The following is a 55,450-nucleotide window of genomic DNA, read 5'->3' as shown; positions in this document are numbered from 1 at the left end:
CATACCAATAGCGGCTATGATCGGACCCATCGCAGCAGCAACCGCTGCGATGATCGTTCCCCATTTCAGCAATTCGGGATTGACCTGCGCCAGCCAGCCCACCCACTCGGCAAGGCCTGCGACAAACCCGGTTATCATTTCGAGAAGGCCACTTTTGGCAATGGCGATCTGCAATTCCTCAAAAGCGCCGGAGAGTTTCTCCATCTCGCCGTTGAAGCCCTTCATTCGGGCATCAGCCTGTTCCTGCGCGATGCCAACCTTGTTGATCTGCGCAATCGCCGCCTCTATTCCTGCCGACCCCTGAGAGGCCATCGCAACAGCGGTACGCATTGCATCTTGTCCGAATATCTGCTGAAGGGCGCTCGTGCGGGCCTCGTCGCTCAACCCGGAAAGCCCTTCCTTCAGCTCCTGCGCCACATCGGCCATGCTTTTCATGTTGCCCTGGGCATCGAAGAATTCCAGACCGAGTTCTTTCATCGCTTCAGCGGCAGGCTTGCTCTGTGGCACGAGGCGCGTCAGGAACGTCTTGAACGATGTGCCCGCGTCGGAACCGGAATTAAAGACATCGGAAGTGGATGCCATGACGGCGTTGAAGTCCGTCAGGCTGACGCCCAGAGCGCCAGCCACGCCGCCGGCCTGCCCCAGTGCCAGCGCATAGTCGTCGAAGCCAAACTGCGAAGCGAGGGTGACCGAGGTTATTTGATCGACAACCCTTGCCATCTCCTTCGCCTCAAGGCCGAACTGCGCCATGACGTTGGTCGCCACATCGGCAGACCGCGAAAGATCGCCGCCAGTCGCCTCGGAGAGTTTGATGGCAGCTTCGGCAGCGCCACCCATTATCTCCTCCACGCTCATGCCGTTCTTGGCGAGCATCTCAAGCATATCGGCGGATTCGGATGCCGATTTTGACGTGCTCTTCCCAAGCTCGCGGGCCAAAGCCTCCATCTGCGCCAGCTGATCGCTGGTTGCCGAAGTCGCCGCGCCCACCCGGTTCATGGCGGCCTCGAAATCGCCCGCTGTCCTGACGGTCAGCACGCCGAAGGCTGTGATCGGCGCCGTCAGGCCTACCGACAGCTTTTTCCCGAGCGACTCCATGGATTTTCCCACGCGGCCCAGAGTCTTCTGGAGATCGGCAAACCCGTCGCGGAATTCCGCCGTGTCGATACCGAGGTTGACGCGCAGCGCGCCGATGACCGCCGATGACATTAAGGATCAACCTTTCTGGTGGGAATGCACCCATGCCGACCAGGACGCAAACTCGCGCTTGGAATCGTTTGCCGCAGGCCGCGTCCCGGATCCCGGCACATGGCTTTGCAACGATTTGAGGCGGGGCAATTTGTCTACGCGCGCAAGCCCTTCGATGTGCCAGGCAAGCCACGCGTTTTCATTGTGTCGGTGGCGAAGAGCCGCAGTCGCGCCATCCATGATAGCGCCGATTTCGCGCAGCGTCAGGCGCCAGAACAAGGCAGGGTCCTGACCTGCCTCCACCCAGGATTTCAGGATGCCGAGAGGATCTATTCTCTCGGCTTCCGAGGGTTTCGGCCTCCCTTCGCCTCCGGGAAGGCGAGCGCAAAAGCCTTACCAATGGCAGCCATACAGGCGGGAATACCCGCAAGATCGGCTATGTCACCGGCATCCTTCAGCGTCATGTCAGGGTCCTGGTCGATGAGACCCGCCCAGACAATCTTCCGCACCGACGACATCCGGATATCTTTGCCATCGGAGATATCTTCGTCGATAATCTTCTGAATGGATTTGCCAAAGGCCTCCTCCAGTTCGCAGAGGGAATTGATCCCGTAGCTGATACGGTATTCCTTGTCTGCGACCTGAAGGGGCACGTGGCCACGATGTGGATTAGCCATGTTTCACCTCAGGCGACGACTGCGACGGTTGCCGCACTGGAAACCGTGGTGCTGTAAAGCGTGTTGGCGCCCGTGACATCCACCGTGATGACCTCACCAACGTCCGCGACGACGGGAACATAGGAAGAGGTATTGGCGTTCGCGACAGAATCACCGCCAACCTTCCACTGATAGGAAAGGTCTTCCGCCCCCGCCCAGATACCCCAGTCTACGGTAAGAGGGGAGCCGACCTTGGCAACGCCATCGATAATCGGAAGGTCAATGTTGCGCGGCGCCGTCACGCCGGTCATGATCGGATCGCCGGATACGCGAAGCGTCAATGTTGCCGTCTTGCGGTCATCGACAGGAACATCCTTTTCGTATCCCTGCCGGTTGCCGCGAAAGATGACCTGGATGCCGTTTTCAAACGTCACCCGGTTGATCAGCTTCTTACCCCTGATAGACTGGATGAAGCGGTCGGTTTCAGATCCGGGAATATAGTTCATCTCGACCGACGCTTCACCGGAATCAGTCAGGCCCGGGATATATTCCCTCGTCTTGTTCGGCGACTGCATATGCGTGGCCTCAAGTGAGTCATCGGTATCGGCGGGCGGCGTCAACGCATATACCTCACGGATATAGGTGAAGTCCGCCGGCTCGGACGCTAGAGCGATTTCAAGGACCGTGCCGTAGCCGATCGATACTTCAGTGTCAGCCATTGTTGTTCTCCTGGTGGTGGATGAAAATGTCGATTGAGACGCGAAATATCTGGCTCACCCTGTTATCCAAAGCTGCATCTTCATCAGGAAGATCACGTTCGGTATCCAGAAATATTGCCTTGATGATGCCGCCCCGGTAGCCCGAGACGGCTTTGCGAACAGCGCGCGCGGCGGATTTTGCCGCAAGATAGGAAAGCGCCCGGACGTCGATCTGTACCCGGCTGCGGGTCAGGTTCGTTTGCCCCTGAAAACTGTAGTGCGGCTGGGAGCCGACCACTCGCAGGACGCAGTTTGGTTTCCGTCTTTCCTTTTGCGGAACCTCTACCCAGTAGACATTCCGCCCGAAATGAGCCGCGACTGCGGGATTGCCAAGCATCAGACCAAGAAGGGCTTCCTCCATCATCGACCTTTCCGGGCAAGACGATTTGCCGACTTTTCGATCTCACCCCACAGCGACACCGCTATGCGATCCAGCGTCGGTTCCTTCTCGGTATCCCATGCAGGACGCATGAAGGGCTGTGCACCGTGGCGTTCGTTTCCGAACTCCTGCTGCACGCCGGCGGGATTGTTGGTACCGACAAACATTTCCTGAAACGCCGGGCTGCTGTCTTTACGGTGCAACGCGGACTGCCGCCTGTTCAGTCGGGTGGAAACGTCGATGCTTTCCAGAAGGTGATAATCATGCTTTGGCGCCAGCTGGCGGGCCTTGCGGGCCATTGGCTCGGCCGCATCCTTGAGGACGCGCCGGAGCGTTGCTTTTGCTACCGACTTTGGAAGACCGCCCAACGCGCGATCAAGCTCTTTCAGCCCGGAGATCTTTACCGTGACCTTGGCCATCAGTTGACCTCCACGTTCGCTGTGATCTCAATAAAGCGATGCCGACCATCGAGCGTCTCCTTGATGCCAAGGATGTTCCACCTATGACCATCGTGAAGAAGATCATCAGAGGGAAGGATGGATCGGCTGCGCAATGACGAACGAATAACGAAGCGCGCCGTCAGGATGCCACCGACACCACCAGCCTGAAACTTTTCGCCGTCAGACACATCGACGCGCTTGGCGCGATATTTCGTGATGACTGTCCCGTAGACAGGCTCATTCATAGCGTTGCGTCCGACCTCGGCACCTTTTTTCTCAATCGAGATAGAGCGATCCAGTTCCTGCGCCGTGGTCATAGCGAAAACCTGCGATATTTGCCGATCAAGGCATCCTCTACCCGGGCGAGATTTTCCGCGCCGACGCGTGCACTCTCGTCATAGGCAAGCTGGACGCGGATCTTGATCGCCGCCTTGATATCGGCCGGGACGCCGCTTTTACCGGCAACCACCGGCCAGCCGGCCAGGTAATCGACCTGCAGCGCCCCACGTTCGTAAAGGTCGGACGGACGCTGGTAGGCATTGCGGAACCGGATAGAGGCCTCGCCAGATGCGCTGACATCAAGCGCGTATTCATTCGGAGCGATCGTCGATATCTGCCCCGCCGCGTTGCGATACCGCGCAGCCGAAATCGAGGAGACCGGCCCAAGCGGCAGCTTCAGGCAACCGGAAAAACCGTCAAAAGACTGGCGCCATGTCTGTTCTGAAAGAACAATGCCCAGAATGCCCGTCCAGCCCTCGTAGTGATCTACTGCCGACTGGATTTCATCCTCGATCAGGCCATCATCCTCGTGCGGCAATATATTGTCGTCATCGTCACGCTCGGCGATGCGAAGGGCGATCTTCATCTCGTCGAGCGTAACGGGAAGGACGGCAGGCGCCGTGACAAGGACTGGACGGTGCATATTAACCTGCCTTGTTGCTCGGAACCTGTTCCGCCTTGTTTTTAACCTTGGTTTCTGCCTTTGCGGTCGAGCGCTCGACCAAGACGCCGAGTTCAACGAGATGCTTCGCCTCAACTTCATTCAGGTCGCGCGTTTCGCCACTCCGGTAAAACCGGTCACCTTCATGCTCGCGCATGACATCGTATGTTATTGTTTTACCCATAATCATTCTCCTTCGGTTCACGAAGAGGGCGGGAAATCCGCCCTCTGTAGTCAGCCGAACAAACGGGACAGTGTCCGTCACGGGGTGACGGGCGGAGCTACGTTGCCGTAGATCAGGCCTTCCGGGCGATAGACAGCCAGAGCAAGACGCTCTTCGCCCAGGATCGTCACTTTGTTGCGAACGAAGTCATCGTTCTGGAAGCCGACCTCGATCCGGGACTGCCACTGGTCGAAGATCTGCGCCGCCAGACGGAAGGCGCCGGTCAGGAACTTGCCAACGGCGATGGACTGAGTGGCGACCACCGGAAGCCCCCAGAGGGTCGGACGCAGCGTGCCCTGTGGATTGCCGATGATGTAACGGCCTTCGCCATCCTTCAGGGTTTCGATACCGGCCCAGTCGATATCGTTCAGAACGTGACCGGTCGCAGGGAACTCAGCCAGGGCAGCCTGAAGCATCGCGACGCGCAGGACATCGATCGAGGTCATCGGCGTGGGACTGGTATATCCGGCGGGGACAGCGAAGGCGGTCGCCTGCGGAATGAGACCCAGAAGATTGTCGCCGGTGCCATCGCCGTTAAGGAGCTGGCTCTCCTCCTTGATGGCGAGGCCATAGATGAGCCGGCCATCGATCATGGAGCGGATCTGCGGGAAGTCCGACAGAATCTGCTTGGATGCGCGGAACCAGTGCGCAATCACCTTGGTCGATACCGTTTTGTCGGTAAGCTTGATATCGGAATTCGGCTTCAAACCACCTTCCGCAACAGGCGCCGCGTTGTTGGTGAAGCCGGTCTCCTGGATATATTCGATAACCGGACTGTCGGTATTACCGGGGGTCAGGAGATCGCGCACAGTCAGACGACGTTGCGGAAGCTCCAGGACGCCGGGAAGGCGGTTTGGCGAAATGGCAGCGCCGGCCGAGCCGGCGGCGTTGGTCGTCGCCGTGGTGATATCGGCCTTCACGGGCATGCTGGCGGAAGCGCCGCTGCGGGGGGCAGAGGCGAGAGCCTTCAGTTCTTCGCTTTCGACGAACTGCTGACCGAAGGTCTTTTCCCCGTCGCGACTGCCGAGATCCGCACGCGCAAGCTTCTGTTCCATCTCGGACACCTGCTCGCTGAGACCGTTCATCTTGAGAAGCGCCTCGTCTGCCTTCTCCTTGAGCGACTTCGACAGCTCTTCGCCCGATTTGGCCTTGCCGATCGCCTCTTCGGCAAGCTGCTTGACCTTGTCGATAGCGGCGTCAAACTGCTTTTTGACTTCGCCGGCAAGCTGTTCCGCCGACTTGTTTTCAGGATGACCGCCGCCATCGCGAAGATAGCGGCCTGCGGCGCGCTCATTCGCGGTCATAGCGCCGAGAATGCCGGCGGATGCCAGCATATAGATTTTCTTTTTCATGGTGTGCCTCGTATGGCTGTGAAGATTATTCGCGCAGCAGTGCCTGCATGAACGCGGTTCCGGGGTCCGCAACGGCAGGATCCCCCTGCCCTTTCAGGTGGACGCGCGCGGCACGCTCCGCCTGTGAATTCGAAAAGCCCAATCCCTTGAGCCAAACCTCGAATTCCCGCTCTGTCAGCCGGTCCCCGGACTTCAGACGATCTGTTAATTCGTGAGCGGCCTTTGCGGCCTTGACGCTCGCGACGGTGGCATTGTCGTTGGCACCGATCGACACGATGGAAACTTCCTTCAGGTCGATTTTCTCAAGCGTCCAAACGCCAGTATCCGTGTCAACGGAATATTCCTTGATGCGGTAACCGATGGACAGGCCGTCGATATCGCGAGCCTTCAGAAGCTCGTAGGCCTCTCGCGCCCTCTGGACACCCATGTTGAGCTTGCCACGAAGGAACAGACCCTTGTCATCTTCCTTCGCCTCAAACCATTTACCGATCGGTTCGCGAGAATCGTGCTGCCAGAACATCTTCGGCATGGTGCCGGCAGATTTGTGAGTTGCGAGGGATTCACTATACGCGCCAGGCGCAATGACATCGCCATAACTATCCGGCTCGCCACCGAACGTGGAACCGTATCCCTCGATTTCGCCACTTTCCTTCATTTCCTTGATGGAGAGGCAAGCGGTTCCAAACTTCATGAGCGTGGTCATTGAGATTGCTCCCTCTCTTGTGCGATCAGTTGACGCACGGCTTCTTCATCGATCTCGGAAATCGGCTTGTTCTGCATCTGCATGCGAGGAATGTCGCCGCCATCGACAGGCGGCAGGTTTTCGAGGTCGCGTACCTCATTGATGGTCATGGCGCCGATCTGAGTCATCTGCTGGTAGAACCGGGCGCGACCGGCGCTATCGGCGCGGAGCAATCCTTCCAGATTGAACTCAACGGAAACGCCAGCTGCACGATCAGCAGCGGTCAGCAGCTGCTTTTCAATGGCCTGCTCGATGCGTTTCAGGCGGCGACGCAGGGTGAATTTCTGAAAACCCAGCGTCTGTTGCTCGATACCGGATCCCCAGCTGGTCGTTTTCTCGGTATGACCGATCATGAAAGGCGGAACGCCGAAGAACCGGCAAACCTCTTCCACCGAAAAGCTACGGGATTCCAGCATCTGGGCATCTTCCGGGGCAAGGGTCAGTTGCTCCCACTTTGTGCCGCCCTCAAGGATCATCGGCTTGCCGGTGTCGGCGGTCGTCTGAAACTTCGACGCCAGTTTTTCTTCCGCCAGTTCACGCTGCTCTGGTGTTAGCCACTTTTCAAAAGTCAGCACGCCCGAGGGGCGCATACCATTCTTGAAAGTCGAAGACGCCGATTTGTCGACGGCGCGCGCCAGACTGAAGGTATGGCGCCCATAATGCAGCGTTGACATTCCTCCGAGGGGATTTCCGCCAAATCCGCGAATATGCAGTATGGTCTTGTCGGTCTCGACGAAATATCGTCCATCTTGCGACCAGCGGTATTCGATTGAGCCGTTCTGGAGCCTCCGAACTCCCATCAAGGCGGGATTGACCGGCATCAACGAGGCAATGCCCCGGCTGTTTCGCTCAATCCGCGCGTAGGCGTTGCCTCTCATTTCGATTGAGGCCGCCATGAACTCCCAGAAATCCACGGCCGTTTGATCGTAGTTCGGGCTGTCGTGAAGCAACCGATACAATGGATGATCCCGGTAAACCTCCCGGACACCCTTTGCGTCGCGCCGGTAGACCATCAATGGAAGGCTGGCGATGGTGCCAGACAGCAAATTAATGCATGCCCACGCCGAGGAGATTGAAAGAACGCTGGAGTCCGTTACCGGCTCTCCAGCATCGCCCATTCCTGACGCATACCAACCGTCCGTGTTCTCGATCGACAGCATTCGCGCCACCGTCGAGGCCGCCTTGAACGCAAGTCTGCGGAAAGGATTCACTAGCCACCTGCCATCTCTCGAAAGTAATCGTCCATTCCCGCCCCCGGTGCTTCCGGATTTCGGCTCATCACCGTTACGGCATCGAAGAGCGCCATCACGGGGTCAATTTTTGCGTCACCGGCATTCTGCTTGGTGGCGCGGATAGCCGTTGCTGTCGGCTCGATTTTGAGGTTTGACACGCACCAGTCCATGAGCGCAGATGGCGCGTGCCGCAGAGTGCCGTTCGCCAGCTTACGTTCGGCCGTCTTGATGGCGTTCATCATCGCATAGCCCTGCGGGGCGCCAACGAGATTTCCCGCCTCTTGTGTCACCTGGATTTCAGCGAGAGCCTCTATCATCTCGCCAAGCCCTGCCGGGTCAACCGCGACGGAAGCCAGAATCCCACGCGCCTTGATGTCGGAAATGATCTCTACGATTTCCGAGATGTCCTTCAGCTCGTCATCAACGATCGTAAGAAGGCCATCGCGCTTGAAGTCGTTCAGCTTCGACGCAATCGACTTTCGCCGCTCGAGAACTCCTTTGTGGCACCATGCATGCGACCAAGACAGCCAGTTGCGAGAGCCTTTCTCGCGCCCTAGAATGGTCAGGCCGAAAAGGTCATCAAGGCCACCGCCGTCGATTCCGACAACGATCACCTCGGACCGGCTCAAGATGCTTTCCAAATCTAAGCTACCGTCAGACTTGGCGACCCAGAAATCAGCGCCCGGCCACCGGTTGGATCGGAGGTTCATTCCGATCTCGATGTTCAGATGCTTGGCTAGGAAAGTCTGGATCGTGTCTCCCTCCTCATCCTGTCCGCCTATGACCGCCGCGAGCTTGCGTTCGAGCCATTCTTTGCGGACGGATCGGCCCATATTGGGATTTGTCACGTAGAAGTTCTCGGGCCGCTGGTAGGCCTTTGACTTGATCATTTCCTCCGGGAACTCATACAGCACCGGTAGAAAGTTAGGATCGGCAATCTCTCCATCGCGCACCGACCGGGCATAATCCAATTTCTCCTTGAAGACGCCAGCAGGCGGGCTATCAGATTGCGTGGTTACGTAGATGATGAAGCCTTCCGGCTTCGATATGAGCCCGCCTGTCGCCTCCTGAAGCATCGCACTCGCGTTTGATTTCTTGCCAAACAACCAAAGTTCTTCAACTAGAACGAATGCTGCCTTCTTTCCCGCGGATGTGGTGGAATCTGCTGACACCACTTTCAACACCGCCGACGTTAGGCGATGTGTAATCATTTTCAGGTTCGTCTGAACATGCAGCAGATCCGAAAGCTCTGGGTCCGCTTTCACCATGTCGGCAGCGGGCTTGAACGAGTTGTCAGCTACTTCGCGGGTCGGTGCCAGGATCATCAGTTCCGCCGAGTGCCGCCAGTTGCGAATTAGCGCGGTCAGCATTATCCCGGCAACGATCGTAGATTTTCCGTTCTTTTTACTGATGAGGAGAAAGAATTCTTCAACCAGCCTAGTTGCTGATCCGGCATCGTAAGCGCCGAAAACGGCCTTTACGAAATCGAAAACGAACTCTTCGCTGACCTCACCGAACGTCGGATGTCGGTAGCTATCAGTGGCCTCTTCGTACCGCTGGGGTAGATCAACCACCTGCAGCGATTTGAAGACCTCTAGCGCTGCCTCTGCCTCGTCTGGGAACAACGGAGAGAACGGGATGAGCGATTGCCTTTTGACGATACGCTCTCGCCAATCAAGACAAGCCGTCGACCATTTCATTAGCGATTATCAACCACCAGCTTTGGAGGGGACGGAGGTGCGAATTTGCCGCCTATTGCCTGGGCCGCGGCTTTTTGCTCTTCCTTCTTGCCGAGTTTCGGCTTCTTTTCCTGTTTTTCGGGAGCCCGTTTGGCCTGTGCATCGACTGCCGCGACCTGCTCGATCATCTTGTTCTGGGCAGAGACGTTGCCCCCCATTGCCGACCGATAGCGAGCCATAAGCAGCTCAGCGCGGACCTTTGCGGTCGCCCTATCGAGCTCCAAAGAAAAATGCTTGCGAAGCGTAGGCTCGGAAACCCCGATAACATCAGCAATCCCGACGTTCGACATGCCGCAGGCCTTGAGAACGCGCACTTTCTCGCGGTCCTCGTCCGTGGGCTGGAACTCGGAACGACCGCTATTTTTGTTTCCGGCCATGGCTGAAAATTACACTCCAAAAAAATAATATGCCGATGAGGGGGGCGCGGGTGCGGAGGGAGGCGGCCTTCCAGACTTTCGACCGCCCCCCTGCCTGCCGAATGACCTAGGCGCCTGCCTGATCGGTCAGGTCGTCATCGACTTCGACAACGATGTTCGTACCGCTTACCAAACCGGCCAACTGAAAGAGCCATGTGGCAACAGTCATACGAGGACCGAACATGCGAGGCATCTTCACTCCGATACGGAGACGGGAGAGAAGCTCAGAACCGTCAACGATAATCTCACCGCAGTCTCGTGCCATCGTTACCAACGGCCTCGCGACCGTTCCTCTCGTTGCTTGACTGTATCGTGGCAAGGTTTGCAAAGCGTCTGAAGGTTCGACGCATCGAAGAACAGATCCCGGTCACCCTTATGAGGTGTGACGTGGTCGCAGATCAGCTTCGAGGTATCTACCTCAATCCTTCCGCATCCTGCCATCTGGCAGGTGAAGTGATCTCGGGTGAATGTCTGGGCGCGCAGCCGCTTCCACTCTGCCAGCTGATACCACTTGCGCCACGGCTCCGCCGTTTGCCTATTCCGGTTACGCTCTTGCTCATCGCCCGGTGCTCTGCCTATTAGCGGTTTGATAGTTGCGATCTGTGGCCTTATGGTTTTCAGTTTTGCCATCACACCCCTCTCGCCACCGCCGTAGAAAAACCCCACCATTTCTGACGGGGCTGTGTAAAACTTAACGTTGAAAGCTACTTCTCTTGCCGACGCACGCCAAGTTTGATCTCCTTCGCTCAAATTCAGAATGGAGCAACGGCGAGTCGCGGATGACAGAGGTAACGACGCAACAAAGTACAAACTCTCATAATGGACAGAGTTGCATGGGCCCTCAATTGGTGGGCCTTGCCCGATGCCCACACTGTAGTGTTGCGCAGCCGCTTTTTACATGTACATGGGCCAGCGCCGGTCCCACAGCTCGCACCGATGGTGGAGCCCCGCAATATTGGGCGACTTATCGCTGCCAATCTTGCGGCGCAATCGTCTGCGTCCAAGGAAACAGACGGCAAAAAGACTATCTAGCTGGGCAAATTTTTCCTACACCGAAGCAGGCCCACGAAGATTTACCACAAATTGCTCGCGTATTTTTACAGCAGGCCTACGAGACCCAACATGCACCCGATGCCGCAGCTGTTATGTCTGGTAGTGCCGTGGATGCCATGCTGAAAGCAAAAGGTTACATTGAAGGATCACTTTACGTAAGGATCGATAAAGCCCTATCGGATAACCTCTTAACTAAAGGCATGGCTGACTGGGCTCATTCTGTTCGTCTTGGATCTAATAGGCCCCGACATTCTGATGCGGAGAAGCCGCACGTTTCACCCGACGAGGCTAAACAGTCCGTCGAATTCGCTGAGGCATTAGGGAACTTCCTTTTTGTTCTAACCGCAAAGATTGACAGAGGCATTCAACAGGCCGCGGCCACAAACGCTTAATTTGAGTAATGGCATAAGCTTGGGGGATGGCGTTGGAGTACAGGAAGGCAACAACCGGCGACCTAGCAAAGGTCTTTAGGAACAGCGACGAACGATTGACGGCGGAGTATATCACCGCCGGTTACAATCCTCGTAAGGTGAAGGACATGTTTCGAGAATGGGTGGTCGCCGGAGACGCCCACGCACTCACTTATGGCGGCAATCCTGTTGCTATCATCGCTTGGCAAACACTTGATGGTGAGGTCTACACCAGCTTCGCCGCCACTCCCGAATTCTTCGAGAAAAAATTCGTTCGTTTCAGTCGCAGGCACATCAAGCAAATTCAGGTTGTTCACGGCAACAAGCCGATTGTCGCCGTTAGTTACGGAACGCATCCCCAACTGGTTCGATGGTTCTCGTTACTTGGTTTTCAAAGGGACATAACCCAAGGTCCAGCGACCCTGTACAAGCTGTCACCGGCACCAAACACCGCACCCTAGCACCCCTCTTCTCCCGCTCCTGCTCGTTGGTGGTCTGGGATCTATGCCAAGGCCAGCATTGTCCTCATCCGCTCAACAGCGTCGATAGACGTCACTCGTGCAAGGATGTTTATCGTTGATGCGTCACCGTTGCCGGTTCGCTCAAACAGAAAATATCCACTAGCGTCGTCAATCTCTTCGCCAGATAGAGCAATTTGCCTGTCTGAAAGCGGCGCCAAGCATAGTGTTGTTTCCTGATCAGTATTTACTGAAAAGTAAAGTTCATCCATCCTAGGTTGTCTCCTACTGAGGGCGAATCATTGGCCGAACCTAAGAAAACGCACAGACTGGTAAAACAACCGCAAATTTCGGCAAGATATCTTGCAGATTATATGGGTGCTAGCGATGTAGCACGACGTTCAATCCTGACAGGATGTAAATTCCAATCGATTGCTCGCGTGGTCCAGCACAACGACGCAAAACTGCAGGTGAGCCGTTACCTGCGGGGCGACATCGCCACCGTAGACCTTTTAAGGGCTGAGGCTGATAATCTTCGTTCTCGGATGGCTGATGACGACTTTGGACGTGATGTATTAGATCATAATGCCGATTATATCGACCGCTTCGTGAAGGTAGCGGGCATCCTTGAACTTCCCGCTGCGGATCGCCAATCACCAGGACAATGCCCGCCGATCGAGCGGCACGGCGTAAAGATAACGCCGGATATCGCGATGAGGTTAAGACGGAAGACTGCAACTAATAAAATCAAAACAGGCTTGGCCGCCCTACGCTATGCAAAGGGCAAGCCACTCAAAACTGAGATAGCCGAGTGGCAATCTGCTTTTTTGTTTGCGTATCTGGGCTTCCTTGATGACGAAGAGGGTGGTGATCCGGAATTGAAGTTATGTGTAACCATCGACTGCTATTCAGGGGCAGTCATCGCCGCACCGACAAACTCCTTGACACGGATCAAGAATATCGACGCTGCATGCGCGGGGATCGCAGAACGGTGGGATAATATTCAACCTCCTCCGAACGCGGTATATGAATAAATGTAAAACCGCGCGCGTTCTGCGAACGCCACGATCATCGCCCTTCTGCAACGAAATCCCACCTAGATTAACGATATTGATCGCTTTTCCTTGATCGAGACAACAAAGCGCTATTCATTGCGTCCGTGTACAGTCTCGGGGGCAAAATGCGTATTTTTGCAAGTTGGTCAGGCGAAGAGAGTAAACTCATCGCCGAACTTTTAAAGTCGTGGATACCTTGCGTACTTCAGGATGCCGACGTCTACGTATCATCACAAGATATTGGCAAGGGCGAGCGTTGGCTGGCTTCTGTCTCGAGTAATTTGTCGGAGATCGATTTCGGCATCATTGTTGTGACAAAGACCAACGTCAACGCCCCATGGATCCTGTTTGAAGCAGGGGCCCTTTCAAAGAGTGTCAAGGGTGTTGTTGCACCTCTCCTTTGCGGCGTAGAGAACTTCGAAGCCGCCAAATCTCCACTCACTCAATTTCAGTACGTTCGCCCAGTCCACGAAGAAATGCGAGACCTGCTAGCACAGATAAATTCATACTGCGCTAAGCCACTCGACCAACCCCAGCTAGACCGCGTGTTTGCAAAATGGTGGCCAGATTTTCAGTCGGAATACGCTAAAATCGAGTTGCCGGATGCCAAACCGATCAAGAAAGAAACAGATAATGTGCGCTTACAAAACATCGAAGACGGTTTAAGTGAGGTTATGTTTGAACTCCGGAGGATGAGGTCTTCACCAACTATAGTCCCGGGCGCTGGCGCCGGAGTTCCGCCATCGGTGGTGGAGTGGAGCGATGACCAACTCAAACTACTGGAACGGTCGATTGCAAAAGGCGACAGGCTGAGGGCCAGACTGATTCTTCAAGAGAAAAACGGGTTGAGGTCAAAGTAATAAGGTGAAAGGCAACGCGCTTTGAGGGCACTTCAGATCAGATATTCTTTCGGGAATATGCCTCGCGCTAATCGAGCGAATGTTCATAAGGCCACACTCTCGACTCTTTCGACTTTGCGGAGCATTCTACCAGCAACTAAACTTGGGGGATGGGATGAACAAACTGGCTTTATTTTTGCCGATTGCTTTTCTTATCGGCTGCGGTACCGACAATACCCGCGAAACCACATACACAACACCTTCAGCCAACAAGCCAACGATGGAAGCAAACCTTTCCGATGACGAGCCATATCAGGGGCAATATGTGAGAAGCTTCGGGGAAACGACGTATCAATCAGCCCCTCCATCCGAAGGGTCTGAGGTAGACTGTCCTCCAGGCGCCACCGTTTGCACGGCCCTCTAACAGAATCGTCACCCTAATCTCGCGTGACAAGGCATAGATGACGGATTCTCAATCGGCCGGAACGAAGGGCAAGAGATACTCGCCACCAACGAAAAAACCATTGGCGGCTTCTGCATTGATCGTGCCCAATTCCAACTTACCCCATGGGGTGTATTTGAAGAACTGATTGTTCTCCGGGCTGCCAGACGTAACAGGTTCGAATGTCAGCGTGAAGCCGGCCTGATTTTCAACGCGGTTGGTGAGTTTGAATTTCGCCGTGCAGATGGGAGCGTTCATGCGCTTTCTCCGTTGTTGGCCCGGACACCGCCGGACGCGGGATCGAACATCACGAGAGGGATAATATGGGGCGGCCTCATAGCAACCAGGTGATCAACCCCGGCCCCATCCGCCGCCCCGCTCTCGCTGTGAATTCGTCTATCTGGAAGTGATTCGGTTCTCAGTGGAACCATCAGATTCGGCTATGATTTGAGTCTGGAATTTCGAAACCGTCAACAATGGCACTTGATTTAATTTTTGTTGATTCTTTCACAAACTACGGAAAAGGCTTACGCCTGTAAGTAAAAATGTGCTCTCGATCAGTGCCGAATTAATTTTTATAATTCATGATTTTCGAAGCGAAATGCGGAATTTCTCTGCACGCTCAAACCGTTGATTTTAAACGACGCAAAATTGCGTCGCCTGAAATCGTCAGAGCACGCGTGATAGATTTGGCCGTTCTGCGGTGCGTAGAAGGAGGCTCTTTAAAACCCAAGACACCCTCGCCCACACGACGGTACTCCTTCTGAGGCTTCCCCTGATCTGGGGAAGCCTGTTGATGTCTCTCATGACATGATCGTACCGCTTGCGTTCCGGATGCCTTCGATCACAAATGGAGGCCTTGTCGTCTCCGAGGGTCTTGGCAATCTTGAGATAGCCACGCTTCGTCACGAACGTGAAATCTTCATGCGCCTTAGGCGAAATATCGAGGATTTTGTGCGTCCGTATTTCGGACGCGCTGACTTTGAAGTAGTCCTCCCCTTCCACAAAGCGCACTAGGTTGTCATTGAAGCGCTTTCGAGCCGTGTCCTTGGGCCGACCATGCACTTTGTCGATCATATCGCTGGATCGCGGCGTACGCCGATCTCCGGGAGATGTGAGGCAATCGGCTGGCTAGCCACCCCGTAAACCTACCTTCATCCCTCCGAAACCGTATGCAGATCCTGCTCTCCGCCAAGGGTGTATATTGAGCATATACCCTTCTCGTCGTTGTCTAATCGCGATGCGTTCACGCTCCCTGCAATGGGATTCACCGGAGAGCGACCAGATGGGACTGTCGGCCGTACATACCCAAAGCATCGTGATCGCTTCAAAATCGATGAAGATTTCTTTGAACTGACTGCCGACGAAATTCGTCGCCAGTCGCTTCAGCGGTATTTTCGCCCCTCGTACGCCAAAAGCCTATCTCGTCACCAAGCGCGGCTGTCCCAAGATTGCCGAGACGCTGGTGGGCGACGGTGTCTTGGGTTTTCAAGAGACCCCTGCCCTAAACGACGATATGCGTCGCTTTGACGATGATGGGAAGGGTACGGATTCAATCCGTACCCCCGACGGGCATGGATACTATTTTTTTGTGGATAGTCGAATTGATTTGGAGGCAATATTCCAGATGGAATTTTCCTTTTTCGTGCAATCACTTGGAGAAAACTTGAAGATATTCCAATTGGAATAAACGGTGCGTTTTTCCGCGACTGGCGAGGCGGCATAAAAGCTGACAGGTAGGGCGATCAACCCATTACTTCGGAGCCGCGCCTTGTCAATCATCACGAAAGATTCTGAGTTCTCGACCGCTTTTTTGTTGTTCGCCCAGTACGGCGGCAAGGCTGTCATTCCCGTCGAAGACGTTTGCGCAGCTTACTTCAGCCACCTAACGCCCGAAAAGTTTCTCCGGAAAGTCAGCGCTGGCGAGATTGCGATACCGGTCGTGCGAGCGGAAACATCCCAGAAGTGCCAAAAGGGGATCTACATTCAGGATCTTGCTGATTATATCGACAGCCGGCGCGAAGCCGCGCTGAAGGAATTTCAACAGTTTCACCCAAAGGGATATCGTTAGCAGAGCGCTCCAGTCGCTCCGGAGAATTCAAAGCTGAATTCTCTTTGATTTCTTTAAGGTTTTTGCCGCCGAAATTCGTCGTCGCAAGATCGTCCGAAATCCGGACGATGTCTGCCAGCGGCATTTCTCGAAGGGCGGTGCGCTGGAACCTCATCAAGAATCGCCTAGTCAAAGGGTGTACAGATGGCAGGTATGATGCGGAACATGAGCCACGATACTTTAGACATGCTTCGCGAGATCGAGGCGCATTATCGTCAAAAAGGAGCCATCTCGCCCCAGAACGAGATTGCTTCTGCACTGGGCGTAAACCAATCGACGGTGAGCAAATGGCTCTCAAAAAAATTGCGTCCAGACCGGCATACGGCCAAGATTATGGCTCTTTACCATGACGTCACCGGCAACGAAGTCGGACTGCCGGTGGTTCAGACTTCGTTGTCGGAAGAGATCAGAGATGTTGTTGAGGTTATGCGCAAACTGAATCTAGACGACCGCTTTTCCGTCCTTGATCACGCGAATTGTCTCTTGTCGCGACGGCAGGCAAGTCTACGACGCTCCAAATAGCATCAGGGCATTTGCAACAGCCACCCAAGATGGTCCTAGCCGTCCCTTAATCCCGGAATTTCCGGGATTAAGAAGGATCGCACCGGTAATAACATCACTCGCTATCTTTAAATCGCTCCAGTTGGTCACGCATACCAGCCGCAGCCGCAGCTTCAATGTCTGCACGTGCAATAACGGTTTGTACTATGTCAGAGAGAGATTTGTTCATTCCTTGGTAGAACGTCATCTGTTCTTTAAGGCGCTCAATCTCATCATCCTTCTCAACAATCGTCTGCTCTAGCTCGGATATCTCGGCAGCCTGCTCCTCAGCCTCCCATTTCAACTCCTGTACCTTCTCAGGAGAATGTATCAGCGTCGACTCAAGACGATGTATAATTTCGGCATTCATGCTGCGACCATAGCGGTCAGCTTCATACTTTATCCGTTCACGCATCCCATCAGGGAGGCGTAGGACGTACTTATCTTGCGGCTGAATAGATTTCTTGTCTGTCATGATGGCTACTAGCCACATTTTTTCAGTTGACACAATGATGGCTAGTAGCCATAGTTAACGCATGGCTACTAGCCATCACGTAGATTGCAGTTTTTTCCAAATTACAGGAGTAGGCATGTCCGACCAGGACACCGACCATATCAACAGCTCCGACCTCGTTTGGGGCGGCGCAGCGATTGCGAAAATTATAGAAAGAACCGAGCGCGTCACGTTTGATCTACTCGAGAAAAATCAACTCCCCGCCAAAAAGGTTGGCGGTCGTTGGGTAGCCTCCCGTCGCAAGCTGATCGCTTTCCTTACAGACGCGGCGCAAATTTGAGTGGAGATTGTCTGTGAGGCAATCAGCTCCACCCCAAAAATAATGGTCCGGCAAGCGTTGGCGCGCTTCCGGACCGTGGATCAACCCTTCACCTATCCAAAGGACAAAGAAGATGAACAAACATGTTCATAGCACTGCCGTGCACGCAAATCCAGCGCGACCGTCTACTCCGGCAACGTTTACCCCACCGACCACCCTTCTCGAGGCGCTGGCGTTCGATCGCGCAATGGAGGCTGATTGGAAGCCAGAGCTCGAACCCCAGTTTCTCCGCAACTGGCAAATGATCGTTGATGGGAAATTCGCGATCACGTGCAATTTTGAAGCGGCGGCCCTGCTTGAGAAAATGCTCGCGGAATTTGAGGACGCCGACGATGATTTCGTTCAGAAAATCAGCCGCCAGGTAATCGACTTTTTAAAAAGTGGTCGTTGATGAGCTCGATCGCTACGGCTTGGCTCAAGAGACAGGACATAGCCGACAGAACGCTGATGGCGATCCTGAAGGTTTTGTCCCGCTCTGCCGATGACGTTGGGGTGGCTGAAATCAAGCAGCAAGATGTAGCCAACAAGACGGGCTTATCCCGTCGGACGGTTATCCGATCGATGGCCACTCTGGAGCGTCTGATGGTGCTCTCCAAGTCGAAGCAAGTGGCTTACGCAAAAAGGGGTCGGCCGGCCGATCTTGTGACCCTTTCCATCAATCAGGATTTTACTCTCACGAAGGAGAGCATCATGTCCGCAAAGGAATGGGACCAAAGTGACAAAATGTCACTCAATTCAGAACCCGATTTAGGTGACAAAATGTCACTTGGTCCCGAAGAAGAAAATTCACCAGCCATATATATAGATCGCGCGCGCAACGTACTGGTGGAATCTTCACCATTAAAATCCTCATCTTCCGTCAGCGTTTCCACTCACGTTCGGTTTGACCGTGGTCGCTTAAAATGGCGCGCAACGATCAAGGCCATGGGTGTAACCATGGATTTGGGGCGTTTCGACACGGAAGACGAAACAAAGGCCTATGCGGACCAATCCGAGGCAGATGTACGACGGACATCCACCATGAAAGCCGGAACACCATCCTTTCCCGTTATCGACCCCTCAAAAGCAAAACTGGTCGCTCCAGCAATCGGGGCGTGGCTGTTTGGCGATGACGAGGAAGAGCACGATGACAACAGCGCTGGCGAAGCCAGTGCTTTGGGTCAAGGGACGAAGTTCCTTGCGGGTATGGGCAGAGCCCATGCACCAACTGAGACTGACGCCGCGCGCACGAGGGATGCCGCATGAATCTCGAATTCGAAGGTGAAATAATGGCCCCGGAAACCAGAGCTGCAATTCTCGCAGAAACGCTACGTTTTCTTGCTTGCCGAATGGAGCCAGTCAGATTCGACGCACTTCTCTCTCATGTCATGGAGGAGTTTCAAGCCGGGGAAGAAAATGTTTCTATCGAGGTACACAAAGCGTTCCTCATTTTGGGTCTTTCCGGATTAATCATTTCCAACACAATGAACGTTGCTGAATCATCAGCGACCATCAGCAGTGAAACCGTCATTTCTCCGTCGCGCCGTCTCACGAGCTTTGTTTGGGGAGAAGAATGATGGTTATCGAATTTGTCTCCAACGACAAGATTCCGGCGAACAACATTGCACTGGCTTCGATCAGCATCGACGGCGGCACACAGTCCCGCGCCAGCGTTGTTCCGGCCGTTGTTGCCGACTATGCCGACGCGATGCGCAACGGCGCTGTATTTCCGCCGATCGTGCTTTTCCACGATGGGAAAGCTTACTGGCTGGCGGATGGCTTTCACCGCTACCACGCGCTCAAGGCAACCGGCGCGCAACGCGTCATCGCAGATGTCCACCAAGGCACGCGCCGGGATGCTATCCTTTTCAGCGTCGGCGCCAATGCCTCTCACGGACTGCGCCGCACCAATGAAGACAAGCGGCGTGCGGTATCGACCCTTTTACAGGATGCGGAGTGGTCGACGTGGAGCGACCGGGAAATTGCGAAGAGATGCGGCGTTGACCACAAAACAGTGTCTTCTGCACGTGCCTCTAATCTAACTGGGGAATTTCCCCAGTCAGAACGCACATACACCACTCGTCATGGCACCACTGCCACGATGAACACAGCGGCCATCGGCAAACCTGTGCAGCACTCAAGTTTTACGACAACGTCGCAAAACTCCGACACCCCGGAAGTTGGCACAACGGTTGATGACGATACGCACAATATGCGTACCTCGCTCCAGGCTGACTGCCGACGAAATTCGTCGGATGATGAAATCACGGAAGAAGACCTTGCCAACGATCCCGGTTTTCAGAAGGCCGTGGAAGCACTGAACAGCGCCAAGGCCCTTTACGACGAAGTGCAGGCGATGCCTGCCGCTGAGCTCGTAACGGCCGAACGCGCCGCCGACATGCAGCGTGCATTCGGTACGCAGCAAGACCGGGCGAACATCATGCAGGTCATCAGAGCCACCGAACTCGTCAAGGCTCTTCCGGATCCTGCTGCAATGGCGGCATCAGTACCGCGAACGCTCGACCACGCCGTCGATGTGCCGGACCTTCTCACAGTTTCACAATGGTTTGAAAACTTCGCACGCGCATGGGAGCGCAAAGGAGCATCCGCATGACCGCATATTCCAACATCATCAACGAGACAGTTGAAGCAACCATGTCTGGCGACGGTTTCAATGCTCGCACGCTGGCGCCGGCCATATACGATAAGATCAGCCGCGAAGACCGCAAACGCACCAGCATCGCAACAATCACCAAAGATCTGCGCGAGGCAGCGAACAACATAGCGAAGAGTGCGATCAAGGCGCGCGACGACAAGCAGCTCGGTTTCAACTTCCTTCTGCTTCCTGGCACCGTATCGGTCGATGACGACGGCGCCAAAATCAAACTGACACTTTCGCTCTCCCGACTTGAGTTCCGCAAGGCCGTTGAGAACCGGCGTAAAAAGGAGAGCGCGATAGGCGAAGTTGCCTTTGAAATGGAAACGGCGGAAAAGGTTGCAGCCCCCTATTGGGACAAGCATCCAGATTGGACATTCGGCCAATGCCTTGAGCAAGCTGCCAAAGACGCGATCAAGCCAACCGCCGTTTAACCGCTCGCACTAAAATACCATTCGCCAATCGTGGCACTCCGAAGACCGAAACAAACTGCCAGTCCCGGGAAACCGGGGCTGGCGTATATTGGTCAGTTGGAGATGAGTATGTTTGAATTCCCTGATGAGCTTGCAGCGCTTCGCCGATACCTAGATGGGAAACACGCGGATACGAGTTCCTTCAAATCTGCAAGACACGCGGCATTCGTTGCGTGCCGGCTGGCAGAACTTGAGATCAAGTTTCCGAAAGACAAATCGGCATCAATGTTTCCGATTTTGTTGAGGATCCAGCGAGAGCTTCTTAAAAAGCACAAATGGCTCGCCAAGGTCAAAAAAGACAAAACAAAGCGGCAAAAAAACAACAAGCTGACGACTGAGCAACGCGTTGCCGCGTCGAATGCCGTTGGGTGGGTGAGAACTGTCGGCGCAGCGAAATTCGATTCCGAAGCCGAAGGACGTTATCGCGACAAAAAACTAGGTACTTTTGGACCTGCTTCCGCCGTGAAGAAAATAGACCCGGCTCAATACCTAGCCGAAAAAAAGAAGAGCGAGTCGTGATGGCGAGAACCAGAACGATCGATATTCTTCCCACGTCGCTGCCGCCATTCGGCGTCAATCGAGAGCAGGCGGCGGAACTCGTTGGCGTCTCGCCAAGCACATTCGACAAAATGGTAACGGCCGGGACGATGCCTCGTCCTCGCATGGCTTCGGCCGGCCGCTTGGTTTATGCCGTAACTGAGCTTTCCGAATATTTTCGCCGTCTGCCGCATCAACCAAGCGCAGATGAAGCCAACGATATTGACGAAGCTGCATCCGGCAGCAATCCTTGGGACGATGCCTAGACCTCGCAAAAACAACAAGCTTCCGAAGGGCGTCTCCTTCGACCCTGATCGTCATGGAAACCCGCGGTATTATTTCCGCGCGGCAGGCAAGCCTAAGGTGCGCCTGCGTGAACAGCCTGGCACAGCAGAATTCGAAAAGGAAATCGCCTGCGCCAGGCTGGGCATCCCCTATGCCGAGCAAAAAGAAGATGGCCCGGAGAAAATCATACCTCCGGTAAACGGAACTTTGTGGTGGTTGGTGGTGGAATACAAGCGCCGCGCCGCAGGTACTGTCACCGACAGGACAATGGCTGCGAGGGTAAAAATCCTTGAAGAGGTATGCCGCAGTCTTGGTCCCAAAGGGAAACGCGCGCGGGGTACCCTTCCCTATGCGTCTATGGAAAAACGACATATCACGGAAATACGCGACGATCTGCGTTCAACGCCGGGCGCGCGAAACGATGTTGTCAAAGCCATAAGTGCCATGTTCACTTGGGCTGTAGAAACGGCAGACCTGCTGAAAGTTAATCCGTGCAACGGAATCAAGCGGTTATATTCGGGAGATGGGTTTCACACATGGACTGAGGAAGAGGTTATGCGGTTCGAGGCCGTTCATCCTCCCGGATCCTGTGCCCGCCTCGCATTGAATATCGGACTCCACACCGGCTTCCGGCTGCAAACCATGGCGATCTTCGGTCGGCAGCATATATCCGCCGACGGATGGATACGCATCAAGCCAAAAAAGACAGCGAGATCGAGCGGCGTTGATGTCGAGATACCGATTTTGCCGGAACTCCGCTCAGCGCTTGAAGAAGGCCCGACTGGCAACCTCACGTTCATCGTAACGGAAAGAGGCAAGCCGTTCTCTGTGAAGGGGCTGGGGAATAGGATGAGAAAGTGGTGCGATGCCGCCGACCTGTTTCATTGCTCCATGCACGGTCTGCGTAAGGCGGGTGCAACGCGCGCCGCTGAAAACGGTGCGACGGAAAAGCAATTGATGGCGATCTATGGTTGGACCACCGCGGAGCAAGCCGCCCACTACACCAAAAAAGCCAACCGCAAAAAGCTGGCTGAGAAAGGCATGAAGTTTCTTCAGAAAACGCCGGATAGTGGCGCCGGTGGCGAGGTGTTGCCGGCCGTGTCAGCAGAACAAAATATGGACGATTTTGTCTCACCCGCCAAAGGGGTGGCAAAAAGTGAGACAAAAACAGTCAAAAAATACAGCAAAAACAACGGCTGATTTTCGCCGTGTCACGCCCCTAGGGCGTGCCACTTGCCTTCGTGTTCTCCCCCTTTAAAATATGACAGCATCGCGCCAGTTGGCAAATTCGTCACGCGTGATCAATGCGCCGGAACCGATTCTCGCCGGGCACGTTAGAATGCTGTCCCCCCGATGGAAGGCAAGCCGGACGAAACGCCAACAGGCAAATCGACCCGGCTTGCCTTTCCCCTTCAGCAGCCACAGCATCCGTTTCATCCAGCCGGCAGCATATGCCAGCTAAGGGTTGGACAACCTTGTCCCTGGCCTCCAGCAAGGCATGGGGGCATTACTGATGCGCAGCGATAGGGGCGATATTTCAAGGCCTTGGCCAGTTCTGGCGCAGTTTTCCACAGCCCTTCCGGCCTCCATAAAAAAACTCGTCACGAAGCGAGAAAAATCAATTTTTCCGCTTGCGGACCAACCGGAGCCTGACTATAAGGGCGCCACACCACAAGCGCACGCGCCCTTCGTCTATCGGTTAGGACGTCAGATTTTCATTCTGAAAAGAGGGGTTCGACTCCCCTAGGGCGTGCCACTTGCTTCTCCTTTAAAATCAGCTGCCTGCACGAAAATCTTCACACTTCGCGTAAAGAAGTGTTGTTGCGTCTCATCCACTCGCCTGGGCCGGTGTCCGGTAAAATTCCAAGATAGCTGGAAGGCCGTGGCAGTGCGCAAAATCACGGCGCGAAAGCCGCGTCCAGAACGCGCAGTTGAACGCGCCTCTGGCCCTGCCAGAGATCGGCGCCCACGGTGCCGGCTACATGAATATTCCGGCCACGCGCGTTCAACAGCATCTGCCCCAAAGGCGCTTCTGCGGCGCGGAACGCGATGCCGTCCAGTCGCGAGCCGTCCATGGCCTCCAGCGTGATCTTGACGTGAGCTGTCCCCACAAGCCGCACATCGCGCAGGCGATGCGCCGGCACGGCAAAGATGGGCTGCGAATGACCGGAGCCATATGGACCGGCCTGCTCCAGCTGGTCGACAAGCTGCAATGTGGCACCCGACGCGCCGATAGCGCCGTCGATCTTCAGCACGCTGCTTTCCACCAGCTCGTTCACGGTCTTTGCCGCCGCTTCCTCGAAGAAAGTCCTGAGCTTACCGAGATTGGCGCGCTCCACCGTCAGTCCGGCCGCCATGGCATGCCCACCGCCCTTGACCAGCAAGCCGGCCTCCACGGCGGCGCGCACCATGCGCCCCATATCGAAGCCGTTGATCGAGCGGCCGGAACCGGTGCCCTTGCCGGAGGGATCGAAGGCAATGGCGAAGGCGGGACGGCGGAAGCGATCCTTCAGACGCGAGGCAAGCAGACCGACAATGCCGGGATGCCAGTTTTCGCGCGCAGTAACGATGACGCCCGCACCGGAACCATCGCCATATTCGAACAGCGCCTCCGCTTCTGCTTCCGCCAGCATGGCGGCTTCCATGGCCTGCCGCTCGCGGTTCAGCTCATCCAGCCTCTCGGCAATGACTTCGGCCTGCGAAGCATCGTCGATGGTCAGGAGACGGCTGCCGAGCGCAGCGTCGCCGATGCGGCCGCCGGCATTGATGCGCGGCCCGATCAGGAAACCGAAATGATAGGGCGTCACAGGTCCGCCCAGCCCCGCCTTCTTGAACAAGGCAGCAAGCCCGGCATTGTTCATATGGCGCGCGGCAATCAGCCCCTTCACCACATAGGCGCGGTTGAGGCCCTTCAGCGGCACCACATCGCACACAGTGGCAAGGGCGACGATATCGAGAAGCGACAGCAGATCGAGCGTGAAGGCCTGCCTGTGTCGCTTCTCTTTCAACAGCCGCAGGGTGGCCACCAGCACGAGGAATACCACGCCGGCGGCACAGAGATGCCCCTGCCCCGAAAGATCGTCCTCACGGTTGGGATTGACCAGCGCCACGGCCGGCGGCAGCTCCGTGCCGACCTGATGGTGGTCGATCACCACCACATCCGTTCCCGCATCCCTGGCGGCCTTCAACGACTCATGGCTGGTGGAGCCGCAATCGACCGTCACGATCAGCGTCGCGCCATTGGCGGCAAGCTGCTGCATCGCCGCCGGGTTCGGCCCGTAGCCCTCGAAAATACGGTCTGGAATATAGATTTCCGGTGTCAGACCGAAATGCGCGAGAAACCGGTACATCAAAGCGGAGGAAGCAGCGCCGTCGACGTCGTAGTCGCCGAAGATCGCCACCTTCTCGCCTGTCTCGATGGCCCGCACCAGCCGCTCGGCGGCCTTTTCGCAATCGGTCAGCACATGCGGATCGGGCATCAGCGAGCGAATGGTCGGATCGAGGAACGCCAGGGCGTCATCAACACCCACACCACGCCCGGCAAGAACCCGGGCGATCAATTCGGGGATGGCGTGGATCTGGGACATGGCCAGCGCGCGGTTCTGCCCGGCCTGATCCAGCCGCGACACCCAGCGCTGTTCTGTCGCCGACCGCTCCACGCTTAAAAACGCGCGGGCCACGGTATCGGCCGGCTCCATCATTGCCATCCTGTCCATTCATCCTGTCACGCGCCCAATCGCGCTTTAAAACGGGCTAAATGGCGATGGCGTGTTTTTCAAGCAAAAACGCGCTTATGAGGATTCACACCGAAAAAATCGAGAAAAACGGACTGACGATCGAGACCGCGCCAACAAGCAGCAGCAGCGAAAACACGGCAAGGGAACACCAGTTGCGCTCATGCTCCCCAATATCGAATTCCATGCTGCGAATATTGTCGTTGGCATTGTGAGGCCGCGCCCGGTGATGGGCGGCCGCAACGCCTGCACGCTTATTGTCCTTGAACAGGATGATCGATGTCACGGCCACGCCTCCCTCGCTTGGTGAACAGGATTAACCATAGTGCCGAATCGCCTTGTTTTCCAGCGCTTCCGACGCCGTCCCCCCAAATTTTATGGGCGCGAGACTACCGGCATGATGCAGGCAGTCATAGAACGAAAAACCGCGCCTCCATGCGGAAGCGCGGCCCTCGATAACATCAAGATAACGAAGCGTCTCAGGTGCGCTCGATGCGGATGACCTGCGGCTCGCTGACGAGATATTTCTCGTTCTTGATCGCCTTCACCGCCTTGCGGATCGCATCTTCCATCGTCGCATGGGTAACGAGGATGATGGTCTGCGGCGCGCCTTCCACATGCACGCGCTGACGCTGCACGATGGATTCCAGCGAGATGTTGTTATCCGCCATGCGGGTGGCGATGGAGGCGAAGACGCCCGCCTGATCCTTCACCGTCAGGCGAATGAAATAACCGCCCTCGTGGCTCTTCATCTTGGCGCGGCGGTATTCCGTCAGCGATTTCGCCGGACGACCGAGAACCGGCACCTGCTGGGCGCCCGGACGGCTCTTGGCGATATCGGCAATGTCGCCCAGAACGGCGGACGCCGTGGCGTTGCCGCCCGCACCCGGGCCAACCATCAGCAATTCGCCGAGAATGTCGGATTCGATCGCCACCGCATTGGTGACGCCATCCACCTGGGCGATGACGGAATCGAGCGGCACCATGGTCGGATGCACGCGCTGCTCGATGCCGGATTCGGTCACCTGCGCCACGCCGAGAAGCTTGATGCGATAACCGAGCTCTGCGGCCGCCTGAATGTCCTCGCTGGAGATATTGGTGATGCCTTCCAGATAGATGTCATCGGCCGAAATCTTGTTGCCGAAGGCAAGCGTCGTCAGAATTGCCAGCTTGTGGGCCGTATCGTTGCCCTCGATATCGAAGGCCGGATCGGCTTCGGCATAACCCAGCCGCTGCGCTTCCTTCAGACAGGCCTCGAAGGACAGCCCTTCCTTCTCCATCTTGGTCAGGATGTAGTTGCAGGTGCCGTTCATGATGCCGTAGATGCGCGACACATGGTTGCCGGTCAAGGATTCACGCAGCGCCTTGATGACCGGGATGCCACCGGCCACCGCCGCTTCGAAATTGAGAAGCGCCCCCTTGTCTTCGGCAATCGTCGCCAGTTCCACGCCGTGCTTTGCCAGCAGCGCCTTGTTGGCTGTCACCACGTGGAGACCGCGTGCGAGTGCAGCGCGCACCGCATTTTCCGCCTGACCGGAAGCACCGCCGACCAGTTCGACGAACACGTCGATCTCGGCTTCGCTTGCCATCTGCTCGGGCGTATCGAACCAGGTAATACCCTTGAGATCGATGCCGCGATCACGCGAACGGTCGCGCGCGCTCACCGCAATAATCTCAATCGCGCGTCCGCAGGTAATCGCAAGTTCGTTGCTTCTCTGCTGGAGGATGCGCACGAGCGAAGCGCCGACAGTGCCGAGCCCCGCTATGCCGATTCTCAATGAATCTGCCATGGGTATGTTCCTGATTGCTGTTGATGGTGGCGGCCGGGACCCGGCCGCCTTGGGTTGCCCTTATCTGTGGGCGTTGAGCGAAACGACGTTATGCATCGTTTCGTCTGCGCTCGACAGGAAACGCTTCAGATTGCGCGCTGCCTGACGAATTCGATGCTCGTTTTCCACGAGCGCGAGACGGACGTAATCGTCGCCCATCTCGCCAAAGCCGATGCCGGGAGCAACGGCGATATCTGCCTTCTCGACCAGAAGCTTGGAGAATTCCAGGCTGCCGAGATGACGGAACTTTTCCGGGATTTTCGCCCAGGCGAACATCGTCGCCGCCGGCGGCGGAACCTCGAAACCGGCCTTGCCGAAGGTGTCGACCATCACGTCGCGGCGGCGGCGATAGACATTGCGCACTTCGGCGATGTCGGAACCGTCACCGTTGAGAGCGTGGGTGGCCGCAACCTGGATCGGCGTGAAGGCGCCGTAATCGAGATAGGACTTCACGCGCGTCAGAGCCGCGATCAGCCGCTCGTTACCGACGGCAAAGCCCATGCGCCAGCCGGGCATGGAGAAGGTCTTCGACATGGAGGTGAACTCCACCGCAACGTCGATTGCGCCGGGAACCTCGAGAACCGATGGTGGCGGATTGTTTTCGTCGAAATAGATCTCCGAATAGGCAAGGTCGGAAAGCACGATGATCTCATGCTTCTTCGCAAAGGCGATGACGTCCTTGTAGAAATCCAGCGAGGCGACATGCGCCGTCGGGTTCGACGGATAGTTGACGATCAGCGCCAGCGGCTTCGGGATGGAGTGGCGCACGGCCCGTTCCAGCGGTCCGAAGAAGCTGTCATCCGGTTCGACATTCATCGAACGGATAACGCCGCCCGCCATCAGGAAGCCGAAGGCATGGATCGGATAGGTGGGGTTCGGACACAGGATCACGTCACCCGGCGCGGTGATGGCCTGCGCCATATTGGCGAAGCCTTCCTTGGAGCCGAGCGTGGCGACGACCTGCGTGTCGGGGTTCAGCTTCACGCCGAAACGGCGGGCATAATAGGCGGCCTGCGCGCGGCGAAGGCCGGGAATGCCCTTGGACGAGGAATAACGATGGGTGCGCGGGTCCTGAACGACCTCGCAAAGCTTGTCGACGATGGCCTTCGGGGTCGGAAGGTCGGGATTGCCCATGCCGAGATCGATGATATCGGCCCCGGCCGCTCGCGCGCTCGCTTTCAAACGGTTGACCTGTTCGAAGACGTATTGCGGCAGACGCCGGACCTTGTGAAACTCTTCCATCTCTTTCCTCATGGGAATGGACCGGTTCTGCCGGCCCATAACGAAGGTTCGTTTTTTGTTGTTAAACGCCGCCGACACGAACCGACCCGGCAGGCGTTATTCATTGTAGCGCAAAGCACGGGAAAACCTACAAGGCTTTTCTCGGCCCACGCCGCATAGCGGTGATCCGCCCGTGCTTCCCGCAGGGCCTTCTCAGCCCCGCCGGCAAGGCGGATCGCGCACTATGATCAGGGAACTTGCATAACGCCAGATTCTTGGAAAATGCAAGGCAAGCCATGCTCAAGAACGGCCATTCCTGCCCTTCAGCCGCGCTCACCCTTCACAATTGCCGCGCGGATGACCGAAAGCACGCGCTCCGGCTCGATATCCGTGCAGATGAGCTGGCTCGGATGCCCGTCCCAGTCGCCCGGCGGAAAGGCGCGGCCATCCGGCTTCTGGATCGTCTGGCCGTCGGCAAGACCGCCGCACACGACGCGCACCGGGCCGCTGCGGGTGGTAAACAGTTCCGGCGCGACGAGATAAACGCAGGCGCAGCTGTCATGCACGACCATTCCGTCACCGGTGCGGGTCTTGTAGAAATCGATGTAGAACTGCGACAGGTCGGAAAGCAGCTGCACGGGCTTGCCGCCGGCCTCTGCCATCTCCGCCATGAAGGCGCTGGTCATCACGGTTTTTGTCGTCACATCGAGACCGGCGACGACCACGCGCCAGGGGGCGGTGAAGACGAGATCGGCCGCTTCCGGATCGCCGTGAATATTGGCCTCGGCCGCCGGCGAGACATTGCCGTTCATGTCGAAGGCGCCGCCCATGACGATCACTTCCTTCACCAGCGCGGCGAAGTCAGGTTCTTCGCGCAAAGCCAGCGCCAGATTGGTCATGCGGCCGACGGCGATCAGCGTCACCTCGCCGGGATTGGCCTTCACCGTCTCGATGATGAAGCGATGCGCCGGGCGCGGATCGAGCGGCAGATCGATGGTTTCAGGGATATCGATATCGCCGAGGCCGTTTTCGCCGTGGATGAAGGTGGGCCAATGGCCTTCCTTGCGGGAGGGATCGAAGGTGACGCCAGCGCCTCTCGCGAACGGTGCGGTTATCTGCCATTCCCGCTTGAGAAAGAGCGCATTACGGGTGGTGATATCGATGGGGGCGTTGCCGAAAACCGTGGTGACGCCGATCAGATCGATATCGGGGTGACGGTGCAGGAACAGAAGCGCCATGGCGTCGTCTACACCGGGATCCGTATCGAATATCACTTTATGCATAATGCCCTCATCCATATGTCTCGAGCGCCATCCCGCTTCTGCCGGCGACGCGCCACGGAAACATAACGATAAGCGGCCACACCGCAATCCCCCCGCAGGCGGCATATCATGCAGAAAAATATTGCGTGGCGGTCTTTTCAATGAAAGAAGAAGCCCTCTCCCGCCGCCTGCCCGGACATCCCAAGTGCAAGACATCGCCCTCAACGTTTTTCTCGTCCTTTTCTGCGTCGCCATCTTTGCCGGCTTTATCGATTCCATCGCCGGTGGCGGCGGTCTCATCACCATTCCGGCGATGCTGATCATGGGCATTGCGCCGCTCGATACGCTCGGCACCAACAAGCTGCAATCGCAGTTCGGCTCGGCCTCCGCCACCATCGCCTATGCCCGGCGCGGCCATGTCAATCTGAGGGAACAATTGCCCATGGCCGTCATGGCCATGCTTGGCGGCGGGCTCGGTGCGGTCACCGCCGCCTTCGTGCCGTCGGACCTGCTGCGCACCATCATGCCGTTCCTGCTGATCGCGATTGCGATCTATTTCGCCTTCAAGCCGCAGCTAAGCGATATCGACAGCCATCGCCGCATCACACCTTTCGTGTTCGGCTTCACCGTCGCGCCGCTGGTGGGCTTTTACGACGGCGTTTTCGGCCCCGGCGCGGGTTCCTTCTACATGCTCGCCTTCGTGGCGCTTGCCGGTTTCGGCATGTTGAAGGCAACCGCCCATACCAAGCTTCTGAACCTTGGCTCGAACTTCGGCGGTTTCGTTGTGTTTGCGATAGGTGGTGCGGTTTTATGGAAGCTCGGCCTCGCCATGGGCGTCGGCCAGTTCATCGGCGCACAGATCGGCTCCCGCTTCGCCATGAAGAACGGCGCGAAGATCATCCGCCCGCTGCTGGTGCTTTCCTGCCTGGCCATGGCGACGAAGCTCCTTGCGGATGCATCATCCGCCTGGTCCATCGCCGCGATATGGGAAACCATCTTCCCGAAATAAAGCATGGTGGAGCGCCGCCTCCCCGTGACTAACGGGCAGATGGAAGGCGCTCCGATAGATCAGCCGGTGGCGCGGCGCCGGCGATCGGCAATTTCCCTTATCACCACCATCGCACCCACGAGCTTGTAGGCGGAGGAATAGCAGGGGGACATTTCCAGCGATTTCACGATCGTCCGGCCGTTCTGATCTTCCGCATAGGTATATTTCGACGTATCGCCCTTGAAGCAATTGTCGAGTTTTTCCCGAAGGTCGTTCTGGAAGCGGTGGACGCCGACGAGTTCGGCAATGTGGCAGCCGACAAGCCCTTCCGGCGCATTGCGCTGGAAAGCATCAAGCGCATTGGCAAAGGACACGCGATAGCCGGGAGAAACGATGACCACCGGCTCGTCCAGATCGTTGAGCATATCCTCATCGAGGATCAGATGGCGGTGATGCCATTCCAGGGTGTCCTCGTCCTCGTCACCGATGACCTTGGCCTTGGGCGGCATGCCGACATAACGGTCGACCAGGGTTCTCAGAAGCTCGGAATTGCGCTGCACGCAGCCGAGATCCTCCGCCTCGTGATTCAGGAGGTCGATGGCGAAACGGAACTGTTCGCGAATATCCTCGGAGTTTTCTGTCTGACGCCCGACGACCCGCTCGAGAAGCTGCTCCAGTTCACGCTCCAGCACTGCGATCTTGTTGGCTTCGTTTTTACCAACGGCAGATTGCAGTTCCGTATAACGCAGCCAGAACAACTCAATCAAATCTTTCAACCCAACTCTCCCTGAACGGGCATAACCCGGTTCCCAATGCGAACGGATTAACCCTTTGCCCCCTGATTATAGCGTCTTTGCGCTTAAAAATGACGTAACGAAACGCAGGAACGCCACGAGGATTGTTGTCCAAAATATCACAGCAGCCGCTAATTTTTCAATTTCGATAATCCATGAACGAAAAATGAGGTTCCACTAATAAGGAAAAACATCGAAACGCACAATTTTCCGGCCGAATTTCGTGAAAATCGCGGAAAATCCGGCCGCACGGCAGTCACCTCAAATCTGGTGCTTCACGTCCCAGCGGTCGTGATACCACAGCCATTGTCCCGGGTATTCGCGCACCCAGCTTTCCACCTTGTCGTTCAGAAGCTGCGCCGTCGCCTGAATGTCGACATTGCCCTTCTCATCGCGCGGAATTTCAACTCTGGGCTCTATTTCCAGCCTGTAGCGATTGTCGGGAAGACGCACGCAACGGGCGGGATAAACATCGCAGTTGAACTGCCGCACCAGCTTGGCAAGCAGCGGATTGGTGCGAACTTCAAGGCCGAAGAACTTCGTCGTCAGACCCTTGCCGAACTTCTGATCGACGAGCACGCCGACACCGCCGCCCTTTTCCAGCTGCCGCGCAAGCGCAAAGGAGGAACCGGCGTGCGACGGCACGAGATTGCCCATGCGCTCCTTGCGGAAATTGAACACCTTGTCGGCCACGAAGGGATTGTTCGGCGGCCGGAACAACACGGTCACATCAAGACCGAAGGCAGAACTGGCCACCGGCAGCAACTCGAAATTACCGCTATGGGCGGTGAAGACGATGAAGGGCCGCGGATTGTCGCGCAGTTCCAGAAAAGTCGGAATACCCTCGACCTGAATGCGGCCTGGCTCGTTCTTCTCCGGATCGAAATCGAACAGCCGGTCGAGAAACACATATTCCGCCGCAAGCCGGCCCATATTGGCCCAGCTATCCATGGCGATCTCAAGCCGTTCCTCCTCGGATTTCTCCGGAAAGGCACGCGCCAGATTATGGAGCATCAGCTTGTGGCGGCCGGTTTTCGGCCCCACAAAGCGCGCCAGCCGGTCGGCCGCTCGAATGCCCGCATCGGCGGGAAAAAGCTTCAGCAGGTTGAGAAGGCCGAAGGCGAATGTCGCAATCAGCCACTGCCGGAAGTGGTCCAGTTTCAGGACAATCCGTGTCAGGAACAGCTTCAAGATGCTCAGTCCATCCGCAAAACGATCTTGCCGAACACCTGACGCGTCTCCATGCGCTCCAGCGCCCGGTCGATATCGTCGAAGGTGACTTCGGTGTCGATGACGGGATGAACGATGCCGCGCGCCATCTTCTGCATGGCGTTGGCCATGTTTTCCATGCGGCAGCCGAAGGAGCCGAGCAGTTTCAGCTGCTGCTGGAACAGCATCATCAGGTTGATTTCGGTGGAAACGCCCGACGTGGAACCGCAGGTGACGAGACGGCCGCCGCGCTTCAGCGAGAACATCGAGGTGACGAAGGTGTCCTTGCCGACATGTTCGAACACCACGTCGACGCCCTTCTTTTTCGTCAGCTTGCGCACGACGCCTTCGAAACGGTCGGTCCGGTAGTTGATGACATGGTCGGCGCCCAGCGCCTTCGCCCGTTCGATCTTGTCGTCGGAACCGACAGTGGTGATCACGGTGCAGCCCATCTTCTTGGCAAGCTGGATCGCCGCCGTGCCGATGCCGGAACCGCCGGCATGAATGAGGATCGTTTCGCCCGGCTCAAGCTTGGCATTGTCGAACAGCATGTGCTCGACCGTGCCGAAGGTCACCGGTGCGAGAGCCGCAGCAACGGCGTCAATGCCATGCGGCGCGGGCACCAGCTGGCGGGCGGGAATATTGATCTTTTCCTGCGCGAAACCGTCGAGATGGAAACCGTGCACGCCCTGAACGTGTTCGCACAGATTGTCACGGCCTTCGCGACACGGCTTGCACAGCCCGCAGGTGCGCGCACCGTAGATCGAAACGAGCTGGCCGGGCAGCACATTCGAAACGCCCGGACCGATGGCTTCGACCACACCCGAGGCCTCGGCACCGATGGTCAACGGCATCTTGCGCTTGGCGAAAGCCATGCCGCGCCAGCCCCATACATCGATGTGGTTGAGCGCAACCGCCTTGACGCGCAGCGTCACCTCGCCCGGCGCCGGAGCATCCGGTTCGGGCAGGTCCACTTTTTCGAGCTTCCGGTCGTCCACGAGTTGAAGAGCGCGCATATATCAGTCCTTCGCCCAGGGGCGTTTATCTGGGGGCGTTATCTAAAAAGCTATTCCAGCAAACCTCTGTAACGGTTTTGCGGCCGGAATGCGTAATCAAAGAAGCGAGAGCGTTTCCGCAATTGCCGCGGAAACGCTCCTGTTGATGGCGGAACCGGTTAAGCCGGTTCCCGCGTCATGACAAGGCTTGCATTCTGCCCGCCAAATCCGAAGGAGTTGGACAGAACCGCGCTCACCTGAGCATCCCGCTTCACATTCGGCACCACGTCGAGCGTGATGGTCGGATCGGGATTGTTGTAGTTGATCGTCGGCGGCAGCGTGCCGGTCAGCATGGTCTGCAGCGAGAACACCGCTTCCACGGCGCCTGCTGCGGTCAGGGTATGGCCGATCATCGACTTGTTGGACGATAGCGGAATATCTTTCAGGCCCTCGCCGAAGACGGCGAGCATGGAGCCATATTCCATCTTGTCGTTCTCAGGCGTCGAAGTGCCATGGGCGTTGATGTAACCGATATCGCTTTCGGCCACGCCCGCATCGGCCAGCGCCGCGCGGATCGTCGCAATCGCCGGGCCGCCATCGGGCGAAGACCGCGTGCGGTGGAAGCTGTCGGCCTTCTCGCCAGCACCCTTGATGATGCCCAGCACCTTCGCACCGCGTGCAACCGCAGCTTCGAGCGATTCCAGCACCAGCGTCGCAGCACCTTCGGCGATCACGAAACCGTCGCGGTCCTTGCTGAACGGCTTGGAGGCCTTTTCCGGCGGGTCGTTCTGGGTCGAAAGCGCGGAGAGAAGCGAGAAGCGAATGAGCGCCTCGGCGCTAACCGAACCGTCGGTCGCAACCGTCAGCGCCCGTTCGGTACGGCCCTGGCGGATCGCCTCGACACCGAGCTGGATCGCGGTCGCGCCAGATGCACAGGCCGTAGACAGCGTGACAGGCAGGCCGCGTGTACCGAAACGGTCGGAAAGACGCTCGGAAATCGCTCCGAACAGGGCGGCTTCCTGGAATGCCGGGTCGGGACGCTGGCGGAAGGCCGTCAGGAACCGTTCATAGGCATCGCCCGGCTGGGCGGCCGGCGGAGACCGGTCGGCAAGCTCGAAACGGGCGCTCCATTCCGGCTCGATAGGCGGCGCTGCGAGAAACAGCGGTCCGTCGAAATCGCCGGAGATACCGGCCTGCGCCAGAGCCTCGATGGTGGTTTCGCGCGCGAAGGCATAGGAACGCTCCACGGAATTCGGAACAGGGATATCGATGAAATCCACTGTGCCGCTGATGCGGGTCGAAAGCCCCTCGGTCGGAAAACGGGTGATCTTGTGGATGCCCGATTTTCCCGATGTCAGCGCCGCCCAGTTATCGGCAAGCCCCTGCCCGAGCGACGTGATGATGCCCATGCCGGTGACGGCGACGATGGGACGACCGAGATGATCCCTGAAATTGGAAGTCATGGTCTTTCTCCTCAAACGTCGCGGGACAGAACGGCGACACCTTCGCCGCGCACATGGCCGACGGTGGTGACGACGGCTTCGCTGGCCGCCTCGCCCATGGGCTTTTCCTGGCCCGCATCGAAGGTAGGCACCTTCGCGCCGCTTTCAAGCGTCAGCGCGGCAAGCGCCAGTCCGAGCGGGAACTGCGCTTCCAGCCCGTGGCCGGTGACACCGCCAAAACCGCGAATGACGGCATTTGGAAGGGCCTTTTCGAGAATGTCCTTCTCGCGAGCCGTCACGCCGTCATAACCGCTCGCGCCGGAAAACACGACGGTCGCCGCGCTGTCCTTGGCGGGGGCAAGCAGCCGCTCCATGCGCTTTTCCATCTTGCCTTCGTCACGGCTGCCGCGGTCGCCCTCGATGGCGTCGATGCGGGCATAAATGCGCGCGCCGCGCTCGCTGGCGTGCCTGCGCGATTCCAGCACCAGGAATGCGCCGAGCGAACCGGAAACCATGCCGCCGCCGTCCTGGCCTTCGCGCGACCACAGCGGCTGCCAGCCGCCCTGCGCATGCGCGCCGATGGCCTCAAACAGCAGGATCATGTCGGGACGTTCCGCCGAGAAGGCGCCGCCCACCAGCGCATGGCTCGATTCGCCGGAGCGGATGCGGTGGAACGCGGTTTCGACGGCGGAAATGCCGGCCGCTTCCTCGCCCATGAAGGTGCGGGAAGAGCCGGTGACCTTGTGCACGATGGAGATATTGCCGGCCATCAGGTTGGAAAGCTGGGCGAGAAACAGCGTCGGGCGCAGTTCCGTCGTCAGCTTCTCATTGAGCAGCTTTTCGCGGTCATTGCGCTTCAGCGCCTCGTCGACGATCAGCGTATCGACATTGATGTCGCGCTCGCCGCCGCCGGCGGCAACGATCATGTCCATGGTGGCGCAGGCTTCGGCATCTTCCTTCAGTCCGGCATCGTCGAGTGCGAGACCGGCGGCGAAAACGCCGAGGCGCTGCCAGTTTTCCATCTGGCGCTGGTCGCCGCGCTTGGCGATCTGCGCGGACCAGTCGATCTCCGGCATGGGATGGACCGGATAGGGCTTGAACTTTTCGGTCTCGACCACCGGCTCCGGCACGGCGGTTCCGGAAAGAAGCGCCACATGCGCCTGGCTGCCGACGCCGTGACAGGTCACGATGCCGACCCCTGTTATCACCACATCATTGTCAGATTTCATCGTCTGTCATCCTTTGCAGCCGGCCCCGCCGAAACGGTCACGGCTATCCAACAGCGGTCGCGAACAACCACTTCATGCGTTGCGGAATAAAGCGCGCGATGCGGATTGGCAATGGTGAAGGCCTGATCCGCCGTCGCGAGCCCACGATTTTCGCGCTCAAAAACCGGGCCGGCGGGAAAAACGCTCTCCTTCGAAACGAACGGAAACGCTTATTTCTGCGCATCCGCGGCAATCGCCGCCATCAGGCCGACTTCCTCGGCCCGCTTCTTGACGATAGGCCCAAGCGGAATTTCACTGAAGGGCATGGTCCTGAGCTTAAGCTGCGCGTCGCAGACCTTCTTGCCATCCGAGGTGATCTTCGCCTTGGTAACGGCAAAGCCGGAGCCGTCATGCTCCAGCACCGCCTCGATGTCGAGAACAGCGCCCGGCTCCACGAAGGTACGCATCTTGGCGCCGTCGACCGACATCAGGAACGGCATGGACGCAAAATCGGAAAACGCCAGAACCAGCATGCCGGAAGCCTGCGCCATGGTCTCGATCAGAAGCACGCCCGGAACGAGCGGCATGCCGGGAAAGTGGCCTTCGAAAACCGGGCTTTTGTCGGGAACGACAGACTGCGCCTTCAACGTGCGCGTCGCCATGTCCACGGCCTCGACCTTGTCGATCATCTGAAAATATTCAAGCAGCATCCGTCCGGCCCGTCTCTGGTCGGTTAGTCATGGTTTGCCCGCAGGCGGCATCAAAAGAAAATGCCCGCTGCAAGCGGGCATTGTCACATCAGCCCTTGGCTGCGCGCAATTCGTCGATCTTGGCGCAAAGGTTCTTCAACACGAAATATTCTTCGGTGGAAACCTTGCCTTCGTTGACTTCCTGCGTCCACTGCTCGAGCGGAATCTTGATGCCGAATTCCTTGTCGATCGCGAAAACGATATCAAGAAAGTCGAGGCTGTCGATGCCCAGATCGTCGATCGTGTGGCTCTCCGGCGTAATGGTTTCGCGGTCGATTTCGCTGGTTTCGGCGATAATGTCGGCAACCTTGTCGAATGTAGCTGTCACGCCCATAATCCTTATTGTCGTTCGTATGAATTATCCTGTCTGACGCACCACATAGGCAAGTCGCACAAAAAAGCCAATGGTTTCGTGACGTAACTTTGAAATTTGCCCCAAAACTGTTGCCTAAACAGCAACCGAATGACGGCCGCGTCCATTGCCGAGATAAGCGTCGAAGATTGCCGCGATATTACGCACGAAGGGCTTTCCAGCCTCCGTCACCGCAAAAATATCGGCGTCCATCCGCACCACGCCGTCCCTGTCGCTTGCGGCAAAATGCTGCGCCTGGGCTCTCACGGAATGGCTCACCTCGCCGAAACGGTGCTGCAACTGCGAAAGATCGATAGCGAAATCGCACATCAGCCTTTCGATGACATGCGAACGCAGATGATCGTCCTCAGACAGCTCTATGCCCTTGACGGCGGCAAGACCGCCCTCGCCCACCATCCGCTGATATTCCCCCGTCGCCACCATGTTCTGCACATAACCCTGCGGCAGCCTGCCGATGGAGGATGCGCCAAGCCCGATCAGCGCATCGGCCGTGTCGGTCGTATAACCCTGAAAATTCCGCCGCAGGGCGCCGGCTTCGGCGGCCTGACATAATGTATCGGTCGGCTTGGCGAAATGATCGATGCCGATGGCCTCGTAACCCGCCTGTTTCAGCATCTCCGCCGCCATCGTCATCTGGCGGTAGCGCTCGGCAATATCCGGCAGGGCATGCTCCGGGATCAGCGATTGGTGTTTTTTCATCCACGGAACATGCGCATAACCGAAAAGCGCGATGCGATCGGGGTCGAGCGACACGATCTGGTTCACCGTCTTTTCCAATGTCCCGCAGGTCTGGAACGGCAGCCCATAAAGAATGTCGCAATTGACCGAGTGAACGCCCCTCGCCCGCACCGCATCCACCACGGATTTCGTCTGCTCGAAGGACTGGATACGGTTGATGGTTTTTTGCACTTTGTCATCGAAGTCCTGAACCCCGAGGCTCGCCCGCGACATGCCGATGGCGGCAAGCGCATCGTAGCGGCTGTCATCCAGATCGTTGGGGTCCATCTCGACACTGATCTCGGGTGCGAGGCCGAAGGTGAAATGACGCCGCAGACAGTCCATCAGGCTCTGCATGTCCTCCGGCTTCAACATGGTGGGCGAGCCGCCGCCGAAATGCACGGCGCTCACCACCGCATCCGGGGAAACAAGTGCGCCGACGGCTTCTATCTCCTGCTTAAGTGCTTCAAGATAAACGGCAATCGGCTCGTATTTCAGCGTGTGCTTGGTGTGGCAGGCGCAGAACCAGCAAAGCCGGTCGCAATAGGGAATATGCAGATAAAGCGACAGGCGATTCCTGTGACCGAGCGCGCCGAGCCACCCGCGATAGGTGCCATTATCGATTCCCTCGTGGAAATGCGGCGCGGTCGGATAGCTCGTGTAACGCGGCACTGCACCCGAATATTTGTGAAGAAGTTCGGTATTCATCGCCCGATTTGCCTTTTATCAAGAAAATGTCGATTTCCTCTCTTTCAGTAACGGCTGCGACAGTTTGCAACTTTGACTTCAATCAAATTGCACCGTAAGTTCTTGCTAAAGTAGACGCAGGGGCGACAGCTACGTGGCGAAAGCCTTGCATGAGACCGGATTTGACACCCACGGTCGTAATCGTCCCGAAAAAGCCAGCATTGGAAAAGGCTTATGGACACGCTGCAGAAGACCATCCACAATTCGGAAGAGCCCGTCGTTTGCCGCTCCTGCGAGGCGCGTCACGGCGGTCTTTGCAGCACGCTGACGCCGCAGCAGCTTTGCGACCTCAACCGCCATTCCAGCCGCAAAAAGCTGGAAGCGGGCAACGAGCTTCTTGGCCAGGGCGAACTCGTCACCTCCTACGGCAATATCCTGAACGGCGTGGTGAAGCTGTCGAAAATGATGTCCGATGGCCGCCAGCAGATCGTCGGCCTGCAATTCGCACCGGACTTTCTCGGCCGCCCGTTCATGGCGGAAAGCAAGATGACGGCGGAAGCCGCAACCGATGTGGAGATTTGTCTCTTCCCGCGCCGCGTCGTCGACCGGATGGTTTCCGAAGTGCCCGATATGGAACGCAAGCTCCACAGCCAGTCCCTGAAGGAATTGGACGAGGCGCGCGACTGGATGCTGACGCTGGGCCGCAAATCGGCGCAGGAAAAGGTTGCCAGCTTCCTTTACATGATCGCCACCCATATCGATCCGGAAAACGACGACAAATCCTGCTTTGACCTGCCGCTTTCACGCGCAGATATCGCCGATTTCCTCGGGCTCACCATCGAAACGGTTAGTCGACAAATGACCAAGCTGCGCAAGGAAGGCATTATCCGCATAGAGAACAATCGCCACATCACCGTGCCTGATCTCGACGTGCTGAGCGACGCCGCCGGCAACGACTGACGGAATTTGCCCTTTCACTGCCCCTGAAGTGCAGGCGTCCCGAAATTGATGTGCGGCGCCCGCGCCTGAGCGGGTGCGAGCGCAAAACCGGCAAGAACCAGCAAAGCGGCGATGCATTTCATGATATTTCACCCCGTGCCCCGCTTTTTCAGCGGCCTGTTTGTTATGGCCGCATCATAAGCGGCAAACCGCATCCATCCGCTTAACATCTTGGGTAAGCGGAAGGTTCAGAGGCAGGGTAAAGAAGGGGTTACAAGCTCGGCATCGCCGCGTGTTTCTTCTCCCCACCGGGGAGAAGGTGGCCCGAAGGGTCGGATGAGGGGGCAAGCGCGGAGATATGCGGAGAGCTTGCCCCCTCATCCCGCTGCCGCGGACTTCTCCCCGCCGGGGAGAAGAAACAGAGGCACCCGCTCGCTCCACATGGAATGGCGCGTTTGGGGGCATGTTTTGTCAATCAAAGATAATCTGGTCAGTCGCTGAGACCGCGCAAACTGCGCGGCGTGATCTCACTGCGAGACGGCAGGCGTCGCAACCGGCTTCTGGTTTTCGGCAAGCGCCCGCAGCTCCGCCACGCGGCGCTTGTATTCGGCTTCCGATATCTGGCCGTTGCGCCGTGCCGCACCGAGGCGCGACAGGCTCGATTCCATGGTGGAGGCCTCATCCTCACCCATCTGGGTGCCTGCGGCCGTCAGCGGCTGCGAGAAGGTCGGATAGGTGCCGGTGTCGCGCTTCTGGCTCACCGCAGTGTCGCTGACCGGGCGCGGGCCGACGATTTCGGCCGTCGGGCGGCGCATATGGGCGGGCGCGACGATCGGCTCCGGAGCCTTGCAGGCGGCAAGTGTGGCGGCGAGCATTGCGCCGGAGAGCGAAAGCACAGCGATTCTTGCCGCATTTTCCGCATATGTTCCCCATGTGCCCATGTGCTTGCCCATCGTCATGTTCCGCCTGTAAGGATATCTGCCGATATCGAATTCGACCACGGTTCGGCCCTTTGCGGCCTCCCCTTGCTGGTGGAACTTGTATTCGTTTTCATGCAGAATGTGCAAACACAAATTTGGTGGAGGATCGTGCATGGCAGGTGTTGACGGTGGCGGCAAGAAAAAGGGCGGCAAAACGCCCGGCTTCGACGCCAGCTCCGCCGAGGCCTACCTGATCCGCGACCCGGAAACCTTCGCGATCAATATCGCCCGTGCGCTCGAAAATCTCGGCAAGGCCGCATCCGAATGGCTCGCCCCGCGCGAACGCGGTGAGATCCTTGAGACCAGCGCCGATCCGGTAACCGATCTCGTCAAGACGCTCTCCGATGTCGCCGAATACTGGATGGCCGAACCGAAGCGCTCGCTCGAGGCGCAGACCCATCTGCTTTCCAGCTATTACGATCTCTGGGCGAAATCGGTGGCGCAGTTTTCCGGCGATGCCGATTCGGCCCCGGAAAAACCCGCCGAAAGCGGCCCTGCGGAACGCAGGAGCAGGCGTTTTGCCGATGCCGACTGGCAGGCCAATCCGTTCTTCGATTTTCTCCTGAAAGCCTACCAGACCACCGTCGGTTTCGCCGACCGGATGGTGACGGAGGCAGACGGGCTGGACGAACATACCCGCACCAAGGCGCTGTTTTACATGCGCCAGGTGACGGAGGCCCTTTCGCCGGCCAATTTTGTCTTCACCAATCCGCAGGTCTTTCGCGAAACGGTCGCCTCCAGCGGCGCCAATCTCGTCAAGGGCATGGCGCAGCTGGCGGAGGATGTCGCCGCCGGCAATGGCCACCTGAAACTGCGCCAGACCGATTACAGCAAATTCGTCATCGGCCAGAATATCGCCGTCACGCCGGGCAAGGTGGTGGCGAAAAGCCCGCTCTGCGAAATCATCCACTATGCGCCGACGACGCAGAAGGCCTTCAAACGGCCTTTGCTGATCGTGCCGCCATGGATCAACAAATTCTACATTCTCGATCTCAACCCGCAGAAATCCTTCGTCGGCTGGTGCCTCGAGCAGGGCCACAGCGTCTTCATGGTCTCCTGGATCAACCCGGATGCCCGCCTCGCCGACAAGGGCTGGGATGATTACGTCCGTGAAGGCATCGATTTTGCGTTGGATACCATCGAGGAGCGAACCGGCGAAAAGGAAATCAACGCCATCGGTTATTGCGTCGGTGGCACGCTTTTATCCTCGGCGCTGGCGCTGCATGCGCAGCAAGGCGATGAGCGCATCCGCAGCGCCACGCTGCTGGCCGCCCAGACCGATTTCATCCATGCCGGCGATCTCAAGGTCTTCATCGACGAAGGCCAGCTTGCGGCGCTGGACAAGCACATGCAGGCGGTCGGTTATCTCGACGGCTCGATCATGGCGACCGTCTTTAACATGCTGCGCGCCTCCGATCTCATCTGGCCCTATGTTGTCGATAATTACCTGCGCGGCACCGAGCCCCTGCCCTTCGACCTGCTCTACTGGAACTCCGATTCGACCCGGGTGACGGCCGCCAGCCATTCCTTTTATCTGCGCAATTGTTACCTCGAGAACAATCTCGCCCGCGGGCTGATGCGGGTTGCCGGCAAGCGGATCAATCTCGGCGACATCAAAATCCCGGTCTATGACCTCGCCACCCGCGACGACCATATCGCGCCGGCGAAATCGGTTTTCACGGGTGCCGCGCTGTTCGGCGGGCCGGTGGAATTTGTGCTTGGCGATTCCGGCCATATCGCCGGCGTCGTCAATCCGCCGCAGCTTGAAAAATACCAATATTGGACAGGACCGTCACCGGCCGGAGACTTCGATGCCTGGCAGGCCACTGCGACGCCGCATAAGGGCTCCTGGTGGGTGCACTGGCAGAACTGGATCGAAAGCCAGAGCGCTGAAAAGGTAAAGGCGCGAAAACCGGAAGACGGCAAGCGCGCCGTGCTCGGCGATGCGCCGGGAACCTACGTCCTCTCCTGACCACACCCATCATTTCTCATCTTTCAGGCCACATGTTCTTCACGCCCCCGCTTACTCCCGCCACGCTGATTTCCCGCTACAAGCGTTTCCTGTTCGACGCCGTTCTGGAAGACGGCACCGCGATCACCGGCTCCTGCCCCAATACCGGCTCCATGCGCGGGCTTACGACACCGGGCTCCCGCATATGGCTGTCGGAACATGACAGCCCCACCCGCAAGTACCGGCACATGCTGGAAATGGTCGAGGCCGATGGCACTACGGTCGGCATCAATACCGGCATGCCGAACCGGCTGGCGGAAGAAGCGATCCTCACCGGCCGCATCCCCGAACTCGGCGGCTATTCGACGATCCGGCGCGAACAGAAATATGGCCGCAATTCGCGTATCGACTTCCTGCTGTCCGAACCCGGCCGGCCGGACGCCTATGTGGAAGTGAAGAACGTGCATTTCATGCGCGAACAAGGCCTCGCCGAATTTCCTGATACCGCCACCAAACGCGGCGCGAAACATCTGGAGGAGCTGGGTGACGCTGCGGAAGCAGGTTACCGTTCGGTGATGCTCTATCTCATCCAGCGCGACGATTGCGACCGGATGCGCATCTGCGACGATCTCGATCCCGTCTATGCGCTGGCGTTTCAGCGGGCGATGGCGCGCGGCGTGGAGGCCTATGCGGTGAAATGCACGGTCTCTCCGATACAAATTTCGGTCAACGGAACGGTTAAGATGGACGAATGGCGTCCGGCTGTTTTATGAACAGGGACGTAAAGAGACAGAAAGCACCAAGATGGTCACCTATATCGACGCAGCCTCCGCCCCCCTCAAGAATACCGGCGTCATCCGCCTCTATACCCCTGAGGACTTCGACGGGATGCGCAAGGCGTGCCAGCTGACGGCGCGCTGCCTCGATGAACTCGCCGCAATCGTCAAGCCGGGCGTGACGACCGACGCCATCGACCGTTTCGTCTTCGAATTCGGCGCCGACCACGGCGCGCTGCCGGCGACGCTGAATTATCGCGGTTATACCAAATCCGTCTGCACCTCGATCAACCACGTTGTCTGCCACGGCATTCCGGATGAAAAGCCGCTGCGCGATGGCGATATCGTCAATATCGACGTGACCTATGTGCTGGATGGCTGGCATGGCGATTCGAGCCGCATGTATCCGGTCGGCCAGATCAAGCGCGCCGCCGAGCGGCTGATGGAAGTGACCTATGAATGCCTGCTGCGCGGCATCGCGGCGGTGAAGCCCGGTGTACGCACCGGTGCAATCGGCGCGGCGATCCAGGCCTATGCGGAAGCCGAGCGCTGCTCCGTCGTGCGCGATTTCTGCGGCCATGGCGTCGGACGCCTGTTCCACGACACGCCGAACATCCTGCATTACGGCCGCCCGGACGAAGGGCCGGAAATCCGCGAAGGCATGATCTTCACCATCGAGCCGATGATCAATCTCGGCAAACCGCATGTGAAGGTGCTTTCCGACGGCTGGACGGCGGTAACGCGCGACCGGTCGCTCTCCGCGCAATATGAACATGCCGTCGGCGTCACGGCCACGGGCTGCGAAATCTTCACACTGTCGCCCGGCGGCTTCGACCGTCCGGGCCTGCCGCCGCTTCCCCCCGCATAAGGCCAGACCCGCCTATGGCAAAACGCCCCGCCCCGCCTTCCGCCGATCTTTCCAAAACTCCCGGCTTTCAGGCGGGCGAAGGCGATCTGTTCAACGGAGCGGATGAGCGCGGTTTTTTCGCCGAACCGCGAAGCGGCGCGAAAAGATCGGCAGCCATCGTCGAACAGGAAACGGATGCCGCCCATTATCATGGACATCGCGACCGGCTGCGGGCGCGTTATCGCGATGGCGGCGACGCGGCGCTCGCCGATTACGAATTGCTGGAGCTTCTTCTCTTCCGGCTGATCCCGAGGCGCGATACCAAACCCATCGCCAAGGCTCTCATTGCCCGTTTCGGAACGCTTGGCAGCGTGCTCGGCGCGCCCTTACCGTTGTTGCAGGAGGTGAAGGGCGTGGGCGAAACCGTGGCGCTCGATCTGAAGCTCGTCGCCTCCGTTTCCCAGCGCATGCTGAAAAGCGAAATCCGCAACAAGCAGGTGCTCGGCTCCTGGTCCTCGGTCATCGATTATTGCCACGCCGCCATGGCCCATGAAACGCGCGAACAGTTCCGCGTCCTGTTCCTCGACAAGCGCAACGTCCTGATCGCCGATGAGGTGCAGGGTCAGGGAACCGTGGATCACACGCCGGTCTACCCGCGCGAAGTGGTGCGCCGCGCCCTTGAGCTTTCATCTACCGCATTGATTTTAATCCACAATCATCCAAGTGGAGACCCCACCCCTTCGCGCGCCGATATCGAGATGACCAAGACCATCATCGATACGGCAAAGCCGCTCGGCATCACCGTCCATGATCACATCATCATCGGCAAGGACGGTCACGCCAGTTTCAAAGGCCTTCGGCTGATCTGAAGTAGACGCGAAAGCTTAAGAAGAGCTGCAACCCATGGGAGCGGCATCAACACAAAATTAACACCTATAAATTAGCATTTCCGAAAATAATAAATCAAGGCATCGAACCTTGATGCCTGAAGGAACGGGGGTGCTTTATGTTTAATGGAGTGCGTTTCTTTCGCGATAGATCTGGCTCGTCTGCTGTCGAGTTCGCCATCGTCGCACCGATATTCTTTCTCGTCCTGCTCACCATGATCGCCTACGGCATTTATCTGATGGCGGCCTATTCGGTGCAGCAGATCGCCGCCGACGCGGCGCGGACGGCGGTTGCCGGCCTCAACACGACCGAGCGCCAGCAGCTTGCCCGGGATTTCGTCACCAAAAGCGACCTCAGCTACGCCTTCATGGACAAGAGCCGCTTCACCGTCGATGTCGCCACCGATCCCGCCAACGCCAACCAGTTCACGGTAAAGGTCGAATATGACGCCCGCGATCTGCCGATCTGGAGCCTCTACAGCTACACCCTGCCCGAGCCGGTCATCCGGCGTTTTTCCACCATCCGGATCGGAGGAGCATGACATGCGAGATTTTCATTCCCTGCTTCCCCGCTTCCTCAAGGATAGAACGGGCAACATCGCCATTTCGGCGGGGCTCACCGCACCGCTCTTCATCGGCATATTGGCGCTCGGCGTCGATTACGGTTATCTGACATTGCAGAAACGGCAATTGCAGCAGACCGCCGATCTCGCGGCCATATCGGCGGCAGCCAACGCCACGGACGCCGAAAAGGCGGTTCAGCAATATTTCGCCCTCAATGGCATGGATCTCGGTGTCAGGACGGCCCAGGGCCTTTTGACCGAAAAGGGCCTGCAACCCTTCGACCCGTTGAATGAATTCGCCAACAGCAAGGGTTACGCCGAAGTCATCAAGGGACACTACGAGCCGGATGCGACAGTCCCGGTCGGCCAGCGTTTCGTCGATAACGCCCTGCCCACCAATGCGATAAAGGTGAACATCGTCGAACAGGGCCAGATATTCTTCGCTTCCGCCTTCACCAAGCCGCCAAAGGTCTCGGCGGTCGGAACGGCCTCGTCCCAAAGGATCGCGGCATTTTCGGTGGGATCGCGCCTCGCCAGCCTCGATGAGGGAATTCTCAACAGCCTGCTCGGCGGTCTGCTCGGCACCACGGTTTCATTGAAACTCATGGATTATCAGGCGCTTCTCGCCGCCGATGTCAATGCGCTGAAGATCGTCGAGGCGCTGGCCATCGATCTCAACCTCACCGCCGGCACCTATAAGGATGTTCTGAAGACGGAAATCAGCTACGGCAAATTCCTCGACGTGCTGACGAAAACCACGGGGTTGCAGCCGGCGGTCGTCAACATTTTGAATATGCTGCAAAAAACCGTCAACAAAAGCAACGTCAAGATCAAGCTCGAGGAAATCCTCAATCTCGGCCCGTTCTCGGACAAGCTGATCGGTACGGGCGAAAACCTCAAGGTCACCGCCGGCGTCTTCGATCTCATCAATGCCGCCGCCGTGGCGGGCAATGGCGGCAACCAGCTTGGGCTTAATATCAACGCCAATCTTCTCGGCCTAGCCTCGGTCAAGGCAACGCTCGCCATCGGTGAACCGCCGGTCGAAACGCCGTCGCTCGCCGTTGGCGGTCAGGGCACCGTGGTGCGCACCGCACAGACCCGTCTTGCGGTCAGCGTCGTGGTGGACGGGCTTCAGGCCATTGCCGGCCTCAAGGTCAATCTCCCGCTTTATGTGGAAGTCGCCCATGCCGAAGCGCGGCTTGCCGATATCCGCTGCACGGGCGGCGGACAGGGCACCGTCGATGTCGAGGTCGTTCCCGGCGTCGTCGAAATCGCCCTTGGCAATGTCGACACCACGGCCTTTGCCAATTTCGGCAGGGACCCGCGCGTCACCAAGGCCGCAATCGTGGATTCGGCGCTGCTCGCCATCAATGGCAGCGCCCTCATCAATGCCACCAATATGACCAAGACCAAGCTGACCTTCACGCAGTCCGACATTACCCAGGCCAAGATCAAGAGTGTCTCCACCAAGGACACCGTCACCACTCTTGTCAGTTCACTGCTGAAGAACCTCAATCTCGATATCAGGCTTCTCTTCCTCAACCTGGATTTGGGAGGCCTGGCGGGCATTCAGTCGGCGCTTGCCAACACGCTTGCGGCAGTCACCGCTCCGGTCGATCAACTGCTCTACAACGTGCTTCTGGTTCTCGGCGTCAAGATCGGCGAAGCCGATGTGCGGGTCACGGATGTCCGCTGCCAGCAGCCGGCGCTGGTGCAATAATTCAGCACCGCGCATGAAAAAAGCCGCCGGAGGGTCTCCCGGCGGCTTTTTTTTTCGTTTAAGGCTTCATATCACGCGTTGGCGATTGCCAGACGCTTCTCATCGCGGCCGCTCTTCATGCGCTCGGACAGCAGGAACGCCAGTTCCAGCGCCTGATCGGCGTTGAGGCGCGGGTCGCAATGGGTGTGGTAACGGTCGGACAGCGAATCCGCCGTCACGGCGCGCGCGCCGCCCGTGCATTCCGTCACATCCTTGCCGGTCATCTCAATGTGGATGCCGCCCGGATGCGTGCCTTCGGCACGGTGGATCTGGAAGAAGCTTTCGACTTCCGACAGGATGCGTTCGAACGGACGCGTCTTGTAGTGGTTGAGCGTGATCGTGTTGCCATGCATCGGATCGCAGGACCAGACGACCTTGCGGCCTTCCTTCTCGACAGCGCGGATGAGCTTCGGCAGGCTGTCGGCCACCTTGTCGTGGCCGAAGCGGCAAATCAGCGTCAGGCGGCCGGCCTCGTTTGCCGGGTTCAGCGCATCGATCAGTTCGATCAGATTGTCGGGCGTCAGCGACGGACCGCATTTCAGGCCGATCGGGTTCTTGATGCCACGGAAATATTCCACATGCGCATGGTCCAGCTGACGCGTGCGGTCGCCGATCCAGATCATGTGGCCTGATGTCGCGTACCAGTCGCCGGAGGTGGAATCGATGCGGGTCAGCGCCTCTTCGTAGCCGAGCAGCAGAGCCTCATGGCTGGTGAAGAAATCGGTTTCGCGCAGGCTCGGATTATTGTCCGCGCTGATGCCGATCGCCTTCATGAAGTCCATGGTTTCGGAAATCCGGTCGGCCAGCTTGCGGTAGCGATCCGCCTGCGGGCTGTCCTTGATGAAACCGAGCATCCACTGGTGAACGTTTTCGAGGTTGGCGTAACCACCCATCGCGAAAGCGCGCAAGAGGTTCAGCGTCGCGGCCGACTGGCGATAGGCGTCGAGCTGACGCTCCGGGCTCGGAATGCGCGAAGCTTCGTTGAATTCGATGCCGTTGATGATGTCACCACGGTAAGACGGCAGCGTCACGCCGTCCTGCGCTTCGACGTTGGAAGAGCGCGGCTTGGCGAACTGGCCGGCAATGCGGCCGACCTTCACCACAGGCAGCTGCGCGCCATAGGTCAGCACGACGGCCATCTGCAGGAACGCGCGGAAGAAGTCGCGAATATTGTCCGCGCCATGTTCGGCGAAGCTTTCGGCGCAATCGCCGCCCTGCAGCAGGAAGGCGTTGCCTTCCGCCACATTGGCGAGCTGTTTCTTCAGACGGCGGGCCTCACCGGCAAAGACCAGGGGCGGATAGGTCGCAAGCGTGGCTTCCGTTGCCGCAAGCGCTGCCGCATCCGGATATTCGGGAACCTGCTGGATCGGTTTCTGCCGCCAGCTGCCGGGGGTCCAATTCTGTGCCATGTTCTCACCCTTTTTTCGCCCGCGCGACGTCGCGCGGCCGCCTCGAAAAATTGAGCGGCTTATAGCTCCAAGCATCGGCTTTGCATAGCCAATCCCTGAGCCATCCGGCTCATTCTGCCCGTTTTGAGCGCTCCAGACGCACAAAAGTCAATTCAAACGATTTAACAACCCCGCCGCCATTCGAAAACTTCGCTTTCAAAGGGCGGCAGGCGATGTGGACGGCGATTATATCACGCCTGTACCGGCGTTACACACGCTCGCCATTCACGACGCGATAGCTCGGCGAATACATCGTCACCAGCTCTTCAGCGGCTGTGGGATGAACCGCCATGGTGCGGTCGAAATCATCCTTGGTGCAGCCGGCTTTCAGCGTGATGCCGAGAAGCTGCGCCATCTCCCCCGCCTCATGGCCGAGAATATGCACGCCGACGACCTTGCGGTCGGCGGCATTGACGATCAGCTTCATGATCGTCTTTTCCTGACGGCCGGACAGCGTCGCCTTCATCGGCCGGAACTGGGCGCGATAGACTTCCAGTTCCGGATATTTCTTGCCGGCCTCCTCTTCCGAAAGACCGACAGTGCCGATTTCAGGCTGCGAGAACACCGCCGTTGCGATCAGTTCGTGATCCGGCTTGGTCGGGTTGTTCTTGTATTCGGTTTCGATGAAGCACATGGCCTCATGGATCGCCACCGGCGTCAGCTGTACCCGGTCGGTGACGTCGCCCAGTGCGAAGATGTTCGGCACATTCGTGCGCGAATAATCGTCGACGATAATCGCACCGCGCGCATCCAGCTTCACACCGGCATTTTCCAGACCCAGACCCTTGGTGTTCGGATCGCGGCCCAGCGCCAGCATGACCAGGCCGACATGCAGCGAGGCGCCCTGCTTGGTGCGGGCCACAAAGCCATCGGTACCATCTTTGCTGACTTCCTCGATGATATCTTCGAGAATGATGCGGATGCCCTTGGCCTCCATCGCTTCATGCAGGCCTTTGCGCATGTCGTGATCGAACCGCGACAGGATTTCCTTGCCGCGATAGATCAGCGTCGTTTCGACACCGAGCCCATGGAAGATATTGGCGAATTCCACAGCGATATAACCGCCGCCGGCGATCAGGATCGATTTCGGCAGTTCTTCCAGGTCGAAAGCCTCGTTGGACGAGATCGTCAGCTCATGACCGGGCAGCGCCTTGTGCTCGTTCGGCGTGCCGCCAACGGCAATCACGATACGCTCGGCCGTGAAGGTCTTGCCGGTTTTCGTCAGCTTCACGGTATGGGCGTCTACCAGTTCCGCCCGGCTGTCGAAAATATCGGCCTTGGCGTTTTCCAGACCCTTGCGGTAAAGCCCTTCGAGCCGGTTGATTTCCTTGTCCTTGGCGGCGATCAGCTTCTTCCAGTCGAAGCTGCGCTCGCCGACGCTCCAGCCGAATCCTTCCGAATCCTCGAAATGCTCAGGGAATTGCGAGGCGTAGACGAACAGCTTCTTCGGCACGCAACCGCGGATGACGCAGGTTCCGCCATAACGGTATTCCTCGGCGATTGCCACGCGCTTGCCGAGCGAGGCGGCCACGCGGCCGCTGCGCACGCCGCCGGAACCGCCACCGATGACGAAAAGATCGTAGTCATAAGCTGTCATAGTCAAAACCCCTGATCAAAACCGCCGTCCTCCGCCACGAGACGGGCGGCGGCGCATTCACGGCACATATAGGTGCTGCGACGCACAAATGAAAAGCCCGGTCTTGCGGCCGGGCTTTGAATATTTCTGAATTGTCCGTTCACCCAATCAGGGCTTGGGAGCAGCCGGAGCGCCACCGGTGGCGTTCTGATCGGCCGGAAGCGGCTTCAGATCGGCGCCGGCAACCTTCTGCAGTTCCGACATGCTGGAAGCGTTGAGGTCGCGGTTGATGCCGGCGGCCCAGATGTCGGCGGCCTTCATCAGTTCGCGCGTGGCGATCGGGCCGTCCTTCAGGAGCTTCTTGCCGGCTTCGCTGCTGTAGAAGGTGGAAATGGCGTTCAGCTCTTCGACGGTGAAAGCGCGCGCATAGGTGAGCGCTGCTTCGCGCTCCAGATCGGCGCGGCGCGGCGCAAGCTCGAGAGCCTTCGCGTCAACAGTCTCGGTGATCGCGTCCTGAACGTTCGGCGAAGCCTGAATGAGTTCGGCCTTTAGACGCTCCGCCAGACCCGGCAGAATGTCGTCGAAACGGTCGGTAACGCCAAGAGAGGTGATCGCCTGCCGTGCGGCAGCGATATGCGCTTCCGAAATTTCCTGAGCGCGTGCGGCAGTACCGAACACGATGCCGGAAATGAGGATCGAAGCAGCGGCAGCTTTGCCCAGTCCCGCTAGTTTGACCATGAAAATCTCGCTCCTGTTATACTGCCTGCATCACGCGGGCGCCTTCAGGACCCGCGATAATGGCAAGCGATGCCAAATTTATGAAAAGTCCGTGCTCGACGACACCGGGAATCGTGTTCAGCTCGCGTGCTAGCGCTTCTGCATCAGGAATACGGCCAAAAGATGCGTCGAGGATAAGGTGCCCGCCATCCGTCATGAAGGCGCCGTCGCCCGACGAACGCATCGTCAGCGTGCCGGAAAGCCCGGAACGCGACGCCAGTTTTTCGATGGCGATACGCGTCGCCACCTGGCCGAACGGGTTGATTTCGATGGGAAGCGGAAAGGCGCCCAGCGTCTCCACCACCTTGCTCTGGTCGGCGATCACGATCACGCGGGCGGATGCCGCCGCAACGATCTTCTCGCGCAGCAGCGCGCCGCCGCCGCCCTTGACGAGACGCAGCGCATGATCGACCTCATCCGCGCCGTCAATGGTCAGATCCAGTTCCGGCAATTCATCCAGCGATTTCAGCGGCACGCCAAGCTCGACGCAGAGACGCGCGGTGCGCTCGGATGTCGGCACGCCCTCGACTTTCAGACCGGCGGCGACCTTTTCGGCCAGAAGCCTGACGAATTCCTCGGCCGTCGAACCCGTGCCGATACCAAGCCGCATCCCATCCTGTACATGGGACAATGCGGCCTCGGCGGCCTTGATCTTCATCTGGCGGGCATCCATGTGCCTGAAACTCCGGTAGCTTTGTCGTCGCCGTGCTGTTTACACGGGTCGAAAGCCAAACGAAAGCCTTTTTCAAGCCAACGAACAGAACGTTGTGACGCGGTTGCAAAGACAGACCCGTTTGCCTAGGCTTGGCGGGAATGAAAGCACCGATACATCAGTTACACGCATTCCCGAGAGGCCAGTTCCCGTGACATCCCGCCCGCTCTCCCCGCTCGCCATTTTCGATCTCGACGGCACGCTGGTCGATACCGCCGCCGATCTGGTTTCGAGCCTCAACCACACCATTGCCGCAGCCGGGCTTGCTCCCGTCACCTATGACGACCTGACCCACCTCGTCGGCCAGGGTGCGCGGGTGATGATCAAGCGCGCCTTCGCGCTTCGCGAGACGGAACTGCCGGAAGCCGAAATCGAGCCGCTCTATGAGCGCTTCATCACCCATTACCGCGCCGAAATGCCCGGCGAAAGCCGCCCTTATCCCGGCATCATCAAAGCGTTGGATGCGCTCTCGGAAGCCGGCATCACGCTTGCCGTCTGCACCAACAAGACTGAAATCCTCGCTCTGCCGCTGCTCGAAGAACTCGATCTGACACGCTATTTCGCCGCCATTACCTGTGGCGACACCTTCTCCTTCCGCAAGCCGGACGCCCGCCATATTCTCGGCACCATCGAAAAAGCCGGCGGCGACGTCCAGCGCTCCATCATGGTCGGCGACAGCATCAACGACATTCTCGCGGCAAAGAACGCCGCCGTGCCGTCGATTGGCGTCACGTTCGGTTATTCGGATGTGCCGATGGCTGAACTCGAACCGGATGTCGTGATCGACGATTTCAGTGAATTGACGCCGGCGCTGTTCGAAGAACTGGTTGCGAAGGGTGCAGCCGCCGCCTGAGAGGCTGGGCCAGACAAGTAAAGCGCCAGGGAACGGCGATTCCGACGTCAATGAGAGCTGAACAACCTCTCCTCCGTCATGCCGGACTAGATCCGGCATCCAGCCACGGCGCGTCTGCGCCGTGAATGGCCTCTCTCGCGATCAAGGACTTGATCGCGCTGGACCCCGGATCTAGTCCGGGGTGACGGAGTACGGTGTTGCCGTTGACGCCAAATGTAGCACGCGGACTCCAGCACCAAACAAATTGGGCAGGCCTTTCCTTCAAACAAAAAAGCGCCGTCTCCGGCGCTTTTTCTCTTGATGCTATCCTGATCAGATCGACGCGGCACGCGCCTTCGTCGTCACGGCGAACGCCTTCTGCACATAGCTGTCGCGGTCATACACATCGTCGAAGAACTGCACCTTGCCGTCCTTGTCCGGCCAGGCGGTGAAATAGGCCACGTAGACCGGAACCTTCTCCGGCACCTGCACGGCGCGGTTCTTGCCGGACGCGATCTGCTCGCCGACCTTGTCGACGCTGGTGCCAAGAACGGCGGCGGCCATGCGGCGCGGATCGACCAGACGGATACAGCCATGGCTCAGCGCCCGCATGTCGCGGTTGAAGAAGCTCTTGGCAGGCGTGTCATGCATGTAGATGGCATGCGCATTGGGGAACAGGATTTTCAGGTCGCCCAGCGCATTGTCGCTGCTCGGCGGCTGGCGTACGGAAACGGCATTGGTGGAGCCATACCAGTTGACGCTGGTGGAGGAGACGGCACGGCCGCCCACCTGCACTTCGTAACCCAGCCGGTCGAGATAGGACGGATCGCGGCGCAGCTTCGGCAGCATCTCGTTGACGATGATCGACTGCGGCACGCCCCAATAGGGGTTGAACTCGACGGTCTGGATTTCGTCCTGGAAGAAATAGGTCTGGTTGGCCTTGGAGCCGACGACGACCTTCATGCCGAACTGTTCCTGACCGTCATTGTGGTAATAGGCCATGAAGGCGGGCTGGTTGATGAAGACATAACGCTGGCCGAGATCGGCCGGCAGCCAGCGGACCTGTTCCATGGCCACCTGCACCTTGACGATCTTCGCGTCATTGCTTTCGCCGACCATGGCGCGCACGGTGGCGCGACCGATCACGCCATCGGGTTTCAGGCCGTTTTCGCTCTGGAACGCCTTCACCAGATCGACGAGATCGGGCGTATAATCCGGCGTCTGCTGGTAAGCGGAAATGATCGCCGCATGTTCGGCCTTGAAGGCGGGCGAAGCGCGATGCTCGATGGCCTTGACGACATTGGCCATATCCGCACTGCTGTTGCCGGGCTTCAGCACCAGATCGGCGGGAACGCGGACGACATGCGCCGCATCGCCCTCACCACGCAGGCGGGCAAGCTCCGCCTTCAGCGCCAGATATTCGGCGCCCGACGGTTCGCGGCTACGTAGATAGGCGGCAACATCGGGGCTCAGGCCCGCAAGCTTCAGCACCGGTGCGAGGTTCACCGTCTTGCGCTTGAAATCGTGATAGCCGGAAAGCCGGTTCGGATCGACACGGCCGCGGGCCGTATCCTGCACATAGGCGAGAACCTTGGCGGAAAGCGCCAGCTCGAACTGCATCTGCGCCCGTTGATAGGCGTCGGACACGGGTGCCGAGGCCGTCTCCACCGGCGTACCGGTTGCAGCCGCACCGGAAGCGTTGCTAATGCTGGCCGTCACATCCTTTGCCGGTGGCGAAATGCTGTAATCGGCCGGATCGAGGCCGCTTTCACCGACCGTCTCGAGAAAGGCGATGACAGCATTGGCGCGCGCGGTCAGCTCGCCTTGCGAAACCCAGAGCGTCTTGCCGCCGGCGCCGTAATAGGCTTCCAGCGCCTTGGCGATCTCGGGGGTGGCGCTGAACTTCAGATTGGCAAGGCCTTCACCGAAATTCGCCGTGTTCACCGCACGGGCCGTATCCGCCTTGTAGTCGTAATAGCGCGGGCCGGAAACACGCGGCAGCGGCTCGGGATCGGAAGCATCCGCGCTTTGGCCGGCACTCGATCCGGGGGGCGAGGTGACGATGCCGGCCGGCGGCAACTCACCGCGATCGCGCGCGATCTTGCCAGGGCCGCCGCGCAGGAGGTCCATCAGCGTTACCGCACCGGCGCTGCCGGGAAGAGCGGTGGAAACGGAAAGACCGAGAGCCAGCACCAGTGCTGCCGATGTTTTTCCAGATGTGACTTGCAATTTGATCCTCGTAGCACCCAGCACCGCCAGCGAAAGGGCGGGCATCAGTTTCATGCCTGTCTAGCCGATCGACGGCCCGTTGAAAAGAAAACGCGAAAAAGCCCACAACCGTGCCGAAATGAACCTTATGATACAGCCAAAGCCGTAAAAACGTAATTTCCAGAATTGGCGAGAATGGTTAAATTTCCATTTATTTCATTCACTTTGCCCTGCCCCGCCCGACCTTCCCAGCCC

The 55,450-nt window shown here is 58.1% G+C and carries 62 protein-coding genes, 1 tRNA gene and 1 pseudogene (1 of these 64 cut by a window edge); 26 read left to right on the top strand and 38 right to left on the bottom strand.

Annotated features, from left to right (window positions below):
• The 15 genes from EM858_RS04295 to EM858_RS27375 all read right to left on the bottom strand — a co-directional run.
• On the bottom strand, positions 1-1,206 hold the 5' end (the start) of the coding sequence (locus EM858_RS04295; protein ID WP_127755961.1) for a phage tail tape measure protein. Its footprint begins 1,239 nt before the window's first position; only the first 1,206 of its 2,445 coding nucleotides appear in the window; it begins with the start codon at positions 1,204-1,206; the stop codon falls past the left edge of the window.
• A gap of 6 nt (positions 1,207-1,212) precedes the next feature.
• Positions 1,213-1,464, bottom strand: coding sequence for a hypothetical protein (locus tag EM858_RS04290; protein WP_127755960.1), 252 nt, complete (start codon positions 1,462-1,464; stop codon positions 1,213-1,215).
• Between the two features lie 50 nt (positions 1,465-1,514).
• Positions 1,515-1,862: a GTA-gp10 family protein gene (locus tag EM858_RS04285; protein ID WP_127755959.1), complete on the bottom strand. Its 348-nt coding sequence runs from the start codon at positions 1,860-1,862 to the stop codon at positions 1,515-1,517.
• Between the two features lie 8 nt (positions 1,863-1,870).
• Positions 1,871-2,560 (bottom strand): phage tail tube protein, encoded by a 690-nt coding sequence (locus EM858_RS04280; protein ID WP_127755958.1) that lies wholly within the window; start codon positions 2,558-2,560, stop codon positions 1,871-1,873.
• Positions 2,553-2,963 (bottom strand): DUF3168 domain-containing protein, encoded by a 411-nt coding sequence (locus tag EM858_RS04275; RefSeq protein WP_127755957.1) that lies wholly within the window; start codon positions 2,961-2,963, stop codon positions 2,553-2,555. The genes EM858_RS04280 and EM858_RS04275 overlap by 8 nt, the downstream gene beginning before the upstream one ends.
• On the bottom strand, positions 2,960-3,397 hold the full coding sequence (locus EM858_RS04270; RefSeq protein ID WP_127755956.1) for an HK97 gp10 family phage protein: 438 nt from the start codon (positions 3,395-3,397) through the stop codon (positions 2,960-2,962). Before EM858_RS04270 ends, EM858_RS04275 begins: the two co-directional genes overlap by 4 nt.
• Positions 3,397-3,735 carry a head-tail adaptor protein gene (locus tag EM858_RS04265; protein WP_127755955.1) on the bottom strand — a complete coding sequence of 113 codons (339 nt, stop codon included), beginning with the start codon at positions 3,733-3,735 and terminating at the stop codon, positions 3,397-3,399. Before EM858_RS04265 ends, EM858_RS04270 begins: the two co-directional genes overlap by 1 nt.
• Positions 3,732-4,340 (bottom strand): hypothetical protein, encoded by a 609-nt coding sequence (locus EM858_RS04260; RefSeq protein WP_127755954.1) that lies wholly within the window; start codon positions 4,338-4,340, stop codon positions 3,732-3,734. Before EM858_RS04260 ends, EM858_RS04265 begins: the two co-directional genes overlap by 4 nt.
• A 1-nt stretch (position 4,341) precedes the next feature.
• Complete coding sequence (locus EM858_RS04255; RefSeq protein ID WP_127755953.1) at positions 4,342-4,542, bottom strand: hypothetical protein; 201 nt, start codon at positions 4,540-4,542, stop codon at positions 4,342-4,344.
• A gap of 77 nt (positions 4,543-4,619) precedes the next feature.
• On the bottom strand, positions 4,620-5,933 hold the full coding sequence (locus EM858_RS04250) for a phage major capsid protein (protein ID WP_127755952.1): 1,314 nt from the start codon (positions 5,931-5,933) through the stop codon (positions 4,620-4,622).
• Between the two features lie 25 nt (positions 5,934-5,958).
• The gene (locus tag EM858_RS04245; protein ID WP_245482979.1) at positions 5,959-6,636 is read right to left on the bottom strand and encodes an HK97 family phage prohead protease; all 678 of its coding nucleotides are present in this window, start codon (positions 6,634-6,636) and stop codon (positions 5,959-5,961) included.
• On the bottom strand, positions 6,633-7,835 hold the full coding sequence (locus EM858_RS04240; RefSeq protein WP_127755951.1) for a phage portal protein: 1,203 nt from the start codon (positions 7,833-7,835) through the stop codon (positions 6,633-6,635). Before EM858_RS04240 ends, EM858_RS04245 begins: the two co-directional genes overlap by 4 nt.
• 50 nt (positions 7,836-7,885) lie before the next feature.
• A complete protein-coding gene (locus tag EM858_RS04235; RefSeq protein WP_127755950.1) occupies positions 7,886-9,607 on the bottom strand; it encodes a terminase large subunit in 1,722 nt (573 codons plus the stop codon).
• Positions 9,607-10,023, bottom strand: coding sequence for a hypothetical protein (locus EM858_RS04230; protein ID WP_127755949.1), 417 nt, complete (start codon positions 10,021-10,023; stop codon positions 9,607-9,609). The genes EM858_RS04235 and EM858_RS04230 overlap by 1 nt, the downstream gene beginning before the upstream one ends.
• Before the next feature lie 306 nt (positions 10,024-10,329).
• On the bottom strand, positions 10,330-10,503 hold the full coding sequence (locus EM858_RS27375) for an HNH endonuclease (RefSeq protein WP_245482984.1): 174 nt from the start codon (positions 10,501-10,503) through the stop codon (positions 10,330-10,332).
• Between the two features lie 338 nt (positions 10,504-10,841).
• Between EM858_RS27375 and EM858_RS04215 the strand changes: the two genes are divergently transcribed.
• Both EM858_RS04215 and EM858_RS04210 read left to right on the top strand, forming a co-directional pair.
• The gene (locus tag EM858_RS04215) at positions 10,842-11,507 is read left to right on the top strand and encodes a DUF4145 domain-containing protein (RefSeq protein WP_127755946.1); all 666 of its coding nucleotides are present in this window, start codon (positions 10,842-10,844) and stop codon (positions 11,505-11,507) included.
• A gap of 32 nt (positions 11,508-11,539) precedes the next feature.
• Positions 11,540-11,986, top strand: a complete 447-nt coding sequence (locus EM858_RS04210) for a hypothetical protein (protein WP_127755945.1) — start codon at positions 11,540-11,542, stop codon at positions 11,984-11,986.
• 41 nt (positions 11,987-12,027) lie between these two features.
• On the opposite strand, the gene EM858_RS04205 is transcribed toward EM858_RS04210, so the two are convergent.
• Complete coding sequence (locus EM858_RS04205; RefSeq protein ID WP_127755944.1) at positions 12,028-12,255, bottom strand: hypothetical protein; 228 nt, start codon at positions 12,253-12,255, stop codon at positions 12,028-12,030.
• Between the two features lie 30 nt (positions 12,256-12,285).
• On the opposite strand from EM858_RS04205, the gene EM858_RS04200 reads away from it, so the two are divergent.
• From EM858_RS04200 to EM858_RS04190, 3 genes are all read left to right on the top strand, one after another.
• Entirely contained in the window at positions 12,286-13,017 is a 732-nt protein-coding gene (locus EM858_RS04200) for a hypothetical protein (RefSeq protein ID WP_127755943.1), read from the top strand.
• A gap of 146 nt (positions 13,018-13,163) precedes the next feature.
• On the top strand, positions 13,164-13,898 hold the full coding sequence (locus EM858_RS04195) for a TIR domain-containing protein (protein WP_127755942.1): 735 nt from the start codon (positions 13,164-13,166) through the stop codon (positions 13,896-13,898).
• A gap of 154 nt (positions 13,899-14,052) precedes the next feature.
• Complete coding sequence (locus EM858_RS04190; RefSeq protein ID WP_127755941.1) at positions 14,053-14,301, top strand: hypothetical protein; 249 nt, start codon at positions 14,053-14,055, stop codon at positions 14,299-14,301.
• A 48-nt stretch (positions 14,302-14,349) separates the two neighbouring features.
• Here the strand turns inward: EM858_RS04190 and EM858_RS04185 are convergent, their stop codons facing one another.
• Positions 14,350-14,577 carry a hypothetical protein gene (locus EM858_RS04185; RefSeq protein WP_127755940.1) on the bottom strand — a complete coding sequence of 76 codons (228 nt, stop codon included), beginning with the start codon at positions 14,575-14,577 and terminating at the stop codon, positions 14,350-14,352.
• A gap of 411 nt (positions 14,578-14,988) precedes the next feature.
• On the bottom strand, positions 14,989-15,396 hold the full coding sequence (locus tag EM858_RS04180; RefSeq protein ID WP_127755939.1) for an ORF6N domain-containing protein: 408 nt from the start codon (positions 15,394-15,396) through the stop codon (positions 14,989-14,991).
• 694 nt (positions 15,397-16,090) lie between these two features.
• Between EM858_RS04180 and EM858_RS04175 the strand changes: the two genes are divergently transcribed.
• A complete protein-coding gene (locus tag EM858_RS04175) occupies positions 16,091-16,390 on the top strand; it encodes a pyocin activator PrtN family protein (protein WP_127755938.1) in 300 nt (99 codons plus the stop codon).
• Between the two features lie 183 nt (positions 16,391-16,573).
• Positions 16,574-16,951: a helix-turn-helix transcriptional regulator gene (locus EM858_RS04170; RefSeq protein WP_127755937.1), complete on the top strand. Its 378-nt coding sequence runs from the start codon at positions 16,574-16,576 to the stop codon at positions 16,949-16,951.
• A gap of 346 nt (positions 16,952-17,297) precedes the next feature.
• On the opposite strand, the pseudogene EM858_RS27680 reads toward EM858_RS04170, so the two are convergent.
• A pseudogene (locus EM858_RS27680) lies at positions 17,298-17,444 on the bottom strand (Arc family DNA-binding protein); the annotation flags it as partial.
• A gap of 115 nt (positions 17,445-17,559) precedes the next feature.
• On the opposite strand from EM858_RS27680, the gene EM858_RS04160 reads away from it, so the two are divergent.
• The 10 genes from EM858_RS04160 (at position 17,560) to EM858_RS04115 (ending at position 23,488) form a co-directional block, all read left to right on the top strand.
• Positions 17,560-17,763 (top strand): DNA-binding protein, encoded by a 204-nt coding sequence (locus tag EM858_RS04160; RefSeq protein WP_127755935.1) that lies wholly within the window; start codon positions 17,560-17,562, stop codon positions 17,761-17,763.
• 112 nt (positions 17,764-17,875) lie between these two features.
• Entirely contained in the window at positions 17,876-18,193 is a 318-nt protein-coding gene (locus EM858_RS04155) for a hypothetical protein (RefSeq protein WP_127755934.1), read from the top strand.
• A 56-nt stretch (positions 18,194-18,249) separates the two neighbouring features.
• Positions 18,250-19,047 carry a hypothetical protein gene (locus tag EM858_RS04150; RefSeq protein ID WP_127755933.1) on the top strand — a complete coding sequence of 266 codons (798 nt, stop codon included), beginning with the start codon at positions 18,250-18,252 and terminating at the stop codon, positions 19,045-19,047.
• Positions 19,044-19,358 carry a hypothetical protein gene (locus tag EM858_RS04145; protein WP_127755932.1) on the top strand — a complete coding sequence of 105 codons (315 nt, stop codon included), beginning with the start codon at positions 19,044-19,046 and terminating at the stop codon, positions 19,356-19,358. Before EM858_RS04150 ends, EM858_RS04145 begins: the two co-directional genes overlap by 4 nt.
• Positions 19,355-20,395 (top strand): ParB N-terminal domain-containing protein, encoded by a 1,041-nt coding sequence (locus EM858_RS04140; RefSeq protein WP_205649540.1) that lies wholly within the window; start codon positions 19,355-19,357, stop codon positions 20,393-20,395. Before EM858_RS04145 ends, EM858_RS04140 begins: the two co-directional genes overlap by 4 nt.
• Complete coding sequence (locus tag EM858_RS04135) at positions 20,392-20,871, top strand: hypothetical protein (RefSeq protein ID WP_127755931.1); 480 nt, start codon at positions 20,392-20,394, stop codon at positions 20,869-20,871. Before EM858_RS04140 ends, EM858_RS04135 begins: the two co-directional genes overlap by 4 nt.
• 108 nt (positions 20,872-20,979) lie before the next feature.
• Positions 20,980-21,429 (top strand): hypothetical protein, encoded by a 450-nt coding sequence (locus EM858_RS04130; protein ID WP_127755930.1) that lies wholly within the window; start codon positions 20,980-20,982, stop codon positions 21,427-21,429.
• Positions 21,429-21,713, top strand: a complete 285-nt coding sequence (locus tag EM858_RS04125; protein ID WP_127756172.1) for a hypothetical protein — start codon at positions 21,429-21,431, stop codon at positions 21,711-21,713. The genes EM858_RS04130 and EM858_RS04125 overlap by 1 nt, the downstream gene beginning before the upstream one ends.
• On the top strand, positions 21,670-22,932 hold the full coding sequence (locus tag EM858_RS04120) for a tyrosine-type recombinase/integrase (RefSeq protein ID WP_164865302.1): 1,263 nt from the start codon (positions 21,670-21,672) through the stop codon (positions 22,930-22,932). The genes EM858_RS04125 and EM858_RS04120 overlap by 44 nt, the downstream gene beginning before the upstream one ends.
• A gap of 481 nt (positions 22,933-23,413) precedes the next feature.
• Positions 23,414-23,488, top strand: a tRNA-Glu gene (locus tag EM858_RS04115).
• A gap of 142 nt (positions 23,489-23,630) precedes the next feature.
• Here the strand turns inward: EM858_RS04115 and recJ are convergent.
• The 5 genes from recJ to EM858_RS04090 all read right to left on the bottom strand — a co-directional run bounded on the left by recJ (position 23,631) and on the right by EM858_RS04090 (position 29,799).
• Positions 23,631-25,439 (bottom strand): single-stranded-DNA-specific exonuclease RecJ, encoded by a 1,809-nt coding sequence (gene recJ / locus EM858_RS04110; RefSeq protein ID WP_127756171.1) that lies wholly within the window; start codon positions 25,437-25,439, stop codon positions 23,631-23,633.
• A 94-nt stretch (positions 25,440-25,533) separates the two neighbouring features.
• A complete protein-coding gene (locus tag EM858_RS27060; RefSeq protein WP_162936643.1) occupies positions 25,534-25,758 on the bottom strand; it encodes a hypothetical protein in 225 nt (74 codons plus the stop codon).
• Positions 25,759-25,945: 187 nt separating this feature from the next.
• Positions 25,946-27,256, bottom strand: a complete 1,311-nt coding sequence (locus tag EM858_RS04100) for a homoserine dehydrogenase (RefSeq protein WP_080816956.1) — start codon at positions 27,254-27,256, stop codon at positions 25,946-25,948.
• Between the two features lie 60 nt (positions 27,257-27,316).
• A complete protein-coding gene (locus EM858_RS04095; protein ID WP_035260789.1) occupies positions 27,317-28,537 on the bottom strand; it encodes an LL-diaminopimelate aminotransferase in 1,221 nt (406 codons plus the stop codon).
• Positions 28,538-28,839: 302 nt separating this feature from the next.
• On the bottom strand, positions 28,840-29,799 hold the full coding sequence (locus EM858_RS04090; RefSeq protein WP_127755927.1) for a nucleoside hydrolase: 960 nt from the start codon (positions 29,797-29,799) through the stop codon (positions 28,840-28,842).
• A 184-nt stretch (positions 29,800-29,983) separates the two neighbouring features.
• On the opposite strand from EM858_RS04090, the gene EM858_RS04085 reads away from it, so the two are divergent.
• A complete protein-coding gene (locus tag EM858_RS04085; RefSeq protein ID WP_080816955.1) occupies positions 29,984-30,787 on the top strand; it encodes a TSUP family transporter in 804 nt (267 codons plus the stop codon).
• A 59-nt stretch (positions 30,788-30,846) separates the two neighbouring features.
• Here EM858_RS04085 and EM858_RS04080 read toward each other — a convergent pair whose 3' ends face one another.
• The 8 genes from EM858_RS04080 to hemN all read right to left on the bottom strand — a co-directional run bounded on the left by EM858_RS04080 (position 30,847) and on the right by hemN (position 38,961).
• Complete coding sequence (locus EM858_RS04080) at positions 30,847-31,542, bottom strand: hypothetical protein (RefSeq protein WP_080816954.1); 696 nt, start codon at positions 31,540-31,542, stop codon at positions 30,847-30,849.
• Between the two features lie 279 nt (positions 31,543-31,821).
• Positions 31,822-32,760 (bottom strand): lipid A biosynthesis lauroyl acyltransferase, encoded by a 939-nt coding sequence (locus EM858_RS04075; RefSeq protein ID WP_127755926.1) that lies wholly within the window; start codon positions 32,758-32,760, stop codon positions 31,822-31,824.
• Positions 32,757-33,785, bottom strand: coding sequence for a zinc-binding dehydrogenase (locus tag EM858_RS04070; RefSeq protein WP_127755925.1), 1,029 nt, complete (start codon positions 33,783-33,785; stop codon positions 32,757-32,759). The genes EM858_RS04075 and EM858_RS04070 overlap by 4 nt, the downstream gene beginning before the upstream one ends.
• Positions 33,786-33,943: 158 nt before the next feature.
• Complete coding sequence (locus tag EM858_RS04065) at positions 33,944-35,227, bottom strand: beta-ketoacyl-ACP synthase (protein ID WP_003524844.1); 1,284 nt, start codon at positions 35,225-35,227, stop codon at positions 33,944-33,946.
• 11 nt (positions 35,228-35,238) lie between these two features.
• Positions 35,239-36,435 (bottom strand): beta-ketoacyl-ACP synthase, encoded by a 1,197-nt coding sequence (locus tag EM858_RS04060; protein WP_127755924.1) that lies wholly within the window; start codon positions 36,433-36,435, stop codon positions 35,239-35,241.
• Positions 36,436-36,644: 209 nt separating this feature from the next.
• On the bottom strand, positions 36,645-37,124 hold the full coding sequence (locus EM858_RS04055) for a 3-hydroxyacyl-ACP dehydratase FabZ family protein (RefSeq protein ID WP_080816951.1): 480 nt from the start codon (positions 37,122-37,124) through the stop codon (positions 36,645-36,647).
• Between the two features lie 88 nt (positions 37,125-37,212).
• Entirely contained in the window at positions 37,213-37,497 is a 285-nt protein-coding gene (locus EM858_RS04050) for an acyl carrier protein (RefSeq protein WP_003495848.1), read from the bottom strand.
• Positions 37,498-37,611: 114 nt separating this feature from the next.
• Positions 37,612-38,961, bottom strand: coding sequence for an oxygen-independent coproporphyrinogen III oxidase (gene hemN / locus EM858_RS04045; RefSeq protein WP_127755923.1), 1,350 nt, complete (start codon positions 38,959-38,961; stop codon positions 37,612-37,614).
• Positions 38,962-39,174: 213 nt separating this feature from the next.
• Between hemN and fnrN the strand changes: the two genes are divergently transcribed.
• Positions 39,175-39,900, top strand: coding sequence for a transcriptional regulator FnrN (gene fnrN, locus EM858_RS04040; RefSeq protein ID WP_080816949.1), 726 nt, complete (start codon positions 39,175-39,177; stop codon positions 39,898-39,900).
• 506 nt (positions 39,901-40,406) lie between these two features.
• Here fnrN and EM858_RS04035 read toward each other — a convergent pair.
• Complete coding sequence (locus tag EM858_RS04035; protein WP_127755922.1) at positions 40,407-40,946, bottom strand: hypothetical protein; 540 nt, start codon at positions 40,944-40,946, stop codon at positions 40,407-40,409.
• Positions 40,947-40,971: 25 nt separating this feature from the next.
• Between EM858_RS04035 and phaC the strand changes: the two genes are divergently transcribed.
• The 6 genes from phaC to EM858_RS04005 all read left to right on the top strand — a co-directional run bounded on the left by phaC (position 40,972) and on the right by EM858_RS04005 (position 47,603).
• Positions 40,972-42,831: a class I poly(R)-hydroxyalkanoic acid synthase gene (phaC, locus tag EM858_RS04030; RefSeq protein ID WP_127755921.1), complete on the top strand. Its 1,860-nt coding sequence runs from the start codon at positions 40,972-40,974 to the stop codon at positions 42,829-42,831.
• Positions 42,832-42,863: 32 nt separating this feature from the next.
• Positions 42,864-43,583 (top strand): DNA/RNA nuclease SfsA, encoded by a 720-nt coding sequence (gene sfsA / locus EM858_RS04025; RefSeq protein WP_127755920.1) that lies wholly within the window; start codon positions 42,864-42,866, stop codon positions 43,581-43,583.
• A gap of 31 nt (positions 43,584-43,614) precedes the next feature.
• Positions 43,615-44,454 (top strand): type I methionyl aminopeptidase, encoded by an 840-nt coding sequence (gene map, locus EM858_RS04020; protein WP_003524822.1) that lies wholly within the window; start codon positions 43,615-43,617, stop codon positions 44,452-44,454.
• Between the two features lie 14 nt (positions 44,455-44,468).
• The gene (gene radC / locus EM858_RS04015; protein WP_127755919.1) at positions 44,469-45,302 is read left to right on the top strand and encodes a DNA repair protein RadC; all 834 of its coding nucleotides are present in this window, start codon (positions 44,469-44,471) and stop codon (positions 45,300-45,302) included.
• 137 nt (positions 45,303-45,439) lie between these two features.
• Entirely contained in the window at positions 45,440-45,862 is a 423-nt protein-coding gene (locus EM858_RS04010; RefSeq protein WP_003524819.1) for a TadE/TadG family type IV pilus assembly protein, read from the top strand.
• A gap of 1 nt (position 45,863) precedes the next feature.
• Positions 45,864-47,603: a TadG family pilus assembly protein gene (locus EM858_RS04005; protein WP_127755918.1), complete on the top strand. Its 1,740-nt coding sequence runs from the start codon at positions 45,864-45,866 to the stop codon at positions 47,601-47,603.
• 71 nt (positions 47,604-47,674) lie between these two features.
• On the opposite strand, the gene EM858_RS04000 is transcribed toward EM858_RS04005, so the two are convergent.
• From EM858_RS04000 to rpiA, 4 genes are all read right to left on the bottom strand, one after another.
• Positions 47,675-49,051 (bottom strand): 3-deoxy-7-phosphoheptulonate synthase class II, encoded by a 1,377-nt coding sequence (locus EM858_RS04000; protein ID WP_065115776.1) that lies wholly within the window; start codon positions 49,049-49,051, stop codon positions 47,675-47,677.
• 247 nt (positions 49,052-49,298) lie between these two features.
• On the bottom strand, positions 49,299-50,687 hold the full coding sequence (gor, locus tag EM858_RS03995; protein ID WP_127755917.1) for a glutathione-disulfide reductase: 1,389 nt from the start codon (positions 50,685-50,687) through the stop codon (positions 49,299-49,301).
• Between the two features lie 147 nt (positions 50,688-50,834).
• Positions 50,835-51,404, bottom strand: a complete 570-nt coding sequence (locus EM858_RS03990; protein ID WP_003524811.1) for a DUF2059 domain-containing protein — start codon at positions 51,402-51,404, stop codon at positions 50,835-50,837.
• A 16-nt stretch (positions 51,405-51,420) separates the two neighbouring features.
• Positions 51,421-52,116: a ribose-5-phosphate isomerase RpiA gene (gene rpiA / locus EM858_RS03985; protein WP_080816941.1), complete on the bottom strand. Its 696-nt coding sequence runs from the start codon at positions 52,114-52,116 to the stop codon at positions 51,421-51,423.
• A gap of 190 nt (positions 52,117-52,306) precedes the next feature.
• On the opposite strand from rpiA, the gene EM858_RS03980 reads away from it, so the two are divergent.
• Positions 52,307-53,008, top strand: a complete 702-nt coding sequence (locus EM858_RS03980; RefSeq protein ID WP_127755916.1) for an HAD family hydrolase — start codon at positions 52,307-52,309, stop codon at positions 53,006-53,008.
• Positions 53,009-53,320: 312 nt separating this feature from the next.
• Here the strand turns inward: EM858_RS03980 and EM858_RS03975 are convergent, their stop codons facing one another.
• Complete coding sequence (locus EM858_RS03975) at positions 53,321-55,180, bottom strand: murein L,D-transpeptidase (protein ID WP_164865323.1); 1,860 nt, start codon at positions 55,178-55,180, stop codon at positions 53,321-53,323.
• Positions 55,181-55,450 lie beyond the last annotated feature (270 nt).

It is taken from the genome of Agrobacterium sp. CNPSo 2736 (assembly GCF_004005385.1).
GTDB lineage: Bacteria > Pseudomonadota > Alphaproteobacteria > Rhizobiales > Rhizobiaceae > Agrobacterium > Agrobacterium leguminum.
This window is presented reverse-complemented; position numbering and strand designations above follow the sequence as displayed.

What these genes read in the sequence shown, in the direction of transcription:
- EM858_RS04055 (WP_080816951.1), bottom strand. Translation starts at nt 37,124, where the DNA reads ATGCTGCTTGAATATTTTCAGATGATCGACAAGGTCGAGGCCGTGGAC.
- EM858_RS04190 (WP_127755941.1), top strand. Translation starts at nt 14,053, where the DNA reads ATGAACAAACTGGCTTTATTTTTGCCGATTGCTTTTCTTATCGGCTGC.
- EM858_RS04090 (WP_127755927.1), bottom strand. Translation starts at nt 29,799, where the DNA reads ATGCATAAAGTGATATTCGATACGGATCCCGGTGTAGACGACGCCATG.
- EM858_RS27375 (WP_245482984.1), bottom strand. Translation starts at nt 10,503, where the DNA reads ATGGCAGGATGCGGAAGGATTGAGGTAGATACCTCGAAGCTGATCTGC.
- radC (WP_127755919.1), top strand. Translation starts at nt 44,469, where the DNA reads ATGGCAAAACGCCCCGCCCCGCCTTCCGCCGATCTTTCCAAAACTCCC.
- EM858_RS04255 (WP_127755953.1), bottom strand. Translation starts at nt 4,542, where the DNA reads ATGGGTAAAACAATAACATACGATGTCATGCGCGAGCATGAAGGTGAC.
- EM858_RS04260 (WP_127755954.1), bottom strand. Translation starts at nt 4,340, where the DNA reads ATGCACCGTCCAGTCCTTGTCACGGCGCCTGCCGTCCTTCCCGTTACG.
- rpiA (WP_080816941.1), bottom strand. Translation starts at nt 52,116, where the DNA reads ATGGATGCCCGCCAGATGAAGATCAAGGCCGCCGAGGCCGCATTGTCC.
- EM858_RS04155 (WP_127755934.1), top strand. Translation starts at nt 17,876, where the DNA reads ATGAACAAACATGTTCATAGCACTGCCGTGCACGCAAATCCAGCGCGA.
- EM858_RS04250 (WP_127755952.1), bottom strand. Translation starts at nt 5,933, where the DNA reads ATGAAAAAGAAAATCTATATGCTGGCATCCGCCGGCATTCTCGGCGCT.
- EM858_RS04065 (WP_003524844.1), bottom strand. Translation starts at nt 35,227, where the DNA reads ATGACTTCCAATTTCAGGGATCATCTCGGTCGTCCCATCGTCGCCGTC.
- phaC (WP_127755921.1), top strand. Translation starts at nt 40,972, where the DNA reads ATGGCAGGTGTTGACGGTGGCGGCAAGAAAAAGGGCGGCAAAACGCCC.
- EM858_RS04145 (WP_127755932.1), top strand. Translation starts at nt 19,044, where the DNA reads ATGAATCTCGAATTCGAAGGTGAAATAATGGCCCCGGAAACCAGAGCT.
- EM858_RS04235 (WP_127755950.1), bottom strand. Translation starts at nt 9,607, where the DNA reads ATGAAATGGTCGACGGCTTGTCTTGATTGGCGAGAGCGTATCGTCAAA.
- EM858_RS04125 (WP_127756172.1), top strand. Translation starts at nt 21,429, where the DNA reads ATGGCGAGAACCAGAACGATCGATATTCTTCCCACGTCGCTGCCGCCA.
- hemN (WP_127755923.1), bottom strand. Translation starts at nt 38,961, where the DNA reads ATGAATACCGAACTTCTTCACAAATATTCGGGTGCAGTGCCGCGTTAC.
- EM858_RS04060 (WP_127755924.1), bottom strand. Translation starts at nt 36,435, where the DNA reads ATGAAATCTGACAATGATGTGGTGATAACAGGGGTCGGCATCGTGACC.
- EM858_RS04245 (WP_245482979.1), bottom strand. Translation starts at nt 6,636, where the DNA reads ATGACCACGCTCATGAAGTTTGGAACCGCTTGCCTCTCCATCAAGGAA.
- EM858_RS04150 (WP_127755933.1), top strand. Translation starts at nt 18,250, where the DNA reads ATGGCGATCCTGAAGGTTTTGTCCCGCTCTGCCGATGACGTTGGGGTG.
- map (WP_003524822.1), top strand. Translation starts at nt 43,615, where the DNA reads ATGGTCACCTATATCGACGCAGCCTCCGCCCCCCTCAAGAATACCGGC.
- EM858_RS04240 (WP_127755951.1), bottom strand. Translation starts at nt 7,835, where the DNA reads ATGCTGTCGATCGAGAACACGGACGGTTGGTATGCGTCAGGAATGGGC.
- EM858_RS04195 (WP_127755942.1), top strand. Translation starts at nt 13,164, where the DNA reads ATGCGTATTTTTGCAAGTTGGTCAGGCGAAGAGAGTAAACTCATCGCC.
- EM858_RS04010 (WP_003524819.1), top strand. Translation starts at nt 45,440, where the DNA reads ATGTTTAATGGAGTGCGTTTCTTTCGCGATAGATCTGGCTCGTCTGCT.
- sfsA (WP_127755920.1), top strand. Translation starts at nt 42,864, where the DNA reads ATGTTCTTCACGCCCCCGCTTACTCCCGCCACGCTGATTTCCCGCTAC.
- EM858_RS04070 (WP_127755925.1), bottom strand. Translation starts at nt 33,785, where the DNA reads ATGCGCGCTCTTCAACTCGTGGACGACCGGAAGCTCGAAAAAGTGGAC.
- EM858_RS04160 (WP_127755935.1), top strand. Translation starts at nt 17,560, where the DNA reads ATGTCCGACCAGGACACCGACCATATCAACAGCTCCGACCTCGTTTGG.
- EM858_RS04205 (WP_127755944.1), bottom strand. Translation starts at nt 12,255, where the DNA reads ATGGATGAACTTTACTTTTCAGTAAATACTGATCAGGAAACAACACTA.
- EM858_RS04285 (WP_127755959.1), bottom strand. Translation starts at nt 1,862, where the DNA reads ATGGCTAATCCACATCGTGGCCACGTGCCCCTTCAGGTCGCAGACAAG.
- EM858_RS04265 (WP_127755955.1), bottom strand. Translation starts at nt 3,735, where the DNA reads ATGACCACGGCGCAGGAACTGGATCGCTCTATCTCGATTGAGAAAAAA.
- EM858_RS04180 (WP_127755939.1), bottom strand. Translation starts at nt 15,396, where the DNA reads ATGATCGACAAAGTGCATGGTCGGCCCAAGGACACGGCTCGAAAGCGC.
- EM858_RS04270 (WP_127755956.1), bottom strand. Translation starts at nt 3,397, where the DNA reads ATGGCCAAGGTCACGGTAAAGATCTCCGGGCTGAAAGAGCTTGATCGC.
- fnrN (WP_080816949.1), top strand. Translation starts at nt 39,175, where the DNA reads ATGGACACGCTGCAGAAGACCATCCACAATTCGGAAGAGCCCGTCGTT.
- recJ (WP_127756171.1), bottom strand. Translation starts at nt 25,439, where the DNA reads ATGGCAATGATGGAGCCGGCCGATACCGTGGCCCGCGCGTTTTTAAGC.
- EM858_RS04135 (WP_127755931.1), top strand. Translation starts at nt 20,392, where the DNA reads ATGACCGCATATTCCAACATCATCAACGAGACAGTTGAAGCAACCATG.
- EM858_RS04215 (WP_127755946.1), top strand. Translation starts at nt 10,842, where the DNA reads ATGACAGAGGTAACGACGCAACAAAGTACAAACTCTCATAATGGACAG.
- EM858_RS03990 (WP_003524811.1), bottom strand. Translation starts at nt 51,404, where the DNA reads ATGGTCAAACTAGCGGGACTGGGCAAAGCTGCCGCTGCTTCGATCCTC.
- EM858_RS04095 (WP_035260789.1), bottom strand. Translation starts at nt 28,537, where the DNA reads ATGGAAGAGTTTCACAAGGTCCGGCGTCTGCCGCAATACGTCTTCGAA.
- EM858_RS04185 (WP_127755940.1), bottom strand. Translation starts at nt 14,577, where the DNA reads ATGAACGCTCCCATCTGCACGGCGAAATTCAAACTCACCAACCGCGTT.
- EM858_RS04050 (WP_003495848.1), bottom strand. Translation starts at nt 37,497, where the DNA reads ATGGGCGTGACAGCTACATTCGACAAGGTTGCCGACATTATCGCCGAA.
- EM858_RS04140 (WP_205649540.1), top strand. Translation starts at nt 19,355, where the DNA reads ATGATGGTTATCGAATTTGTCTCCAACGACAAGATTCCGGCGAACAAC.
- EM858_RS04000 (WP_065115776.1), bottom strand. Translation starts at nt 49,051, where the DNA reads ATGGCACAGAATTGGACCCCCGGCAGCTGGCGGCAGAAACCGATCCAG.
- EM858_RS04130 (WP_127755930.1), top strand. Translation starts at nt 20,980, where the DNA reads ATGTTTGAATTCCCTGATGAGCTTGCAGCGCTTCGCCGATACCTAGAT.
- EM858_RS04100 (WP_080816956.1), bottom strand. Translation starts at nt 27,256, where the DNA reads ATGGCAGATTCATTGAGAATCGGCATAGCGGGGCTCGGCACTGTCGGC.
- EM858_RS04280 (WP_127755958.1), bottom strand. Translation starts at nt 2,560, where the DNA reads ATGGCTGACACTGAAGTATCGATCGGCTACGGCACGGTCCTTGAAATC.
- gor (WP_127755917.1), bottom strand. Translation starts at nt 50,687, where the DNA reads ATGACAGCTTATGACTACGATCTTTTCGTCATCGGTGGCGGTTCCGGC.
- EM858_RS04275 (WP_127755957.1), bottom strand. Translation starts at nt 2,963, where the DNA reads ATGATGGAGGAAGCCCTTCTTGGTCTGATGCTTGGCAATCCCGCAGTC.
- EM858_RS04230 (WP_127755949.1), bottom strand. Translation starts at nt 10,023, where the DNA reads ATGGCCGGAAACAAAAATAGCGGTCGTTCCGAGTTCCAGCCCACGGAC.
- EM858_RS04005 (WP_127755918.1), top strand. Translation starts at nt 45,864, where the DNA reads ATGCGAGATTTTCATTCCCTGCTTCCCCGCTTCCTCAAGGATAGAACG.
- EM858_RS04170 (WP_127755937.1), top strand. Translation starts at nt 16,574, where the DNA reads ATGGCAGGTATGATGCGGAACATGAGCCACGATACTTTAGACATGCTT.